The 57,671-nt window shown below is 34.7% G+C and carries 55 protein-coding genes and 1 other RNA gene (2 of these 56 cut by a window edge); 20 read left to right on the top strand and 36 right to left on the bottom strand.

The window, feature by feature from the left end:
- Positions 1–1,064 carry the 3' portion of a hypothetical protein gene (locus DFQ05_RS02940; protein WP_132703412.1) on the top strand. Its footprint begins 28 nt before the window's first position, so only the last 1,064 of its 1,092 coding nucleotides appear in the window; the start codon falls outside the window, past its left edge; its stop codon occupies positions 1,062–1,064.
- Positions 1,065–1,112: 48 nt separating this feature from the next.
- Positions 1,113–1,844, top strand: coding sequence for a head GIN domain-containing protein (locus DFQ05_RS02935; RefSeq protein ID WP_132703410.1), 732 nt, complete (start codon positions 1,113–1,115; stop codon positions 1,842–1,844).
- A 45-nt stretch (positions 1,845–1,889) separates the two neighbouring features.
- On the opposite strand, the gene DFQ05_RS02930 is transcribed toward DFQ05_RS02935, so the two are convergent.
- The 9 genes from DFQ05_RS02930 to glgA all read right to left on the bottom strand — a co-directional run bounded on the left by DFQ05_RS02930 (position 1,890) and on the right by glgA (position 15,733).
- Positions 1,890–2,624, bottom strand: a complete 735-nt coding sequence (locus DFQ05_RS02930; RefSeq protein WP_132703408.1) for a hypothetical protein — start codon at positions 2,622–2,624, stop codon at positions 1,890–1,892.
- A gap of 47 nt (positions 2,625–2,671) precedes the next feature.
- A complete protein-coding gene (locus DFQ05_RS02925) occupies positions 2,672–4,051 on the bottom strand; it encodes an MFS transporter (protein WP_132703406.1) in 1,380 nt (459 codons plus the stop codon).
- A gap of 68 nt (positions 4,052–4,119) precedes the next feature.
- The gene (locus tag DFQ05_RS02920; protein ID WP_132703404.1) at positions 4,120–4,947 is read right to left on the bottom strand and encodes a M48 family metallopeptidase; all 828 of its coding nucleotides are present in this window, start codon (positions 4,945–4,947) and stop codon (positions 4,120–4,122) included.
- Between the two features lie 85 nt (positions 4,948–5,032).
- Positions 5,033–7,435, bottom strand: coding sequence for a glycoside hydrolase family 31 protein (locus DFQ05_RS02915; protein ID WP_132703402.1), 2,403 nt, complete (start codon positions 7,433–7,435; stop codon positions 5,033–5,035).
- Between the two features lie 193 nt (positions 7,436–7,628).
- Entirely contained in the window at positions 7,629–9,536 is a 1,908-nt protein-coding gene (glgB, locus tag DFQ05_RS02910; protein WP_132703400.1) for a 1,4-alpha-glucan branching protein GlgB, read from the bottom strand.
- A 3-nt stretch (positions 9,537–9,539) separates the two neighbouring features.
- Complete coding sequence (locus tag DFQ05_RS02905; RefSeq protein WP_132703398.1) at positions 9,540–11,174, bottom strand: trehalose synthase; 1,635 nt, start codon at positions 11,172–11,174, stop codon at positions 9,540–9,542.
- A gap of 3 nt (positions 11,175–11,177) precedes the next feature.
- The gene (locus DFQ05_RS02900; protein ID WP_132703396.1) at positions 11,178–13,115 is read right to left on the bottom strand and encodes an alpha-1,4-glucan--maltose-1-phosphate maltosyltransferase; all 1,938 of its coding nucleotides are present in this window, start codon (positions 13,113–13,115) and stop codon (positions 11,178–11,180) included.
- 144 nt (positions 13,116–13,259) lie between these two features.
- Positions 13,260–14,525 carry a glucose-1-phosphate adenylyltransferase gene (locus tag DFQ05_RS02895; RefSeq protein ID WP_132703394.1) on the bottom strand — a complete coding sequence of 422 codons (1,266 nt, stop codon included), beginning with the start codon at positions 14,523–14,525 and terminating at the stop codon, positions 13,260–13,262.
- A 5-nt stretch (positions 14,526–14,530) separates the two neighbouring features.
- Entirely contained in the window at positions 14,531–15,733 is a 1,203-nt protein-coding gene (glgA, locus tag DFQ05_RS02890; RefSeq protein ID WP_132703392.1) for a glycogen synthase, read from the bottom strand.
- A 164-nt stretch (positions 15,734–15,897) separates the two neighbouring features.
- Between glgA and msrB the strand changes: the two genes are divergently transcribed.
- Together msrB and lpdA are read left to right on the top strand one after the other, a co-directional pair.
- A complete protein-coding gene (gene msrB, locus DFQ05_RS02885; protein WP_132703390.1) occupies positions 15,898–16,377 on the top strand; it encodes a peptide-methionine (R)-S-oxide reductase MsrB in 480 nt (159 codons plus the stop codon).
- Positions 16,378–16,482: 105 nt separating this feature from the next.
- Positions 16,483–17,859, top strand: a complete 1,377-nt coding sequence (gene lpdA, locus DFQ05_RS02880; protein ID WP_132703388.1) for a dihydrolipoyl dehydrogenase — start codon at positions 16,483–16,485, stop codon at positions 17,857–17,859.
- 190 nt (positions 17,860–18,049) lie between these two features.
- Here lpdA and DFQ05_RS02875 read toward each other — a convergent pair whose 3' ends face one another.
- The 3 genes from DFQ05_RS02875 to DFQ05_RS02865 all read right to left on the bottom strand — a co-directional run bounded on the left by DFQ05_RS02875 (position 18,050) and on the right by DFQ05_RS02865 (position 19,904).
- On the bottom strand, positions 18,050–18,526 hold the full coding sequence (locus tag DFQ05_RS02875; protein ID WP_132703386.1) for a porin family protein: 477 nt from the start codon (positions 18,524–18,526) through the stop codon (positions 18,050–18,052).
- A 12-nt stretch (positions 18,527–18,538) separates the two neighbouring features.
- A complete protein-coding gene (gene aroQ / locus DFQ05_RS02870) occupies positions 18,539–18,955 on the bottom strand; it encodes a type II 3-dehydroquinate dehydratase (RefSeq protein WP_132703384.1) in 417 nt (138 codons plus the stop codon).
- Positions 18,956–19,025: 70 nt separating this feature from the next.
- Positions 19,026–19,904 (bottom strand): hypothetical protein, encoded by an 879-nt coding sequence (locus DFQ05_RS02865; RefSeq protein ID WP_132703382.1) that lies wholly within the window; start codon positions 19,902–19,904, stop codon positions 19,026–19,028.
- A 116-nt stretch (positions 19,905–20,020) separates the two neighbouring features.
- Here DFQ05_RS02865 and DFQ05_RS02860 point away from each other — a divergent pair, with 116 nt between their 5' ends.
- Positions 20,021–20,365, top strand: coding sequence for a TM2 domain-containing protein (locus DFQ05_RS02860; RefSeq protein ID WP_132703380.1), 345 nt, complete (start codon positions 20,021–20,023; stop codon positions 20,363–20,365).
- A 63-nt stretch (positions 20,366–20,428) separates the two neighbouring features.
- Here DFQ05_RS02860 and DFQ05_RS02855 read toward each other — a convergent pair whose 3' ends face one another.
- The gene (locus tag DFQ05_RS02855; RefSeq protein ID WP_132703378.1) at positions 20,429–20,968 is read right to left on the bottom strand and encodes a hypothetical protein; all 540 of its coding nucleotides are present in this window, start codon (positions 20,966–20,968) and stop codon (positions 20,429–20,431) included.
- Positions 20,969–21,184: 216 nt separating this feature from the next.
- On the opposite strand from DFQ05_RS02855, the gene xerA reads away from it, so the two are divergent.
- Positions 21,185–22,096: a site-specific tyrosine recombinase/integron integrase gene (xerA, locus tag DFQ05_RS02850; RefSeq protein WP_132703376.1), complete on the top strand. Its 912-nt coding sequence runs from the start codon at positions 21,185–21,187 to the stop codon at positions 22,094–22,096.
- A 68-nt stretch (positions 22,097–22,164) separates the two neighbouring features.
- Complete coding sequence (locus DFQ05_RS02845) at positions 22,165–23,331, top strand: sensor histidine kinase (protein WP_132703374.1); 1,167 nt, start codon at positions 22,165–22,167, stop codon at positions 23,329–23,331.
- Positions 23,332–23,355: 24 nt separating this feature from the next.
- Here the strand turns inward: DFQ05_RS02845 and rny are convergent, their stop codons facing one another.
- From rny to DFQ05_RS02825, 4 genes are all read right to left on the bottom strand, one after another.
- On the bottom strand, positions 23,356–24,933 hold the full coding sequence (rny, locus tag DFQ05_RS02840) for a ribonuclease Y (RefSeq protein WP_132703372.1): 1,578 nt from the start codon (positions 24,931–24,933) through the stop codon (positions 23,356–23,358).
- 61 nt (positions 24,934–24,994) lie between these two features.
- Positions 24,995–25,118: non-coding RNA, 6S RNA (ssrS, locus tag DFQ05_RS02835), on the bottom strand.
- Between the two features lie 62 nt (positions 25,119–25,180).
- Positions 25,181–25,468, bottom strand: a complete 288-nt coding sequence (locus DFQ05_RS02830; protein ID WP_132703370.1) for a cell division protein ZapA — start codon at positions 25,466–25,468, stop codon at positions 25,181–25,183.
- A 14-nt stretch (positions 25,469–25,482) separates the two neighbouring features.
- Complete coding sequence (locus tag DFQ05_RS02825) at positions 25,483–25,773, bottom strand: hypothetical protein (RefSeq protein WP_132703368.1); 291 nt, start codon at positions 25,771–25,773, stop codon at positions 25,483–25,485.
- A 178-nt stretch (positions 25,774–25,951) separates the two neighbouring features.
- Between DFQ05_RS02825 and DFQ05_RS02820 the strand changes: the two genes are divergently transcribed.
- Both DFQ05_RS02820 and DFQ05_RS02815 read left to right on the top strand, forming a co-directional pair.
- Positions 25,952–27,640, top strand: a complete 1,689-nt coding sequence (locus DFQ05_RS02820) for a M23 family metallopeptidase (RefSeq protein ID WP_132703366.1) — start codon at positions 25,952–25,954, stop codon at positions 27,638–27,640.
- 12 nt (positions 27,641–27,652) lie between these two features.
- The gene (locus DFQ05_RS02815) at positions 27,653–30,121 is read left to right on the top strand and encodes a TonB-dependent receptor (protein WP_132703364.1); all 2,469 of its coding nucleotides are present in this window, start codon (positions 27,653–27,655) and stop codon (positions 30,119–30,121) included.
- Here the strand turns inward: DFQ05_RS02815 and DFQ05_RS02810 are convergent.
- A complete protein-coding gene (locus DFQ05_RS02810; RefSeq protein ID WP_132703362.1) occupies positions 30,118–31,263 on the bottom strand; it encodes a cysteine desulfurase family protein in 1,146 nt (381 codons plus the stop codon). The genes DFQ05_RS02815 and DFQ05_RS02810 overlap by 4 nt on opposite strands.
- Positions 31,264–31,349: 86 nt before the next feature.
- Here DFQ05_RS02810 and DFQ05_RS02805 point away from each other — a divergent pair, with 86 nt between their 5' ends.
- Entirely contained in the window at positions 31,350–32,297 is a 948-nt protein-coding gene (locus tag DFQ05_RS02805) for a hypothetical protein (RefSeq protein ID WP_132703360.1), read from the top strand.
- Here DFQ05_RS02805 and DFQ05_RS02800 read toward each other — a convergent pair.
- Both DFQ05_RS02800 and DFQ05_RS02795 read right to left on the bottom strand, forming a co-directional pair.
- Entirely contained in the window at positions 32,294–32,848 is a 555-nt protein-coding gene (locus tag DFQ05_RS02800; protein WP_132703358.1) for a Smr/MutS family protein, read from the bottom strand. The two genes, DFQ05_RS02805 and DFQ05_RS02800, sit on opposite strands and share 4 nt — an antisense overlap.
- A complete protein-coding gene (locus DFQ05_RS02795; RefSeq protein ID WP_132703356.1) occupies positions 32,848–33,105 on the bottom strand; it encodes a hypothetical protein in 258 nt (85 codons plus the stop codon). Before DFQ05_RS02795 ends, DFQ05_RS02800 begins: the two co-directional genes overlap by 1 nt.
- 58 nt (positions 33,106–33,163) lie before the next feature.
- Here DFQ05_RS02795 and DFQ05_RS02790 point away from each other — a divergent pair, with 58 nt between their 5' ends.
- Entirely contained in the window at positions 33,164–33,466 is a 303-nt protein-coding gene (locus tag DFQ05_RS02790) for a DUF2752 domain-containing protein (protein WP_241974197.1), read from the top strand.
- An 11-nt stretch (positions 33,467–33,477) separates the two neighbouring features.
- On the top strand, positions 33,478–33,816 hold the full coding sequence (locus tag DFQ05_RS02785; RefSeq protein WP_132703354.1) for a CCC motif membrane protein: 339 nt from the start codon (positions 33,478–33,480) through the stop codon (positions 33,814–33,816).
- Positions 33,817–33,893: 77 nt separating this feature from the next.
- On the opposite strand, the gene rocD is transcribed toward DFQ05_RS02785, so the two are convergent.
- Entirely contained in the window at positions 33,894–35,174 is a 1,281-nt protein-coding gene (rocD, locus tag DFQ05_RS02780) for an ornithine--oxo-acid transaminase (protein WP_132703352.1), read from the bottom strand.
- Between the two features lie 204 nt (positions 35,175–35,378).
- Between rocD and rlmD the strand changes: the two genes are divergently transcribed.
- The 3 genes from rlmD to DFQ05_RS02765 are packed head-to-tail and all read left to right on the top strand — an operon-like array spanning position 35,379 to position 38,159.
- Positions 35,379–36,833 carry a 23S rRNA (uracil(1939)-C(5))-methyltransferase RlmD gene (rlmD, locus tag DFQ05_RS02775; protein ID WP_132703350.1) on the top strand — a complete coding sequence of 485 codons (1,455 nt, stop codon included), beginning with the start codon at positions 35,379–35,381 and terminating at the stop codon, positions 36,831–36,833.
- Positions 36,833–37,420, top strand: a complete 588-nt coding sequence (locus DFQ05_RS02770; RefSeq protein ID WP_132703348.1) for a DUF6452 family protein — start codon at positions 36,833–36,835, stop codon at positions 37,418–37,420. The genes rlmD and DFQ05_RS02770 overlap by 1 nt, the downstream gene beginning before the upstream one ends.
- Positions 37,401–38,159, top strand: coding sequence for a DUF6048 family protein (locus tag DFQ05_RS02765; RefSeq protein ID WP_132703346.1), 759 nt, complete (start codon positions 37,401–37,403; stop codon positions 38,157–38,159). Before DFQ05_RS02770 ends, DFQ05_RS02765 begins: the two co-directional genes overlap by 20 nt.
- On the opposite strand, the gene holA is transcribed toward DFQ05_RS02765, so the two are convergent.
- On the bottom strand, positions 38,156–39,160 hold the full coding sequence (gene holA, locus DFQ05_RS02760) for a DNA polymerase III subunit delta (protein ID WP_132703344.1): 1,005 nt from the start codon (positions 39,158–39,160) through the stop codon (positions 38,156–38,158). The two genes, DFQ05_RS02765 and holA, sit on opposite strands and share 4 nt — an antisense overlap.
- An 89-nt stretch (positions 39,161–39,249) precedes the next feature.
- Here holA and DFQ05_RS02755 point away from each other — a divergent pair, with 89 nt between their 5' ends.
- From DFQ05_RS02755 to DFQ05_RS02745, 3 genes are all read left to right on the top strand, one after another.
- Positions 39,250–39,696 (top strand): type I restriction enzyme HsdR N-terminal domain-containing protein, encoded by a 447-nt coding sequence (locus tag DFQ05_RS02755; RefSeq protein WP_132703342.1) that lies wholly within the window; start codon positions 39,250–39,252, stop codon positions 39,694–39,696.
- The gene (locus DFQ05_RS02750) at positions 39,693–40,694 is read left to right on the top strand and encodes a glycosyltransferase family 2 protein (RefSeq protein ID WP_132703340.1); all 1,002 of its coding nucleotides are present in this window, start codon (positions 39,693–39,695) and stop codon (positions 40,692–40,694) included. The genes DFQ05_RS02755 and DFQ05_RS02750 overlap by 4 nt, the downstream gene beginning before the upstream one ends.
- 90 nt (positions 40,695–40,784) lie before the next feature.
- Entirely contained in the window at positions 40,785–41,642 is an 858-nt protein-coding gene (locus DFQ05_RS02745; protein ID WP_132703338.1) for an OmpA/MotB family protein, read from the top strand.
- A gap of 69 nt (positions 41,643–41,711) precedes the next feature.
- On the opposite strand, the gene DFQ05_RS02740 is transcribed toward DFQ05_RS02745, so the two are convergent.
- The 5 genes from DFQ05_RS02740 to DFQ05_RS02720 form a co-directional block, all read right to left on the bottom strand.
- Positions 41,712–44,024 (bottom strand): vWA domain-containing protein, encoded by a 2,313-nt coding sequence (locus DFQ05_RS02740; RefSeq protein ID WP_132703336.1) that lies wholly within the window; start codon positions 44,022–44,024, stop codon positions 41,712–41,714.
- A 22-nt stretch (positions 44,025–44,046) separates the two neighbouring features.
- A complete protein-coding gene (locus tag DFQ05_RS02735; protein WP_132703334.1) occupies positions 44,047–44,658 on the bottom strand; it encodes a vWA domain-containing protein in 612 nt (203 codons plus the stop codon).
- Positions 44,659–44,749: 91 nt separating this feature from the next.
- On the bottom strand, positions 44,750–45,832 hold the full coding sequence (locus DFQ05_RS02730) for an AMP-binding protein (protein WP_132703332.1): 1,083 nt from the start codon (positions 45,830–45,832) through the stop codon (positions 44,750–44,752).
- Positions 45,832–46,767 carry a CPBP family intramembrane glutamic endopeptidase gene (locus DFQ05_RS02725; protein WP_132703330.1) on the bottom strand — a complete coding sequence of 312 codons (936 nt, stop codon included), beginning with the start codon at positions 46,765–46,767 and terminating at the stop codon, positions 45,832–45,834. Before DFQ05_RS02725 ends, DFQ05_RS02730 begins: the two co-directional genes overlap by 1 nt.
- Positions 46,768–46,770: 3 nt before the next feature.
- Positions 46,771–47,805 (bottom strand): o-succinylbenzoate synthase, encoded by a 1,035-nt coding sequence (locus DFQ05_RS02720; RefSeq protein ID WP_132704134.1) that lies wholly within the window; start codon positions 47,803–47,805, stop codon positions 46,771–46,773.
- A 98-nt stretch (positions 47,806–47,903) separates the two neighbouring features.
- On the opposite strand from DFQ05_RS02720, the gene DFQ05_RS02715 reads away from it, so the two are divergent.
- Positions 47,904–48,695: an SDR family oxidoreductase gene (locus DFQ05_RS02715; RefSeq protein ID WP_132703328.1), complete on the top strand. Its 792-nt coding sequence runs from the start codon at positions 47,904–47,906 to the stop codon at positions 48,693–48,695.
- Positions 48,696–48,756: 61 nt separating this feature from the next.
- Here the strand turns inward: DFQ05_RS02715 and DFQ05_RS02710 are convergent, their stop codons facing one another.
- The 5 genes from DFQ05_RS02710 to DFQ05_RS02690 form a co-directional block, all read right to left on the bottom strand.
- Positions 48,757–49,269, bottom strand: coding sequence for a mechanosensitive ion channel family protein (locus tag DFQ05_RS02710; protein ID WP_132703326.1), 513 nt, complete (start codon positions 49,267–49,269; stop codon positions 48,757–48,759).
- An 11-nt stretch (positions 49,270–49,280) separates the two neighbouring features.
- On the bottom strand, positions 49,281–50,054 hold the full coding sequence (locus DFQ05_RS02705) for a carbonic anhydrase family protein (RefSeq protein ID WP_132703324.1): 774 nt from the start codon (positions 50,052–50,054) through the stop codon (positions 49,281–49,283).
- 28 nt (positions 50,055–50,082) lie between these two features.
- Positions 50,083–50,772, bottom strand: a complete 690-nt coding sequence (locus DFQ05_RS02700; RefSeq protein WP_132703322.1) for a DUF2490 domain-containing protein — start codon at positions 50,770–50,772, stop codon at positions 50,083–50,085.
- A 115-nt stretch (positions 50,773–50,887) separates the two neighbouring features.
- A complete protein-coding gene (gene menA, locus DFQ05_RS02695; RefSeq protein ID WP_132703320.1) occupies positions 50,888–51,793 on the bottom strand; it encodes a 1,4-dihydroxy-2-naphthoate octaprenyltransferase in 906 nt (301 codons plus the stop codon).
- Positions 51,794–51,807: 14 nt separating this feature from the next.
- The gene (locus DFQ05_RS02690; protein WP_132703318.1) at positions 51,808–52,647 is read right to left on the bottom strand and encodes a 1,4-dihydroxy-2-naphthoyl-CoA synthase; all 840 of its coding nucleotides are present in this window, start codon (positions 52,645–52,647) and stop codon (positions 51,808–51,810) included.
- Between the two features lie 328 nt (positions 52,648–52,975).
- Between DFQ05_RS02690 and DFQ05_RS02685 the strand changes: the two genes are divergently transcribed.
- The gene (locus tag DFQ05_RS02685) at positions 52,976–53,386 is read left to right on the top strand and encodes a hypothetical protein (RefSeq protein WP_132703316.1); all 411 of its coding nucleotides are present in this window, start codon (positions 52,976–52,978) and stop codon (positions 53,384–53,386) included.
- Here the strand turns inward: DFQ05_RS02685 and DFQ05_RS02680 are convergent.
- The 4 genes from DFQ05_RS02680 to DFQ05_RS02665 form a co-directional block, all read right to left on the bottom strand.
- On the bottom strand, positions 53,379–54,209 hold the full coding sequence (locus tag DFQ05_RS02680; RefSeq protein WP_132703314.1) for a CvfB family protein: 831 nt from the start codon (positions 54,207–54,209) through the stop codon (positions 53,379–53,381). The two genes, DFQ05_RS02685 and DFQ05_RS02680, sit on opposite strands and share 8 nt — an antisense overlap.
- A 150-nt stretch (positions 54,210–54,359) precedes the next feature.
- On the bottom strand, positions 54,360–54,698 hold the full coding sequence (locus tag DFQ05_RS02675; protein WP_132703312.1) for a DUF2853 family protein: 339 nt from the start codon (positions 54,696–54,698) through the stop codon (positions 54,360–54,362).
- Between the two features lie 95 nt (positions 54,699–54,793).
- Complete coding sequence (gene menD / locus DFQ05_RS02670; RefSeq protein WP_132703310.1) at positions 54,794–56,554, bottom strand: 2-succinyl-5-enolpyruvyl-6-hydroxy-3-cyclohexene-1-carboxylic-acid synthase; 1,761 nt, start codon at positions 56,552–56,554, stop codon at positions 54,794–54,796.
- Between the two features lie 57 nt (positions 56,555–56,611).
- Positions 56,612–57,671 carry the 3' portion of a chorismate-binding protein gene (locus DFQ05_RS02665; protein ID WP_132703308.1) on the bottom strand. Its footprint extends 56 nt past the window's final position, so 1,060 of the gene's 1,116 nt are visible here — the last part of the coding sequence; the start codon falls outside the window, past its right edge; its stop codon occupies positions 56,612–56,614.

Genomic DNA, 57,671 nt, shown 5'->3' with positions numbered 1-57,671 from the left:
GCATTATATTATTTTTATTACCAACATTAATATTTGCCAATAATACCACTACTAAAGAGGCTATTACAACTAGAGAGCGCGTAATTCAAAAATCGTATGTTGTAGACAACAATGCTACGCTTAAAGTGAGTAATAAATTTGGGAATGTCGATATTATTACTTGGGATAAAAATACTATAGAATTTGATATTTTAATTAGAGTAAGTGGCAACGACGCAGACAAGGTAGAAGACCGTTTAGAGCGTATAGATGTCGATTTTTCTTCAAGCAACACCACGGTTTCTGCAATCACAAAAATTGAAAAAAATTCATCAAACTGGTGGAATTGGGGCAAAAAAATGAATCTTAAACTAGAGATTAATTATGTCATTAAACTTCCAATCACTAACGGTATAGATATTAGTAACGATTTTGGAAGTGTTACCGTAGACACATTAAAGGGAAGAGCAAAAATAAACTGTGACCATGGTAGAATCACAACCAGGGAGCTTATGGCAGACGATAACGAGCTTAATTTTAACCATACCAAAGACAGCTATTTTGAATACATAAAAAGTGGCCGCATAAATGCAGATTTTAGTAGCTATACCATTGCAAAAACAAATAACATTATTATTAATAGCGACCACACATCTGGACATATTGAAGTTGCTGAAAATGTAACTTATAATTGCGATTTTAACTCACTAAAAGTAGATAATGTAAATAACATTAAGGGCAATGCAGACCACCTTACCCTGCGCATAGGAAATGTGTATAAAAACGCTTCTGTAAAATCTGATTTTGGAACTATAAAAATTGAAAAAATAGCCTCAAATGCCCAAAATGTAGAAATAGATGGAGAGCATGCCAGTATGACGCTGGGTTATGCCTCTGATTACAATTTTAATTTTGATATTAATTTGGAGCACGCTTCTTTAAAAAATACTGAAGATTTTATCTTCATTAAAAAAAGAATAAACAGCTCAGACAAATATTACTTAGGGTATTATGGTTCTAGCAGTACACAAAACGTTTTAAAAATAAATTCAGAATTTGGAAGCGTAACGTTTAAAAAGCAATAATACAATCAATCAAAAATCGAATAGTACTAATTATTAAATCAACACATTATGAAACAATTAAAATTAATCTTCAGTTTTATCTTATTAGGTGCATTAACAACTTCTAATGCCCAATGGTGGGGCGGAAAAGGTGTAAAAGGTAACGGAGATGTTACCACAATTACAAGGACAACTAGTGACTACGACGGTATTAAATGTGCAGGTTTTATGGATTTTAAGCTTGTAGAAGGCGAGGAAGGTAAAATAACCATAAAAGGCGAATCTAATTTATTAGAATATATTGTCACAGAAGTAAAAAACGGAAATTTGATTATCAAAGTTCAAAAAGGAAAAAATCTTAAACCTAGTAATAATACACCTTTATTGATTACAGTTCCTTATAGAGATATTACTACTGTTTCGCTATCGGGTTCTGGAGATGTTTGGAACGAAGGCACTATTAATGCAGATGAGTTTTCAGCATCGGTAGCTGGCTCTGGCGATTTAATACTAAATATTAACTCAGAAAACACAAAAGCTAGTGTTTCTGGTTCTGGTGATTTAACTTTAAAAGGTAGGTCTAAAAATCTCAAAGCAAATGTTGCTGGTTCTGGCGATTTTCATGGGTTTAAGTTAGAATCTGTAAATGTTGATGCTTCTGTTGCAGGATCTGGTGACATTTCTATTAATTGTTCTGGTGAGCTTAAGGCGAGAGTAGCTGGATCTGGTGATATTGAATATCGTGGAAATCCAACTAGTACAGATACTAAAGTAGTTGGTTCTGGTAGTATTGAGAATTAGAAATTATGCTTATAAAACAAAAAAGCCGCTTTTAGCGGCTTTTTTTTATTGTTTAGTATATACAAATGTTAAGTCCTGTATTGTATTAACTGTAGCATCTTCAGTATTAATTACAGTAAACCCTTCTGGAATAGTGGTTGACAAAGTATTGCCTTCCAAAGTCCAATCGAAAGTTCCAAAAACATCTGTAGTTGTAATGATATTTCCATCTTGAGTCCAAGTAAATTGAGTCGTTTCATTTTCAAGAATACAATCTACTGTGAAATCAAATTCTTCTGAATTGTCTGGGTCAAGAAATATTTCAATGTCTGCATAAGACGTGCTAATTGATGCACCAGTACCATCATCGTTAAATACTAGAGTTTCGTTATTGTAACAATCCATTTCCTCTAAGAAATTAGTGCTCCCGGTACCGTCATTATTTAAATCAACAGGTTCCTCACCAATCCAAGCTGTTAACAACCATGTCCCTAAAATATCATTTTCGTTCTGTTCCTGAGTGCAATCTCCTAATTCGTCTATTAAAGCTTGTAATTCGCCATTATCATCACCACAAGCTGCAATTTGAGCTTCTATAACCGTTTTATAAGTATTACATATATCTGTGTAGTTATCTTCTGTTGCTCCTAAAAAAGCCAATGCAGCTTCAATCGTGTTCTCTGTTGCCAATACGCAAGCGGCTTGGTCTTCAGTCACAAACTCACCTTCCAAAGGCTCATCATCACACTGAAACGCAGAACATAGAACAAATACACAAAATAGAGCTAAAACTTTTTTCATAATCTAAAACATTGAATATTGAATGGTTAGTACAAACATAACATAAATTAGTTTGTTTTATTTTCTGGCACTCTAAAAAGCATTATGATACCTACCAAAAAAAACATAAATAAAAATAAAATAGCATATCTCATAGAACTTATCTGGTCGACGATTGCAAAAATGAGCATTCCTATTACAATTCCTATTTTTTCAGCGACGTCGTAAAAACTAAAATAGGACGTAGTATCTTCTGTTTCGGGTAAAAACTTGGAGTACGTTGAGCGACCTAAAGACTGTACACCTCCCATTACTAAACCTACTATACCTGCTGCTATATAAAATTGCATTGGCGTTTCCATAAAATAAGCATAAATACATACCAACATCCAAATCGTATTTACACCAATTAGCGTTTTAATATTACCATATTTAGCAGATGCTCTAGAGGTAAATATTGCACCTAGTATGGCTACCAGTTGAATAACAAGAATGCTAACTATAAGCCCTACGGTTTTCTCATTATCCGAACCCCACAAAATTTCTTTTTCACCAAAATATACGGCCATTAACATAATGGTTTGTACCGCCATACTAAATACAAAAAAGGCATTTAGATATCTTTTTAATCTTAAATTTCTTTTTAGATCTTGCCAAACCGCTTTTAACTCTCTAAATCCATTTAATAGTACTTCCTTAGTGACTTTATGGCCGCTCGAAACACCTTTAGGGAGAACATAAAATGTATATTGACTAAAACCTATCCACCAAAGACCCACAGTTATAAAAGATATTTTCATTGCTTTTACAGCGGCTATATTTTTCGCAGTTTCTGTAGCTTCGGAAATAGCTAATTCGTTACCTGATTTGGCTATATCCTCTGAAATACTAACATCAAAACCAAAATATTCTGGAAACATAACCATTCCCAAATTCAATAATAACAGTAACACACTACCTATATACCCAAGAGAAAAACCTTTGGCGCTTGCTGCATCTTGTTGTTCTTCGAAAGCGATATCTGGTAAATACGAATTATAAAATACAAGACTACCCCAATAACCTAAAAGCCCCATGAAGTAAAATAATAGACTCGTATGGATTAGGTCTAAATTAAACCAGTACAATCCCATACATCCAAGTCCTCCCATATAACAAAAGAACTTCATAAAACTCTTTTTGTTACCAACATAATCTGCAACTCCAGAAAGAATTGGAGAAGACACTGCAACCACCAAAAATGTAAATGCTGTTATTACAGAAATAAGAACCGTCTGCTTCATTTCAAAACCAAAAGCACTTACTAATTCGTTCTTATCTGTAAATAATGTTGAATAAAATATTGGGAAAATTGAAGATGCAATTGTAAGCGTGTATACTGAATTAGCCCAATCATAAAAAGCCCAAGCGTTAATTAGTTTTTTACTGCCTTTTTGAAATGTAGTCATAGGTTATAAAATAAAAAGTCGCCCATTTGAGCGACTTCTAAAGTAAACAATAAATTATAATCTTAATATTAATTAATTGGTCTAAATTCTGTAACACCAAATTTTGCTGCTTCTGCTTTAGCATCAGGAGCCCATTTTTTTAAATTATTAATTCTTGTATCGTTGCTTGGATGCGTGCTTAAAAACTCAGGTGGTGCTTGTCCTCCACTCTTTGCCTTCATTCGTTTCCATAATTCTGAAGCTTCATCTGGGTTATAACCAGCTAGAGCCATTAATCGTAAGCCAATTTCATCAGCTTGGGTTTCATGAGAACGACTAAATGGTAACATTCCACCAACAGTTGATACGACACCAAAAGATTGGTTAAATATTTGCTGCTTTTGTGGATCGTTCATAAATGCCACATTGCCAGCCAAAGCTAAACCTTGTTGCAGATACGCAGCACTCATACGTTGCTGACCATGATTGGCCAAAGCGTGTGCTACCTCGTGCCCCATGATTGCTGCAACACCAGTTTCGTTAGCTGCTATAGGTAAAATACCTGTATAAAATGCTATTTTCCCACCTGGCATACACCAAGCGTTAACTTGCTCAGATTCAATGAGCTTGTATTCCCACTTGTAATCTTTTAAATAACCTTGATGTCCGTTAGCATTAAGCCAACGCTCAGCGGCAACTGCTATTCGTTGTCCAACTCGTCTAATCATCTCGGCCTCCGATGTACCAGTAACAACTTTATTTTCACTTAAAACTTGGTTATACTGAGAAAAAGAAGCTGGAAACAGCTGATCGTTTGATACAAACGCCATTGTTTTTTTTCCGGTAAATGGATTCGTTGCGCAAGAAATAAAGACTAAAAGTAGCCCTATTATGGCTATAGATTTTTTAAAATTCATAGTTGATGGAATTGTATTAAATACTAAAATACAAAAAAGGTTTGTTCTTTAGAATTAATTAAATTAAGAATTAGTGTTTGAAATTCTAGGCTTTGAAATGTAGTTCTGAAAAATTCTTATCTACAACTATGCTATGCGTGCCATTAACCTTAATATGCTCCAGAGAAATCGTCTGATTATCTAATTCGATTTCGTTAATATCAAAAGGTAAACCGTGTATATTTATTTTAAATGAAGCATACTCGGTGATGTATTTGCCTTCTTTAAACTGATTAATTATCAGCTCATCCTTGCGACCTGTTAATGCAAAATTTCTAAGACTATAACGTCCTTTGGTATAATCATATCCATCATTAGCATCACTGAACAATTCACTATTTTCCTTTCCTTCTTTGTAGTAGACGTCTAGCGTTATTTCTGTAATTTTCTTTTCTCCGACATACTGCTGTATAGGATATTTAGGAATTATAGCGCCTTCTTTCACAAAAATAGGCATACTATCAATATCGGCATCGACCCACATTTCTTTTCCGCCTTTTACAACCTCATCCGTCCAGTAATTATACCAGCTACCTCTTGGTAAATACATTCGGCGACCTTTTGCATTTGGTTCTAAAATAGGGCAAGCTAAAATGTGTTCACCAAAAATAAACTCATCTGTTCTATAATGTGTTTGTACATCTTCTTGGTCGTATAAGACTAACGATTTAAGCATAGGTGTACCATGATCGACATAGTTCCAAAATGCTGTATATAAATACGGAAGGAGTTGATATCTAATTTCTATAAACTTACGAACGATATCTGTTACATCTTCATCAAATGCCCAAGGTTCCTGATCACCATGGTCACCTGAGGAATGTACTCTAAAAAATGGATGAAAAATTCCTAGTTGAATCCAACGTGTGAATAATTCGCCTTGTGGTTGTTCGGCAAATCCGCCAATATCACTACCTGCAAAGCCAAAACCAGACATTGCCATGCGTTGTGCCTGAATATTAGCTATCCAAAGATGCTCCCATGTTGCCACATTATCTCCAGTCCATGTTGATGTATAGCGTTGAGTACCAGAATAAGCTGCTCTTGTTATTACAAAAGGGCGCTTTGGATATCGGAATTTTTTAAGACCATGATAAGTCGCTCTAGCCATTTGCATCCCATATATATTGTGCGCTTTTCTATGACTACATGGATTTCCATCGTAATCATGACGAACGTCGTCTGGAAAGGTTTTGTTTGGCACTTCCATAACGGCTGGTTCATTCATATCGTTCCATACACCTTTAATACCAACCTCTTCAATAAGTTCTTTAAAAAGTCCTGACCACCAATCTCTTACTTCTGGTCTTGTAAAATCTGGGAAATAACATTCGCCTGGCCATACTTTTCCTTTCATATAAGCACCATCTGCTCGTTTACAGAAGTAATCTTTTTCTAATCCTTCTTTAAAAACAGAGTAATGCTTATCTATTTTGATTCCTGGATCAATTATAGCAACAGTTTTAAAGCCATCATCTTCTAGCTCCTTGACCATACGTTTTGGGTCAGGAAAATGCTCTTTATTCCATGTAAAGCAACGAAAACCATCCATATAATCGATATCTAAATAAATAGCATCACATGGTATTTGAAGCTTTCTAAACGTAGATGTAATCTCTTTAACTTTACTTTCTGGATAATAACTCCACTTGCATTGATGAAAGCCCAACGCCCACATTGGCGGTAATTGGTGAGGTTTTCCTGTTAAATCCGTATAACTTTCTACGACATCTGTCATTTTTGGGCCATAGAAAAAATAGTAATTCATTTCGCCTCCTTGCGCCCAAAAACTCGTTACGTTTCGGCGTTCGTTTGCAAAGTCAAAGAAACTCTGAAATGTATTATCAAAGAAGACACCATAAGCTTTACCATGGTGTAAGCCTGTATAAAACGGAATGGATTTATAAATTGGGTCGGTGTCTTTACCATAAGCATAAGAATCCGTTACCCAGTTGGTATAACGCTTTCCCTTTAGGTTTAAATGATTAGGTTTATCTCCTAGTCCGTAATAGCTTTCGCCTTCATTGGAGACCTTACTCATTTTTACAATGTTGCCACCGTATTCGTAACTTTCTTCCCAATGAAAACCAATTTCATCTTGGTTAATTAGAGTATTATCCTTTACATCAAAAATACTTACACGAAGACTCTCTTTAGAAATTTCGCACCTAAGTTTCGAGGTAATAATACTGTACTTTTCTTTACCATCTTCAATCTTTAATTCGTTATAGCCAGTACTTGCATATTTTGTAATGGCATAAGAAAAGTCATTATCAAAGTTGCCTACTGTTGTGTATCGGAAACGTAAAACACTGTCTCTTACAACAGTTAGTTGAAGGATGACATCGTTATTGGTATAAAAATAAAGTCTATCGACATCCTTTTTAAAGTCTATTATTTTTGAAGGAAACTGGTTTCCTTTATTCTCTAATTCGGTATTTACAATCATAGCACGATTTTAATGTAAAATGTGCGTAAAAAAACGGAAAAAAACCAACTTATAAAAGACTTGAAATCACTAATTATACGATGTTTATTAACTACATCGATTGCGAGCCTCTTCCAAAACTAAACTCTCTGTTTTGTACTCTCTAAAGGCAAGGTTTTTGTTGTTCTAAATAAAGTTTACTTAAAACTTGTGACTAAGCGTATTTAAAAACAACCATTCCTAAAGGTGGAATATCTACGTCGATGGAATGGTCTCTAAACTGCCAAGCTTCATCCTTTGTAGTTTGCATTTTGTTCTTGTAGGCTCCACTTCCAAAATACTTTTTTAAGTCACTATTAAAAACTTCTTTGAGTTTTCCTTTTCGTGATACACCCATTTTGTAATTTTCTCTTGGAACTGGTGTCATATTGCAGGCAACGACCAAATCGTCTTTGGTGTCATTTCCTTTTCGGATGTAAACCAATACAGAATTTTCAGAATCATTGTAGTCTATCCATTCAAAACCGTCCGCAGAAAATTGTTTCTCGAATAATGCTGGTTCTTTTTTGTAGAGTGTATTTAAGTCTTTTATTAAAGCTTGTACGCCTTTGTGCGGTTCGTATTGCAATAAATGCCAATCTAAGCTTTGCTGAAAATTCCACTCTTCACTCTGTCCAAATTCTGCACCTTGAAATAATAGATTTGTTCCTGGATGTGTAAACATATAACTATACAACAAACGCAAATTTGCAAAACGCTGCCACTCATCTCCTGGCATACGTCCTAAAATAGAATGCTTACCGTAAACCACCTCATCGTGACTTAGTGGTAGCATAAAATTTTCTGTAAACGCATAGGTCATACTAAAGGTTAAGTCGTTCTGATGGTGCTTTCTGTAGATTGGTTCCTTAGCAAAATACTGAAGCGTATCGTGCATCCATCCCATCATCCATTTCATACCAAATCCTAAACCGCCAATGTAGGTTGGTTTTGATACCATTGGAAAAGACGTTGATTCTTCGGCAATGGTTTGTACATCTGGAAAGCTTTCATAAACCGCTTCATTCATTTCGCGCATAAAAGAGATGGCTTCTAAATTTTCACGCCCACCAAACATGTTTGGTTCCCACTCACCATCTTCTCTACTGTAATCTAAAAATAACATCGATGCCACGGCATCAACTCGCAATCCATCTGCATGATATTGGTCTAGCCAAAAAATAGCGTTGCTTATTAAAAACGATTTTACCTCGTTTCGACCATAATTAAAGATTAAGCTCTTCCAGTCTGGATGGTAGCCTTTTCGCTTGTCTGGATGTTCGTACAAACAGGAACCATCAAAAAAACCGAGGCCATGCGCATCTTCGGGAAAATGCGATGGTACCCAATCGAGAATAATTCCTATATCGTTTTGATGTAATTTATCAACAAGTAATTTAAATTCTTCGGGATATCCAAAACGCGATGTTGGAGCAAAATAACCTGTAAGCTGATAACCCCAAGATGGGTCGTAAGGATACTCCATTATAGGCATTAACTCTACATGTGTAAAATTCATCTCCTTTACATAATTAACCAAATCGTCCGCTAATTCTACATAAGACAAAAAACGGTTTTCCTCAATTTGTTTTTTCCAAGAACCGAGATGTACTTCATAAACCGAAAAAGGAGCATCTAGCGCGTTATGCTTTGCTCTTTTCTTCATCCAATTATTGTCTTTCCATTTGTAGTTGTCATCCCAAACGATTGATGCTGTTTTTGGAGGATGTTCACAGCGTCTGGCATATGGGTCGGCCTTTTCGGTTTTAATATCGTTATGATGGCTTTGTATCTTGTACTTATAAATGCTGCCTTTTCCAGCACCTGGAATGAAGCCTTCCCAAATACCACTTTGATCCCAACGTACATTAAGCTGGTGCTCTCCTTCTAACCAAAAGTTAAAATCGCCTATGACAGATACAGATTTAGCACTCGGCGCCCAAACAGCAAAATAGGTGCCCTCGACACCATTTAAAGTCATGATGTGAGAACCAAATTTCTCGTATAATCGGTAATGCTTCCCTGATTTGAATAGGTTGATATCAAATTCTGTAAATAGACTGTGCGGTATTACTTCTGCCATAAATTAGTTGTTGATAATGTTTGAAATTCCCTTGAGCGGAATAACAGCCCATCGTGGACGTGAGTTAAGCTCGTAACCCAACTCGTAAACTGCTTTTTCTAGTAATGAATATTTCAACAAGAAAATGCGCTCTTGGTTATAACCAATATTGATATTTGCCTCTTGTATCTCATAAACATAAGTTCCTAAAAATACACCAACCAGGTATTGGTATAGAATTTCTCCAGCTTCAAACAGTTCTACCTGAGAATGCTTATATAATTTAATATTGTTGAATATTGTGGCGTAAATGGCATAATGAAAGGAGCGAAACATGCCTGCTACATCTTTAAGAGGTGGTTGCTTAACTTTTCTGTCTCTAATTGTACTTTCTGGCTCGCCTTCAAAATCTAGTATATAAAAATCATCACCTTTTACAAGCAATTGCCCTAAGTGATAATCGCCATGAACACGTAAGCGTTCGCTTTTTAATTTGGTCCAATCAAAGCTAACAAAACGTTTTCTTATCTCGTTTTTCTTATCCAAAAACTCATTGGCCAATTCCAACGCCAAACCATCGAGCTTATGGAGGTTATTTTCTACGGTATTTAACCGATTTTGAAATTGGTACAACAGTCTATTTTTTAACCAAACTGTATAATCGTTATTAAAGCGTGTTGGTGTAAATGCCGTATCCTCGAATTCCGACCCCAAAGCAATGTGCATCTCGGCAGTGCGTTTTGCTAATTTCTGAATCTTTGTAAAAATGTTTAGCCCTGCCCAATCGATAATCTGTGGTGGAACATCTCTAATATCTAGACGCAAAAAATCTTCGGTTCTTGGTAAATCCGAAACATTGATGCTTTTGTACTCTAAATTAGAAAACACTTTGTGCAACTCCGAAAGCATGTATTCCCAAGCATCTCCATCATTCTCTACCATTTCCTGCATTAACCCAATGGTAATATTAATGTTTTCGTTGTCTTTAATTTGAATACTACCTAAATATGCTGGTGTATTTTTGAATTCTTTTTTCTCTGAAAGAAAACGACTCATCTCGTAATCTGGATTTCGGTCTGCATATATACGTCTGAAGAATTTGAGAACAAACTTTTCGTTATAGACTATTGAGGTATTACTTTGCTCAAATCCCATAAACCGAGACGATTCGTAAGTAACATCCTTAAACAATAAACTTTTATTGTACTGAACTCGAGTGGTATCGTTAGGAACAGCCGTTAAAATACGTTCAAAGACTACTTTTCTAAACGCTTCTAGATTAATAGCGTCGATAATAAACCCTTCTTGATTTTGTATACTAATTGGTAAAATTCTATCATCTTGGGCAAAATTTTCGTCCGACACAAACGCTATTGGCAAAAAATAATGTTGATAAAACGCTTCAACAAAATTCACTTCCAAGATTAGACCATAGTAAACCTCTTCATTTTGCTGAATTCTAAAATATTCTGCTAATTCAATATACTTTAGCTTACTAGCCTTTCCGCCGTACCAACGCTGTTTAATAATGTAATCTTCAAGAACATCTGAAAGAAACACCTTTACGAAGTCCTTATTTTCCATAAGTTCTTCCCATCGTGTATCAAAATTGTAGAGCGCTGTTTTCTGTATTTTAGATGACGACGATTTCTTGGCCATTTTCTATTTATTTATCTTAAATATATGAAATGGTAAGGTTGGGTGCAACTCTACAAAATTCCACTCGCTATGCCAATTGTAACTGCTTCCTGTAACTAAATCTTTCACGGTAACTTGTTGACCGTTATAAATACCTAATTCTTGTAGCGGTAATTGTACAGTTCCCTGTTGTGCGTAGTATTGGTCTAAACTAATGATTATTAAAAGCTCATCCGTTTTGTCTTGATTCCACTTGTAAAAAGCTAAAAGATTATCATTTTCGACATGACAAAATTTAATGTTGTTGGTCTGTTGTAAAGCTTCGTGCTGATGACGAATTTGATTAATTTTTGAAATAATCATCGTTAGTTTATTCTGCTTAAACCAATCGTAATGTTTAAGCTGAAATTTCTCGGACATGTAATATTCCTCTTTACCAGGAATGGCATCATCTATCATCTGCTCGAATACAGGTCCGTAAATACCAATATTAGAGCTTAATGTCGCTGCTAGTGCGTAGCGCTGCATGTACTTAGACTCGTTAGCACCTTGCAAATGAAATGGATTAATATCAGGCGTATTTGGCCAGAAGTTTGGGCGCATATATTCGCGTTGATTGGTTTGCGTAAGCTCAGTCATATAATCCACAAGTTCTTGCTTTGTATTTCGCCACGTAAAATAGGTGTACGACTGTGTGTAACCTTGCTTAGCTAGTTGCTGCATGACTTTTGGCTTGGTAAAGGCTTCTGCTAAGAAGAGCACATCGAGATGTTTCTTTTTAACTTCTGAAATAATCCAATTCCAGAAATAATAAGGTTTGGTATGTGGATTATCTACTCTAAAGACATTAACACCACAATCTATCCAGTAAAAGAGCGTATCTAAACATTCTTTCCAAAGATTTTTATAGTCCTTACTTTCCCAATAAATAGGTAAAATATCTTGGTATTTTTTAGGTGGATTTTCGGCATACTGCACGGTACCATCTGGCCGCCATTTAAACCAATCTGGATGCGATTTCACCCATGGATGGTCTGGCGCGGCTTGTAGTGCATAATCCATAGCAATCTCAATGCCTAAGTCTTTGGCTTTTTTAACCAAAACCTTAAAATCTTCTACAGTTCCCAATTTTGGGTGGATGTCTTTATGACCGCCTTCGTGAGAACCAATACCCCAAGCTGAACCTACATCGCCATCAAACGCTTCGGTCGTATTGTTTTTCCCTTTTCTATTAACATAGCCTATTGGATGTACTGGTGGAAAATACAAGGTGTCAAAGCCCATTTCAGCTATACGAGGCAGCAATCTTTCGCAGTCTTTAAAAGTACCGTGCTGTCCCTCTATTTCTGAGGCTGAACGTGGAAAAAACTCGTACCATGTGCTAAATAGTGCTTTTTTTCTATCTACATAGACTTGATAGTCTTCCGTTGAATTTGCTAAAAATTTTTCGGGATATTTATAGAAAATATCGTGTAGCTTTTCGCTTTTTGCTTCTGCAACAGCGTTGTCGTATTGTTGTTCATCGCCAAAAACATCAATACACATTTGGAGATATTTTTTTTCTGATGCAGTAGCCTTTTTAAGTAGAGGCTTTAAGTACTCTATACCTTCAAGTAATTCTGATTTAACATGCTGATTATCTTCAATCTTTCGCTCAATACCATGTTGCCAGTTCAGTGCATAATCTACCCAAGCTTCAACTTTATAAGCATAAAATCCTTGCTTCTCTACAGTAAACGCGGCTTTCCATTCATCATTATGCACTAATTGCATTCGTGTCTCTTTCCACGTTCTATCTTTTTCATGCTTGTATAAGACAGAAGCGCCAATAACATCGTGACCGTCTACAAGGACATGTGCATCGATGTTAACAACTTCATTTACAATTCGTTTTATAAAAAATTTACCATCATTAATTTGTGGCGATACATAATCGATGACAACTCGCTTTTGATTTTGCATTTTTAAAAAATATTGACTTTAAAATTCCGAATTTAATAAAATTAGAGTGGATTTTAAGTAATGAAACGCTATAATTGACCATCTGAATAAATTACAACGTTTGCGTAATTTATTTAAGAACTGAAAAAGTAAAAAGGACTAAAATTATATAACAAAACCTTTAGGAATAACAGCACCTTTTTTAATGACCACAATGCCGTCTTTAATGAGGTACATCTCAGTCTCTTTGTCTTCAAGATGTTTACCGCCATTGATACGGACATCATCGCCTATCCTGCAATTTTTATCAATAATTGTGTTTTTAATAAAGCATCGCTCTCCTATTCCTAAAAGGATTGGGATGTTATTAGACTGTATTTCTTCTAACGATTCGTAAAAATCGCAACCCATCATATAGGTATTAATTACTGTAGATTCCTTGCCTATACGAGAGCGAATTCCTATAACGGAACGCTCAATCATTGCGGCGTGAATTAGACAGCCTTCTGCAATGACCGACGAATTTAACGTTGTACCTGAAATTTTTGATGTTGGTAAAATACGTGCTCTTGTATATATACGCTGATTGACGTCGTATAAATTAAAATCTGGAATGGCATCTGTTAAACCCAAATTAGCCTCGAAAAAAGAATCTATATTTCCGATATCTGTCCAATAGCCTTCAAACGGATAGCTCAAAGTTTTGTGTTTGTTAATCGATTGCGGAATTATTTCTTTGCCAAAGTCTATAGTATCTGGGTTATCCATTAACTCAATAAGCAAATCTCTGTTAAATATGTAAATACCCATGGATGCCAAATATTCTCTACCATCAGATTTCATATCATCACTAACTTCAGATTTCCAATCTTTTAATTGATCTTCCGAAGGCTTTTCGATAAATGAAGTTATGACATTATTTTCGTCGGATTTTAAAATCCCAAAAGATGTCGCATCTTTCGCATTCACAGGGTAAGTTGCTATCGAGATTTTTGCTCCAGCTTCTTCATGTCTTGCAATCATATTATTGAAATCCATCTGATACAATTGGTCGCCAGAAAGAATAAGCGCATATTCAAAATCATGCTGAAGAAAATGATGCATACTTTGTCTAACAGCGTCTGCTGTGCCTTGAAACCATTTGTCGCTAGCAATGGTTTGTTCGGCCGCTAAAACATCGACAAAGGCAGAGCTAAAAAAACTAAAATGATACGTGTTTTTTATATGCCTATTAAGAGATGCAGAATTAAACTGGGTGAGCACGTACATGCGTTTTATATCTGAATTGATACAATTTGAAATAGGTATATCTACCAACCTGTACTTACCTGCTATTGGTACAGCTGGTTTAGATCTAGAAGCAGTTAATGGGTATAATCGAGAACCTTGTCCTCCACCTAGTATAATACTTAGTACTTTATCGTTAATCATTACTCTTAAATTAAAGCTTTATAAATAGTTAGTGTTTGTTTGGCTATGGCTTCCCAATCGAAATAATCTTCTACGCGTTGTCTTCCTTTTTTAGCCATAGACTCACGACGTTTTTCATCCTTAACCAACGTATTAATACCGTTTGCCAAATCTCTTGAAAATTTATCAGGATTAACAGGCTCAAAAGGCGCTTTATTTTGTTGCTCTACAGGAATTAAAAGTCCTGTTTCGTTATGTACAACAACCTCTTTAATACCTCCAACAGCACTTGCCACTACTGCTGTCTCACAGGCCATTGCCTCTATATTAATAATTCCAAAAGGCTCGTATATCGAAGGACAGCAAAACACGTCTGCATGAGAATATAATTGAATAACCTCTTGCTTTTCTAGCATTTTATCTATCCAAATAATATTGCCTCTGCTCTCAGATGCTTTTTTAACGGCTTCCTGCATTTCTTTGGCAATTTCTGCAGTATCGGGAGCGCCTGCGCACAATACAATTTGGGTTTCTGTGTCTATATATTTGATAGCGTTAACAAGATGTATAATTCCTTTTTGGCGCGTAATACGTCCTACAAATAACACATAAGGTTTATCAGGATTTATACCATATTCTTGAAGTGTAGATGTGTCATTTACCACAACATACTCCTTTAAATCTATGCCGTTGTAAACAACGTCTATCTTATCTTCTTTGACATTAAAATGCTTTAAAACATCTTCTTTAGTTTCATCTGATACAGCGATAATAGCATCTGCCATTTCTATGGCTGTTTTTTCTATCCAAGAAGATGTATCATAACCTCTACCTAATTGTTCGCGTTTCCAAGGGCGTAATGGTTCTAAGGAATGTGTAGTAATTACCAAAGGAATACCGTAACATAATTTGGCCATAATGCCTGCAAAATGCGAATACCACGTGTGGCAATGCACAACATCTGCATTTATTACTTCTGCATTCATGGCAATGCAGGTACTTAACGTTTTAAAAATAGGCTTCAGTTTGTCGTCTGCACCCTCAAAACTTAATGTCTCGAACGGAAATCCCTGAACTTGCAGGTTAGGTTCAGTAGTGTTTTGGTCTCCAAAAGCGCGAACTTCTACATCTATGTATTTCGATAGATTTTTTGCTAAATATTCTACATGAACTCCAGCGCCTCCATAAACATACGGCGGAAATTCTCTAGTTAGAAATAAGGCTTTCATAAAAAATGTGTAAGTATTATAATATTAGAGAGACAAACTTTTGAGTCCGGTATTTGTAAATAAAACTTAAATATAATCTAAAATTTAAAGAATTGAATTAAGATTAGGTTAAAGTAACCATGCAATACTGTTTTACTAATTATCTTTACTAAAATTTATATGTAATGAAAAAAATAGCCTTAATCTTTATAATTGCCCTATTATTTAATTGTAACGGTAACGCACAGAAAAAAGAAACTAAACAAAAAGAATTTCCTGTTTCTAAAACTGACGCCGAATGGAAAGCAGAATTGTCGGATATGGAATATTATGTTTTACGAGAAGCTGGTACCGAACGTCCGTTTACAAGTCCGTTAAACAAAAAATACGAAAAAGGGGTTTATCACTGTGCTGCTTGCAACACACCCTTGTTTAAAAGTGAAACTAAATTTGATTCTGGAACAGGTTGGCCAAGTTTTTATAAAGAAATAGAAGGCAATGTTGAATTTTCTACGGACTATAAAATAGGTTATGCACGTACCGAAGAACATTGTGCTACTTGCGGTGGTCATTTAGGACATGTTTTTAATGATGGCCCAAAACCAACAGGAAAAAGGCATTGTATTAATGGGGTAGCATTAAAATTTGTACCAGCAGAAAAATAATGTACTTTGTCAAAACCAAAATGAAAAGCTTCTCTGCGAGAGGCTTTTTTTATAGCTTAATTTATTACTTTTGTTCTTTCAAAAATTTAATAAAATAACTTACCCATGAGTAAATACGATATTATAGTTTTAGGTAGTGGTCCAGGTGGCTATGTTACAGCAATTAGGGCATCTCAACTTGGTTTTAAAACAGCAGTTATAGAGAAAGAAAGTCTTGGTGGTGTATGCCTTAATTGGGGCTGTATCCCAACAAAAGCTTTACTAAAATCTGCTCAAGTTTTTGAATATCTAAAGCATGCTGAAGACTACGGACTTAAAGTAAAAGACGCAGAACACGATTTTGATGCTGTTGTAAAACGAAGCCGTGGTGTTGCCGAAGGTATGAGTAACGGCGTTAAGTTTTTGATGAAGAAAAACAAAATCGATGTCATTGAAGGATTTGGAAAACTAAAACCAGGTAAAAAAGTAGATGTCGACGGTACCGAATATTCAGCAGACCATATTATTATAGCAACTGGTGCGCGTTCTAGAGAGTTACCTAGCTTACCTCAAGACGGTGAAAAAGTGATTGGCTACAGAAAAGCAATGACTTTAGAAAAGCAACCTAAAAAGATGATTGTTGTTGGTTCTGGTGCTATTGGTGTAGAGTTTGCTTACTTCTACAACTCTATGGGCACAGAAGTGACAATCGTTGAGTACATGCCTAAAATTGTTCCTGTTGAGGACGATGAAGTATCAAAACAACTAGAGCGTAGCTTTAAAAAATCTGGAATTAAGATTATGACTTCTGCCGAAGTGACTTCTGTAGATACTTCTGGTGATGGCGTAAAAGCAACGGTGAAAACGAAGAAAGGCGAAGAAATCTTAGAAGCCGATATCGTTTTATCTGCTGTTGGTATTAAATCTAACATCGAAAATATTGGTTTAGAAGATGTGGGTATTGCCGTAGATAGAGACAAAATCTTAGTAAACGATTATTACCAAACTAACATTCCTGGTTATTATGCTATTGGCGATGTAACACCAGGACAGGCATTAGCTCACGTTGCATCTGCTGAAGGTATTCTGTGTGTTGAAAAAATTGCAGGACACCATGTCGAAGCCTTAGATTACGGAAATATTCCTGGTTGTACCTATTGCTCACCAGAAATTGCAAGTGTAGGTTTAACTGAAGCACAAGCCAAAGAACAAGGCTATGACATTAAAGTTGGAAAATTTCCATTTTCTGCCTCTGGTAAAGCCAGCGCAGGTGGAAATAAGGATGGTTTTGTAAAAGTAATTTTTGATGCTAAATATGGCGAGTGGTTAGGTTGCCACATGATTGGTGCTGGTGTAACCGATATGATTGCTGAAGCTGTTTTAGGTCGTAAATTAGAAACAACAGGACACGAAGTATTAAAAGCAGTGCATCCACACCCAACAATGAGTGAAGCGGTTATGGAAGCTGTGGCAGATGCTTATGATGAAGTTATTCATTTGTAAGATGCCCATCTAAATCTTCCCAAAGGGAAGACTATCTAAAATAGAATCCGTAAACAATATTCGTTATGAGTTTACGGATTTTTTTATGTTATAAAGATTATAATTACCATCAATGATTTGTAACTATACTCTTATTGAATATTTGGATTGGAATAGAGAATGCTGAATACTGATAACTACATACTGAATACTATAACCTATACCCTAACCCTACAAACAAAATATTAGGTGATATTTCCTCAAAACCAATGGTGTATTTTAGGCTTAAATCTAGCTTGTCAGTAAGGTCATAAGCTAAACTTACATCGGCTCTTACTCTAAACTTATTATTAAAAAAATTGAAAAAATAATTTAGACTTGGTCCTGCAAGGATATGAAAGTTATAATCGACATCATATTTTAGATAAATAGGTAAATTCAAAAACTCAAAATCGCCAATTCCCTTGTAAAGTAACTCTGGTTGAATATGAAAACCCTTGTCAATAAATACATCTAAAAATACACCTGCAAAATAACCAACTTCTACATCGGGATTCTCACCAAAAATACCATTATCTTCATTAAAAAACGTAAGACTGGTTCCACCGCGTACACCAAAATCGGTTTGTGAATTTACCGAATATGAAACACCAAGTACTAAAACTAAAATTGCCAAATAATGCTTCATAATAAAAACTTTTTATAGATAATACTGGATTGCTAAATCATAACTTTTTAAACCAAACCCTATGATAATTCCAGCTGCATGAGGTGCTATGTAAGAATGATGCCTAAATTCTTCTCTAGAATAGGTATTAGAGATATGAACCTCTATTACAGGTGTTTCAATTCCTGCAACTGCGTCTCCGATGCCTACAGATGTATGTGTGTAAGCTCCTGCATTAAGTATAATACCATCATAATTGAACCCGATAGCATGTAATTTATTTATTAATTCGCCCTCGACATTACTCTGGTAATAATCTAATTCTACAGATGGAAACTGATTTTGGAGATTTAAAAAATAATCTTCAAACGTCTGACTGCCATAAATTTCTGGCTCACGTTTTCCTAAGAGATTTAGATTTGGACCATTTATTATTATGAGTTTCTTCATAAAGTAAAGGTATTAAAAATTAAGCATAAAAAAACCGAAGTTGTAGCTTCGGTTTGTAGCGTTAAGGCCTTTATTGTTTTCGGACAACATCAATCTCTGTGGTTTCACCTTTTTCGAGATTTGTCATTGTTTTTATAGTGTTTTTACCGTCATAAATCTCAATTATTGCCGTATTAGAACCAATAGAGCCAACAGCCTCCGACAGCACCTTTATCTTAGTAATTTCTTTATTAATGGGAATTTCTAAAATCTTTTTAGCTTTAGAAATTCTGTACTTAGTCAACAACGATTTATCGTCTACATAAATAGTAACGATATCATCATCTATTTGACCTCCATCGTATATAAATAATTTTAATGATTTTGAGGATGTGGGAATCGTGGTAATCTGATTCTTTTTTAGGACATTAAGATTTAGTGTATCTATTATTTTTATGTTCTGGACTTTAGTCTTTATACTATCGGCAATTCGGTTTGAATTTTTAACCTTTTTAGAAAATTTAGAAATTCGTTTCTGTATTTTCTCAACTGAATTCATTGCCAATTCTCCATTTAAACACTTTGCACCATCACTAAACGTCCCTTTAAAATCGCCCATCATCTTATCGGAGCCTAGCTTAAATCTCTTTGATATAAAATTAATATTACAAAAATCGAAATCGTCTAAGGAAACTGGAGATTTAGTATAGATAAGCTCAACTTCTTTAAACGATATTTCTTTCTTATCGTCATTATAGTATCCTTCAATACGTGATTTTGTCTCGTGTTCACCTCCAAAATCTGTAAAGCTATATCCCGATACCAGCCCATTATCCTCATTAAACTCTACCTTATATTTGATTAGCAATGTGTCTTGCAACTTAATAAAACCAGCGAATTTGTTAGGGTTTTGACTCTGTCCTACAGCGGAAAACAATAGGATAAATAAAAAATATTTAAAGTATTTCATCAATAAAGATTATAATAATTTTTTGTGCAATTAACGCAAATTTCATGTTATTTAGTAAGAAAAATCTTGTAGTATTTAATTTTTTTTTACTTTTAGTCAAACTTAAACCAATTTATATGAAAATTAAATTTTTACTTACTGCATTTGCTATTATGCTAAGCTTCAGTGCTGCTTACGCTTCATTTCCTGTGAAAAGAGCAGCTGTTGCTACAGAAAACAATGTTATTGAAGAATCAACATCCGAGGATGTAATGAAAGCTGTGCCTGCAGCTAGAGCTGGCAAAGACAAATGGGTTGCTGCCGCTTTATGGTTTGTATTAGGTGGCTTTGCTGCTCACAGATGGTACATCGGAAGTCCTTGGTACTGGAATGTACTTTACATCATTACATTTGGTTTCTTTATTGTTGGACACATTATAGACATTGTCCAAATATTGACTGATTCCTATCCTGGACTCTAGTCATAAAAAGTCATAAAAAAAACCGAAGCTTTCGCTTCGGTTTTTTATTTGTGTTATTTTCTATTAGAAGTGTAAAGCAAATCCAATTCTGAATTCAAATAAACCTTCGTCAGTGAAATCTTCGTTTAAAGATAAGTTATATCTTAATCCTGGCTCAATAGAAATATTATCAGCAACAAACCAAGCATAACCTCCTTGTAAACCTAACCATAATGGATTCTCAGAACCAAAAACGTCATCGCTTGACGCTCCCGTTAAATCTACTTGAACAGGAAATTGACTATCAATATAGTACTTAGCACCTAACTTGTAAGTAAAGTTAGAAGAACCATCAAAATCTGTGTAACCAAGACCAACTTTTAATGCTAAGTCATCAGCAAGAAAATATCCAGCCTCAGCACCAATAGCCCATACAGTAGTCCCGTCGACAGAATACAAACCGAAACCAGTATTAGCCCCTTGAGCAGCTACACCATCTCCTCCGAAACCGGTGTTAGCTTCTATAACCCATGACCCTTTAGATAAAGCAGAGCCACCTTCTTCTTGTGCGTTAGAAAAACTAAACGCGAATACTGCTAAAGCAGCAAATAATAATTTTTTCATAATGTTAAAAGTTTTAAAATTGATGATGCAAACTAAACACTTTTTTTTCTAATATTAAATGACTTTTGTCGGTTTATTAACAATTTTATAAACAAAAAAATATAATTAATTGATAATCATTGATTTAATTTTTTAGATATTAACAAATGTTTTAATATTTACCTAAAATATTACACAAATTAGCTACTTTTACCGATAAATATTAACATGTCATCGATGAGTTGGACCTCTTTTATAACCGATTTTGAACACTTTCTTAGGCTTGAAAGAGGACTCTCAGTTAACACAATTAGCAACTATAAATACGATATAAAACGTCTTGTTACTTTTCTAGAAAAAAGCAATACCAAATTAGTTTCGCCAATAGATATCACAGAAGCTACAATACAAGAATTCGTTTATAAAATATCTAAAGAATTAAAAAGTAGAACTCAAGCTCGAATCATATCTGGACTACGTATATTTTTTGATTATTTAATCTTTGAAAACTACAGAGATACAAATCCTGTTGACCAAATAGAATCTCCTCGATTAGGCCTAAAACTGCCAGATACCCTATCTGTTAAAGATATAGATACCATTATTTCTGTAATAGACCTAAATTATCAATTCAGAGGTGTAAATCTTGGGCATCGAAATAAAGCCATCGTCGAATGTCTTTACAGCTGTGGGCTTAGAGTTAGCGAATTGACTGGTTTAAAAATTTCCGATTTATTCTTTGACGAAGGTTTTATAAAAGTTAGTGGTAAAGGCAATAAAGAGCGATTTGTACCCATAGGTAAAAACACACAATATCTAATAAATATCTGGTTAGACATACGCAAACATATTGACATAGCGCAAGAGTCTAAAGATATTTTATTTCTTAACTACAAGGGGAATAAGCTTACGCGTGCAATGATTTTTACAATTATTAAAAAGCTTGTAAACAAAAGCGGACTACAAAAGACGATTTCTCCGCATACATTTAGACATTCGTTTGCTACACATTTGTTAGAAAACGGTGCAGATCTCCGCGCAATACAACTAATGTTAGGTCACGAAAGTATTACTACTACCGAAATTTATACACATATTGACAAATCCCAGCTAAATAAGGTTATAAACACCTTTCATCCAAGAAAATAACAGCTATAAACTTCTAAAAAACAAAAATTTAGTTATATTTAGGGTTACTTGTCTCCATATTTCTATTAATGAATTTCAGTTTTTTTAGTCGTAAAATAAACGGTCAGCCTCTAGACAAAATACTCTTTGATAATTTAAAATGGAGTTTTGCTTTAGAAGTTTCTAATATAGGAATATGGGACCATGACGCTACAACAAATACAACAAGTTTTTCTAAGGAATCTGCTAATATTTTAGGTTATAAAAAAGAAGAATTAGAACAAGACCCACAATCTTGGAATAACCTAGTACACGAAGATGATAAAGAAAAATATTTCGCAGACTTTAAAGACCATCTGTTTGGAAGAAAAGATATTTACGAAAACATAAGTCGTGTCAGGCACAAAAACGGGTCTTACCGCTGGATACTAGACAAAGGAAAAGTTATCGAAAAGACCGCCGATGACAAAGTGAAACGGGTTATTGGTGTCCATGTAGATATCACGGACATGAAAAAGAAAGAAGACACAATTTCTGAGTCTCTCGATTTGATAACAAGGCAGAATAGCAAACTAAAAAATTTTGCCCATATAGCAACTCACAATCTAAAAGAACATTCTGGTAATTTTGAAAATCTACTAGAATTTTATAAAGATGCATCCACTGATGTTGAAAAAGAAATGCTCATAAAAAATATGGAAACCGTTTCTAACTCATTTAAAAAAACCATTGATAATCTTAGAGAAATTGTTTCTATAAATTCTATTAACGACAATAAAATTGAATCAATAAATCTGAGGACATTTGTAGAAAATTCAATAAAAAATTTGGAGGTTAGAATAAATTACAAGAATGTAAAAATTATCAATGATATTGCTTCAAAAATCTGCATCGAGTTTAATTTGGCGTATCTCGAAAGTATTATTCAGAATCTATTAAGTAATGCATTAAAATATTCTAAGCCTAACAATTATGCGGTTGTTCAGCTTAGAGCTAATGACCAACAAGACAAAGTTTTGCTCTCGGTAGAAGACAATGGTGTTGGTATTGATTTAAACGCCTTTGGAAACGATATTTTTGGACTTTACAGAACTTTTCATAAAAACAAGGATGCGGAAGGTGTTGGCTTGTATATTACCAAAAATCAGTTAGAATCTCTTGGAGGAAAGATTTCTGTAGAATCAGAAGTAAACAAAGGCACTAAGTTTATTTTAGAATTTCCAAAAAAAAGCATCCAAAATAAATTGGATGCTTAAATTTCTCTTAATGTAAAGCTAATATTATTTAGCGATATTAACCGCTCGTGTCTCTCTAATAACGGTAACTTTAACCTGACCAGGATAAGTCATATCGGTTTGGATTTTTTGTGAAATCTCAAATGATAAGCTCGCTGCTCTATCATCGCTTACCTTCTCGCTTTCTACAATAACACGTAACTCTCTACCTGCTTGTATGGCGTAGGCTTTCTTAACACCGTTAAAACCAAAAGCAACAGCTTCTAAATCTTTAAGACGTTGTATGTACGAATCTAAGACTTGTCGTCTTGCTCCTGGACGCGCTCCTGAAATAGCATCACATACCTGAATAATTGGCGACAGTAATGTGGTCATTTCAATTTCATCGTGGTGAGCACCGATAGCATTGCAAACTTCTGGTTTTTCGCCGTACTTTTCTGCCCATTTCATACCTAAAATTGCATGAGGTGTTTCTACATCTGCTTCTGCATCTGGTACTTTACCAATATCATGTAGTAATCCTGCTCGTTTTGCTAATTTTGGATTTAACCCTAATTCTGCTGCCATGACACCACAAAGTTTTGCTACCTCACGAGAGTGCTGTAACAAGTTTTGTCCGTAAGATGAGCGGTATTTCATACGACCCACCATCTTAATTAACTCTGGATGTAAACCATGGATACCTAAGTCAATAACCGTGCGCTTACCTACCTCTATAATTTCTTGCTCAATTTGCTTTTGTGTCTTTTTAACAACCTCTTCTATTCGTGCTGGATGAATACGTCCATCCGTAACTAATTTATGCAATGATAATCTTGCAATTTCACGACGAACAGAATCAAAGCATGATAAAATAATAGCTTCTGGGGTATCGTCGACAATGATTTCTACACCTGTAGCTGCTTCTATAGCTCTGATATTTCGACCTTCTCGACCAATAATTCGGCCTTTAACGTCGTCTGATTCGATATTAAAAACAGATACACAATTGTCTACAGCTTCTTCTGTACCAATACGCTGAATGGTATTAATAATAATCTTCTTAGCTTCTTGCTGAGCTGTAAGTTTTGCCTCTTCTACTCTATCTTGCACATAAGCCATCGCATCTGTCTTTGCCTCTTCTTTAAGAGACTCTACCAACTGCTCCTTAGCCTCGTCAGCGGACAGACCAGAAATAACTTCTAACTGCTTTATTTGGCTTTTATGAGCTTTTTCTAACTCTTCTTTCTTCTTTTCTAAAAATTCTAACCTAAAATCGTAGTCTTTTAGTTTGTCTTCTAAAGATTGATTAGATTTCTTTGCTTTAGACAATTCATTAGATATCTGAGATTCTTTATCTCTAATGCGCTTTTCGGCCTCAGCCATTTTTTTATCTCTAGAAAGAATAACTTTCTCGTGCTCTGCTTTAAGCTCGATAAATTTCTCTTTTGCCTGAAGTATTTTATCCTTCTTTAAAGCTTCAGCATCTGATTTAGCTTGCTTTAAAATTGATTTTGACTCTAATTCTGCTTCAGATATTAATTTTGAAGCTTTGCCCTTCTCCATAGATTTAGCGATGATAAAACCTATTATCAATCCTAAAACCACGGCTACAGCAATATATATAATTGTGTTAGTATCCATATGTTTAGTTTAGTTGATGTCTATTTAAAAAAAAAGCCTACATCAGTTCTCTGTTTTGTATAAACTCCTTAAAAACAAGTTTAGGGCTAACAAGCTGCTCAAAAATCTGCCCAGATTCAAATAAATGAAACAGCAGCACGGTTTTACAACTTCAACTCACCCTTTTTAAAGAATTAACGTTGAGTTTATCAAAAAAATATAACTAATGTAGGCAGTAACCTTTTATTTATTTTAAAGAACGTACGAGTTAAATATGCGTTTGCAAAAGTTCGTTTAGAGCTTCTAACTTTTCTTGAACTTCCTCATTTACATACTCTTTATCTATTGTTTTTTGTTCTACTTGAGCTGCAAATTGCAAGGCGCACATGGCCAATACATCTTGCTTGTCTCTTACAGAATAATTTTGCTCAAATTGTCCAATCATAGCCTCAATCTTCTTCGCTGCTTTGCGTAATCCTTCTTCTTGGCTAGGATTAATCGTTAGCGGATAGACTCTGTTAGCTATAGATATTTTTATTTTAAGCTGATTTGACATCCACTAATCTTTACTTACTCCGACAATTGTGCTATACAATGGTCTATATCTCGAATAAGTGCGTTTATTTTGAGCTTTGTTTCTCGTTTATTTTCGTCACTACCAAGCATTGCGTTTGCCGTTTTAAGAGTTTCATATCGCTCTGACCAATCACTAATTTCCTCTTGGTAACTTAGGATTTGTGTCTGACTTTGTTCTAGCTGTTTTAGCAGCCTTTCGTTAGTTTGCTTTAGCTCTTCTTGCTTTTGCAAAACCTTTGATATTCGGCGCTCTAGCGTATTAACAATGTCTTCAATTTTACTCATTTAAGCATTTCAATACTTATCTAACAAAGTTAACATTCGATTTTTAAAAACCCAATTCTTTTACAATTATTTTTAATAGAGGTAATAGCGTTAGCTTTAAATCGTTAAGAAAAATATTACCGATTTTGCGTTTGTAAATCATTTTCAAAATTATATTTTAGCTTCAATTGTTATTTAGATGAGAAAATTTCTTCTTCTTTTTTTATTGTCTTCAACTTTATATGCCCAATCTGAATATCCGCAGGACTATTTTAGAAACCCTTTGGACATTACCCTAGTTTTATCTGGTACATTTGCCGAATTGCGCTCTAATCATTTTCACTCTGGCCTTGATATTAAAACCCAAGGTAGAACTGGATTAAAGGTTTACACCGCTGCAATGGGTTATGTAAGCCGAATTAAAATTTCGCATTATGGATACGGAAAGGCATTATACATTACACATCCTAATGGTTATACAACAGTCTATGCGCATTTAAATAAGTTTTCGCCTAAAATTGAAGCCTTTATTAAAAAGCAGCAGTACAAAAAAGAGAGTTTTGAAATAGAACTATTCCCGAATAAATCTGATTTATTGGTAGATACTGATGAAGTAATTGGATTTTCTGGAAATACTGGCGGCTCTGGTGGTCCGCATTTGCATTTTGAAATTAGGGATAATGCCGAACGCCCAATTAATCCGTTACTATTTGGTATAGATATAAAAGACACAAACAAACCGTTTATCTCATCGGTTTATGCCTATCCTAAAACGAAAAATTCGTTTATTAATGGTAAAAACAAAAGAATTCCTTTGCGATTAATAAAAAAGAAAAATGGCGATTACGACGTCGAAAAAATAACAGCCTATGGAGATATTGGTTTCGGCGTAGTTAGCTACGATAAGCAAGACCTAGCGCCAAATAATAACGGTGTAAGCAATATTTCTGCTTTTTTTAATGGTAATCAGGTTTTTGAAATGGATTTTAAACGTTTCAGTTTTAGTGAAACGAAACATCTTAATCGTTTTATAGATTTTGAACTTTGGAAAACGAAAAAAACAAGAAGCCAAAAACTTTTTATTGAAGAAAACAATCCATTGAGCATGTTTAAAAACGCATCCGATAATGGGTTTGTAAGAATTGAAGATAGTACATCGTCTATCTACAGAGTAGAAATTAAAGATTTTAAAAAAAATACCACAACACTAAATATTCCCATAGCAGGAAAATATAAAGCGCCTTTAGAACCAGAGGAAGTTTTAGCACCTGCGAAATTCTTAGTTAAAAATGCGGAAACTACAGTACTTAAAGAACATAATGCTAGTGTTACGTTTTATCCAAACACAGTGTACGAAGATGTGTTAATCAACTTTGCGGTTAGTTCTGACACTTTAATCTTGCATAAAGATTTAATTCCGCTTCAGAAAAACTTTGTTATTAATTACGACATCAGTAATTATAAAGACGCAGACAAAGACAAACTTTTTATAGCTAGACTTTATGGTTACTACAAAACACCTACCTACGTAAGCACAAAACGAAAAGGAGATACCTTAACAGCTAGCAGCAAAACACTAGGTCTATACGCACTAACTACAGATAACGTTCCTCCAAAAATTACACCCGTAAACTTTTCGAATAAAAAGTGGTTAAGTAAGTATCGTTATCTAAAAGTAAAAATAGAAGATGACTTATCCGGCATCTCTAAATATAGAGCTACGGTAAATGGAAAATGGATTTTGATGGAGTATGATTACAAAACCAACACCCTAACACACGATTTTAATGATAATATCGTTACCGATACAGAAAACAATTTAAAAATCATTGTAACAGATAATGTTGGAAATAGTTCTACATTTGAAGCAACCTTTTACAGAAAATAAAACTATACATTGTTGAAACACTCAAAACCGCTATTATTTTTCGTTTTTTTCTTATTTACGCTAGCTGCTATTTCACAGACTGCCGTTGTTAGAGGTGTTATCTTAGACGAAAATAAACAACCTATAGAAAACGTAAATATAAAATCCAATACTGGCGAAGGAACAATCACAAACAAAAACGGTTTTTACGAAATTAGAATTCCTTCGGATAAAGACATTATTATTGTATTTACCCATGTAGCACACAAGCGTGTTGAACAAACATTTAATTTAAAGAATGGCAGCGAAATAGAGTATAATCCTGTTTTAAAAATAAATGTTGAGCAAATTGCAGAAGTGGTTATTAATAAAAATACAAGCCAAAGCAGAACTGGAGTTACAACGATTTCTCCAAAAGTTATAAGAACCATAAAGGGTGCTCAACCAGGCGTAGAAAATATCTTAAAAACACTTCCTGGTGTTAATGTTTCTAACGAGTTAAGTACGCAATATTCTGTTCGAGGTGGTAATTTTGATGAAAATTTAGTCTATGTAAACGAAATTGAGGTCTATCGTCCATTTTTAATTCGTTCTGGTAACCAAGAAGGGCTAAGTTTTGTAAACACGGATTTAGTATCTAATGTCGATTTTTCGGCAGGTGGATTTCAAGCTCGTTACGGCGATAAGCTGTCTTCGGTATTGGATATTACCTATAAAAAACCTTCAAAATTTGGAGTTAGTGCGGATTTAAGTCTTTTAGGCGGAAGTCTAGCTGTAGAGACAGCGTCAAAGAATGGTAAATTTTCAACCATTTCAGGGGTAAGATATCGCGACAATAGTTTAGTATTAAATAGTCTAGAAACAAATGGAAATGTAGAGCCTGTGTTCGCAGATGTACAAACGTATTTAACGTATAGATTTACAGATAAATTTCACCTTAATTTTCTTGGAAACATCTCGTTAAATCAATACAATTTCAGACCAGAAAATAGACAGACTAATTTTGGTACCGTAGATGAGCCTGTGGCGTTACTGGTGTTTTACGAAGGCCAAGAACAAACAGAATACCAGACCTATTTTGGCGCCTTTAAAGCCAACTATTTCCTAAACGACAAAACGACTCTAAAACTTATTGGCTCAGCTTACCATGCTACTGAGCAAGAGTATTTCGATATTTTGGCGCAGTATCGTCTAGGTGAGGTCAATACCAATATTGGAGATGAAGATTTAGGCGAGGTTGAATTTAGTGAAGGTATAGGCTCACAATTCACTCGCGCAAGAAATGATTTGGATGCACTAATTTTTAATTTAGAACATCGCGGTGATTACAACATCGATGACGATAGTAATTTAGAATGGTCAGTTAAATATACGCGTGAAGATATCCGTGACCGTTTGGTAGAGTCAGAGGTTATAGATTCTGCAGGTTTTTCTATTAGACCACCATCGGTGACTCAGACAAATTTTCAACCAGAAGTTCCTTTTGATGGTCCTTTAACAGCATTTCAGAATATTAGAGCATTTAACGAGGTGCAGATTAATAGGCTTCAAGCATTTTTACAATACAAAAAGAATGCAAAGATTGGCGAGCACGACGCTTACTATAATATTGGTGTTAGAGCACATAGTTGGGCAGTTAATGGAGAAGGTATTGAAAGTAACTCTCAAACCGTGTTTAGTCCTCGAGCACAATTCGCAATAAAACCAAACTGGGATAAGGATATGCTCTTTAGAGTTGCTGGTGGTCTCTATTATCAACCGCCTTTCTATAGAGAACTAAGAGATTCTTCAGGCGTCGTACAACCCAAAGTAAAGGCACAAAAGTCTTTTCATGTAGTAGTTGGTAACGAATACAGTTTTAAACTGTGGGATAGGCCATTTAAATTAGTGACAGAGGCCTACTATAAAGGTCTATCGGATGTTAATCCTTACACTTTAGAAAATGTAAGAATACGCTACAGAGCAAATAATGATGCAAAGGCATATGCTTATGGGTTAGATATGCGCTTAAATGGCGAATTTGTTCCTGGAACAGAATCTTGGTTTAGTTTTGGCTACCTAAAAACCGAAGAAAATATTAACGACCGTGGCTATATTTCGCGTCCTACAGACCAGCGTTTAAAATTTGGAATCTTATTTCAGGATTATGTACCTAATATGCCTGACCTAAAAATGTATCTCAACCTCGTTTACAATACAGGTTTACCTGGCGGTTCTCCAAGTTATGCAGACCCGTATGATTTTCAGTTTAGATTACGCGATTATAGGCGTGCCGATTTAGGAATCTTGTACGAAATTGTTAATCCAGAAAAAAGCTATAACGCAAAATGGAAGGCATCATTTACCAATTTATCGTTAGGCTTCGAAATCTATAACATGTTTAACAATCAAAACGCGATTACCAATACTTGGGTACGTGATGTTAATAGCCAACGTCAGTTTGCTATTCCTAATTTTTTAACGCCACGTGTTTTTAATGTAAGATTGTCAGCAAGACTTTAAGACTCTGCAAACTCACATAGCGTATCCACTACATAGTCAATCTCTTCTTTAGTATTATACTTACTAAACGAAAAACGTACAGATGGACGTTGCAATAAATCTTCTGGTAAAACTTGAGTTAATACATGGGATGCCATAGAACTTCCGCTTTGGCAAGCACTACCTTTGGAGCATGCAATACCTTTTAAATCTAATTGAAATTGAAGCATCAACGCTTTATCGGCAGGTAACGGTAAACACACATTAATCAACGTGTATGTACTTTTTTGAAAATCTGATGAATAGCCGTTAAAATGACATCCTGGTAATTTAGTATTAAGGCTATCTATAAAATACTGTTTTAACCCTTTAACATAATTACGCTCTTCTTCAAGATGTTTGTAGGCTATATTAAGCGCTTCGTCCATACCTACAATATTATGTAAAGACTCTGTGCCAGCACGGAAGCCTCGCTCCTGCTCGCCTCCAAAAATTAAAGGTTTAAGCCCAGATTCCTTTCTAATAAAACAAAATCCTACACCTTTTGGCCCATGAAATTTATGGGCACTTGCCGCTAGGAAATCGACTTGTATTTCCTGTAAATCTAAATGGTAATGACCTACGGATTGTACCGTGTCTGTATGAAATAATGCATTATTAGCTTTACACAAATCAGCAACACACTTAATATCTAGAATGTTGCCAATTTCATTATTAATGTGCATTAAACTAACTAGCTTTTTACCATCGGTTTGTAACAAGCTTTCAAGATGCGTGTAATCGACTGTTCCGTTTTCGTCAAGCTGAACAAAAGAAATAGTGATATTATATTCTTTTTGAAGTTGCTCAGCAGTATGTAAAACCGCATGATGCTCAATCTTGGATGTAATTATTTCAACTGCACCTAAATCCCTAACTGCACTTCTTAGCGCTAAATTATCTGCTTCTGTACCACCCGAAGTAAAAATTATTTCACTAGCAGTTACGTTTAAACGTGCTGCAATATTCTTACGACACTGCTCCATGATTGATTTTGCAGAACGGCCAAAGCTATGCGTGGATGACGCATTACCGTAATTCTCTTGCAACACTTCGGTCATTTTAGCAATAACTTCTGGTCGCAATTGCGTCGTAGCAGCACTATCGAGGTAGATGTTTTTCATGCCACAAAAATAAGGCATAAAATTATTTTATAGAAGCTCCGTTATAATATGATAAATGAATTATTTTTGTTGAAAACTCAGGAAATATGCGTAAATATTTTATAGCTCTAATAACTTTAATTTTTGTCACGGCTTGTGACGATGGAGATGTTATTACTATAGATTTAGAATTTGATCAGCAGCTTGATTTATGCGCCAATAATACTGATGTTTTTACAATCTTCGATTTAAGAGATGACCCGTCTGAATCGTTAGCATTAATAATTCCCAGAGGTACGGACGAGGTTGTACCTTTTTTTAATCCAACACCTGCAAATACTCCAGAAATTATAAACATAAATAATTCCTCCAATCTATTTTTATACAGAACCTACAATAGAGATTTAGCAAATACAGCAAGTAATCGGGAGTTATGTTCTGCCGTGATACCTTCGGATTTAATAATACAAGAAAGTTACGAAGCTTCTGGAGGCACAGCAGAAGTGACTGTTACTGTAGAAGATGATGACAATGATGGTATTCCTTCCGAGTTAGAAGGTCGTGGTGCGCCAGACGAGAATGGCAATTATCCAAATGCCGAAGATTTTGATTTAGACGGCATACCAAATTATCTAGATCAAGATGATGACGATGATAACGTCCCAACACGATTTGAAATAGACATGGATAGTTTTGATGAAAATAATCCAACTGCAATTTTCATAGATACAGATGGAGATGGCCAATTTGACCATTTAGATATTGATGATGATGAAGATGGCGTATTAACTATAAACGAAGACCAAGATCAAAATTTTAATCCTCGTGATGATTTGGCAAACGATGTTAATGAGGTGTTGACACCGCATTATCTAAATAGTATTGAAGACATGGATTATGGCTCTCCAGGTAAATTCCCAACAAACCAATATACACGGACAATTGTAGCGTCTATTATTATTAGAGATTTTGACTTAGAAATAATCAGCCAAGATTTCATCGATTTTGGAATACTAACAAATACAGTTACCGTGACTACAGAATTTGAAGATTAAGGTTCTACATTCTGAAAAATCTTAACCTCGGTAGCTCCCAATCCATATTCTCTATAATCCGCATCATAGAAGTCCACATTATTATAACGTCGTAAAACAGTGTGCAATTCTTGTTTTAAAACGCCTTCTCCTACACCATGAATAAATACCATTTTAGGCATACGCTGCCTAATGGCAAATTCTAACTGACCTCTTGCGGTATCTAGCTGAAGATTTAACATATCAAAATTTGTCATACCTTTTGTAGAATCTGTTAATTGATGAACATGCAAATCCACAACAAACGTAGGTCTGTGACGCTTTTTTGATTTAGCTTCAGAACTCTTCCGCTTTGGTTTGCCCTCTTTTTCTTTAGCTATTTCTTGAATTCTTTGATTTGAAAAAGACCCTAGATTAATTGATTCGTCTTTATTAAGTTTTATCAATTCATTCTTAGAAAATTGAAACTCAAAACCATCTTCACCTTCAACAAATACGGTATCACCATCAACTTTGGTAACAGTACCTATAATGGCATCGTCAATTGTTTCAACCTTATCACCTACCTTCATTAGTCTACTTTTTCATGATTTGTAATCTGTTCACTGAGCGAAGTCGAAGTGTCTTTTTCAGATTTTATAAAAGATTCCTCTTGCGTATTATCATATTTACTCGGTATGGTTCTTGCCACGCGATAGAGACCAAACATTAGTAATACAATTCCGCCGATAAGTACATACGGGTTTTGGTTTTCTTCAGCTTTTGCATAAATCGCAACGGCAGCACCTAAAATAATACAAATGGTATTTATTAATTTTGAAAGTGTCATAAAACAAAGATAAGGTTTAGTCGTAATTTAGATAGTTTATGAAAACATTTATATTTGAATGATGAAGTTGTTATTGCTACAATTAGAAGATTATATGTTACCATGCGTCAACAAGGCTGTTTTTGGCTTTGACTGTATGGGTTGTGGCATGCAGCGTGCAATTAGTTTAATGATTCGTGGTGAGTTTTTGGCTGCCTTTTATATGTATCCTGCCATCTATCCATTAATAGGATTATTTACTATTATAGGCATTAACATTTTTAAAAAAATAAAATATTACAATAAAATAATTACTATTTTGGCAATTATTACTACATCAACCATTGTAGTAAGCTTTACTATTAAAACCTTAATCAACTAAAAGAAAACAAAATGGAAAAAGAAAAATTAAATCCCGCCTTAGTTTATGTACTTGCAATTATTGGCTTATTATGCTGTTGTTTTGGTGGTCTAGGATTTATTTTAGCTGGTGCTGCTTTTTTTATTGCACATACACAATTAAATAAAGTTAAGGAAAATCCTGAAGCTTATGATTTGGATTCTGCTAAAGCTATGAACACAGCTAAAATTGTATCTTTAGTCATTTTGATTATAAATGTATTGTACCTACTTTGGTCTTTATATTCTATTCAACAGATGGGTGGTTGGGATGCTTATATGGAAACAGTTCAGAAAATGATGGAAGAAATGCAAAAAGCCCAAAACCAATAAATTCAATAATACAATCAAAAAAAAGCGATTTTCAACTATTTGAAAATCGCTTTTTTTATTTCATATTTTCTATCTTACTAAATCTCGAATTCTTTTAAAGTCTTAGTAATTATTGAAACACAATCGAGTAATTGCTCTCCAGTCATTACTAATGGTGGTGCAAAACGGATAATATTTCCATGTGTGGGTTTCGCCAGCAAACCATTATCTCTTAGTCTTAAACAAATGTTCCAAGCCGTATCACTATCTTCATCATCATTAATTACAATAGCATTGAGCAGTCCTCTTCCTCTAACCAAATTAACAATAGTACTGTCTTTAATATATTTGTTCATTTCGGCCCTAAAAAGTTTACCTAAATAGTCTGCATTTTCTGCCAATTTTTCATCTTTCACAACTTCCAACGCAGCTATAGCAACAGCAGCAGCAATAGGGTTTCCTCCAAACGTACTACCGTGATTTCCTGGTTGTATGACATTCATTATTTCGTTATTCGCCATTACTGCGGATACCGGATATAATCCACCACTTAAGGCTTTACCTAAAACTAAAACATCTGGTTTTACATCTGGCGTACCAGAACAATCTTTATTTGCGCAAGAGCAATCACCACAAGTTGCCAATAATCTTCCTGTACGGGCGATGCCTGTTTGTACTTCGTCGGCAATGAATAAGACATTATATTTCTCGCACAATGCTTTGGCTTCTCTTAAATAATTCTCACTTGGCACATACACACCAGCTTCGCCTTGTATTGGCTCAACCATAAAACCAGCGATATTTGGATTTGTACTTAATACATCTTCTAACTCTTTAAGATTGTCGTACTCGACCTTTATAAATCCATCTGTATAAGGTCCAAAGTTTTTACGAGCTACTGGGTCGTTAGAAAATGAAATAATAGTAGTCGTTCTACCGTGAAAATTATTTTTACAGACAACAATTTCGGCTTTATTTAAATCAATTCCTTTTACCTCATAGGCCCACTTTCTACATAACTTTAATGCAGTTTCTACAGCTTCCGCTCCAGAGTTCATAGGCAACATTTTATCAAACTTAAAATACTCCGTAGCATATTTTTCGTAACGCCCAAGCATGTCATTGTAAAATGCACGAGAAGTAAGCGTTAATCGCTGAGCTTGCTCAGTCATAGCATTAACAATCTTTGGATGACAGTGTCCTTGATTCAATGAGGAGTAGGCCGATAAAAAATCGTAATACTTTTTTCCTTCTACGTCCCACACATAAACGCCTTCGCCTTTAGATAATACTACGGGTAATGGATGATAATTTTGTGCTCCATACTTATTTTCTAGTGCCATCGCCTCTTGCGATGAAATGTGGTCTAAAACAGCCATTTTTAATTTGTTTTTAAATTAGTAAATAACCATTCCTTGTCTACCTTTATCCTTCCGAATCCCAGAAGTATCGGGACGAAAATTCAGCGTGGGAAAGAAATCATCCCTAGAAGCTGCAAATTAATGATAATATAGAAATTATAAAAGCAGAGTTTTAATTCAATTTCCTAAATAAAGATATCTTTGCACTCTAATTTTTTATAAATGCCAAGAAGAGAACGAAACAAGTTTGTAAAACGCGGACAAATCCTAGATTTGTTGATTGAAGATTATGCCTTTGGCGGTAAAGGTATTGGACGCATCCGCAACGAACATGGCGAATTTGTGGTTTTTGTGCCTAACACACTTCCTGGCCAATTGGTAAAAGCGCAGGTTAAAAAATCAAGTAAAACATATGCCGAGTGCAAGTTGCTCGAGGTTATAAAAGCGTCTGAAGATGAGGTGGACGTTCCTTACCAACAGATTCCTGGCGCACCATACATTAAGCTCCCTATAGAGAAACAACACGCCTATAAAAAGCAAAGTACGCTAGAGCTTTTTAAGCGTATAGGTAAAGTAAGCAATATAGAAGATAAGTTTGATGAGTTTGTTACTTCGCCAAATACCTTCCATTACCGTAATAAAATGGAATACGGTTTCTCTGCTATTGGTTATAACCACGAACTTAAAACTGATGTAAACGAGTTTACTTTAGGTTTTAAAAAACGTGGTACTTGGTGGTGTGGCGATAATCTTAATAACGACTCTGGTCTTTTTGACAAGCAGGTTGAAGATAATCTTAAACTCATTAGAGCGTATTGCCAAAATACTGGGTTAGCACCTTGGCATGCACCACGCAAAGAAGGATTTTTTAGATATTTAGTGGTCCGCAAGTCTTATAAGACAAATCGCTTATTATTCAATTTAGTGACCACGTCTTACGATTTACCAAAGTTTAATTTAGATGCTTTTGCTCAGTATTTAGTAGAACTTTTTGGAGACCGCGTTGCGGGATTATTACAAACTACGAATGACGAAATTGGAGACCGAACCATCGCTATAACAGGAAGCATTAATCTTGTTTATGGCGAAGATAAAATCGTTGAAGAGCTTCTGGGTTTAAATTTTGAGATTAGTATGAAAAGCTTTTTTCAAACCAATCCTAAGTCGGCCGAAAAGCTGTATTCTAAAGTAATAGATTATGCTCTGGACGATAAATCAGCCATTGATGACTCTGTGGTTATGGATTTATTCTGTGGAACAGGAACTATAGGGCAAATCTTAGCATCACGTAGTAATAATACAAAGATTGTTGGTGTAGATATTGTAGCTTCAGCCATCGAAGACGCCAAGGAAAATGCCAAACGTAACGGTATCGAAGGTTTAAAATTCTACGCCGCAGATGTTGGTAAATTCTTAAACGAACACCCAGAATATAATAATAAAATAAAGACTATAATTCTTGATCCTGCTCGTGCTGGCATTGCTCCAAAAACCCTTAAAAAAATAATAAACCTCAATGCAGACCGTTTGGTTTATGTATCTTGTAATCCTGCTACGCAAGCGAGAGATACGGAGCAATTAATGCAATCCGGTTATACTATAAAAAAGTTTAGTTTAGTAGACCAGTTTCCACATACAGCCCATATTGAGACTGTATTTTTATTTGAGAAAGCCTAATGAAAAAACAATCATATCTATTTCTTCTAATTACGTTAATCTTTTTTTCTTGCGAGCGCGATGACATCTGTGCAGAAGGCACTCCTACAACGCCGAGATTATTAATTGAATTCTTCGATGCTGTTGATACAGATGTACCAAAGACCGTAACACGACTTTCAGTTTATGCAGATGACCCTGATATAGTTGTACCAGACGACAATGATATTTCTGGGGCAATTTTAGTAGAACCATTCGGTCAAGAGCGCGTATTTAACCGAAACACCAATACTATTGGACTTCCATTTTTGATTGAATCAGAAAATCAACTTATTACTCAGCGCTATTTTTTTGAAAAGGACACAAATTTAAGATTAAATGACGATGATACAACGGACTCTAACATCGATATTATAGAAGTTACCTACGAAACTGAGTTTATATATATTTCAAGAGCATGTGGCTTTAAAAGTATATTTAAAAATGTGGTTGTGGAAATTATAGATGACGGTAACAATTGGATACAAGATATACAATATTTTGATGCCCTAGAACTACCAATAACTGTAGAAAACGAAGACGCTCCTCATGTACAGATATTTCATTAATAATTTAATTATTTTTTTGCTGTTTTCCTCAATAGCCATTGGGCAAACAGAAGACACTGAAACAGCTACGGACACTACAGCAATCCAGCAAAAATATGGTTTGCGTCTTGGTGCAGATATTTCAAAATTAGCCCGTAGTTTTTTTGATGACAATTATCAAGGTTTTGAAATTAATGGTGATTACCGTTTATCGCAGCGATTATACCTTGCTGGTGAGATTGGCAACGAAGAACGAACCTTATCTAACGACTTTTTAAATTCAACAGCAAAAGGAAGTTATTTTAAGGCTGGTGTAGATTATAATTTATACCGCAACTGGCTCGATATGGAGAACATGATATATTCTGGATTTAGAGTTGGCGTAAGTTCTTTTAGTCAGACACTTAACAGTTACACTATCTACGATGTTAATAATCAATATTTTGGAGAACAATTTACCGTAACTAACCCCGAAGAATTTAATGGATTATCTGCCATTTGGGGCGAAATTATTTTAGGTGTTAAGGCCGAAGTACTAAATAATCTTTTTATGGGCGTTAATCTTCAATTAAAGTTCTTGGTTTCGGAAACTAGTCCAGATAATTTTGAAAATCTCTATATCCCAGGTTTTAACCGTACTTACGACAGCGGTATCGTTGGCGCAGGCTTTGGATATAATATTTCGTACTTAATTCCTATTTATAAAAAGGCAAAGCCAATAAAAAAGGATGCATCTGATGAAGAAACTGAGGGTAACTAACCAAAAATCTTAACCAACAATTCCTTTAGCAAATCGCCCTGTGGTGTAGCATTAGCACCAACACCTTTTCCCTTAACATCGAACTCTCGCAGTAGTGCTACGATTTTACTTACATTTTTAATCGGAAAATTACGAGCGGCACTCGTATATTCATTTACAAAATATGGATTGATTTTTAATGCAGAAGCCACAGTTCGCGGCGACTTATCGTTTAATCCATGGTATTGTAACAATTGCGAGAAGAAATTAAATAGTAAGGACACTGTAACAACCATCGGGTTGTCTTTTGGATTGTCTCCAAAATACTTTACAATTCTAAACGCTTTTGTCATATTACGCTCGCCAATAGCTTTGCGCAATTCAAAATTATTGAAGTCTTTACTAATGCCTATGTTTTCTTCAATAGCTTCAGGTGTAATTTGAGAGCCTTGTGGTAATACGATTTTTAGTTTATTGAGTTCGTTTTCAATCTTAGATAAGTCCGTTCCTAAAAATTCCACCAGCATCTGAGCCGCTTTAGGCGTAATCTGATAACCTTGACCCGATAGAACACGACGAATCCAATCAGGTACTTGATTATCGTAAAGTTTTTTACTTTCAAAAACAACACCTGTTTTCTTTAGTGATTTGTATAAGCCTTTTCGCTTATCAATCTTCTTGTATTTATAGTTTAGCACTAAGACTGTTGTTGGCTGAGGATTATTGGCATAATCGACAAGTTTTTCTATAGAACGACTTAAATCTTGCGCTTCTTTAACGATAACTACTTGTCTTTCGGACATCATTGGATACCGTTTGGCATTGCTAACAATATCGTCTATTGCCACATCACGACCATAAAGCACCATTTGGTTAAAACCTTTTTCCGCTTCATCAAGAATATTGTTTTCTATGTATTCCGAAATCTTATCAATGTAATAAGGCTCCTCTCCCATTAAAAAATAGATAGGCTTAATATGACCTTGCTGAATGTCCGTGACTATTTGTTTTGCTTCTTCCAACTAATAAAAGTTTCAAATTTCAAAAACTTAATTCTAAAAAGAATGGATTTGAGATTTGCTATTTGGGGATTGAAAATTACCTTTGTGTAGTGCAAGACCTTAATTTTCCAAAGTTCGACTACCGTTTCAAAAGTACAGAAAATAAAGTTTCTATTTTTGATATTATTCGCAAAAAATTTGTGGTTTTACAACCCGAAGAATGGGTGCGTCAACACTGTGTACATTATTTAATTTCTGAAAAAAAATATCCAAAATCACTCATCAACGTCGAAAAAGAACTCACGGTCAATGGCTTAAAAAAACGTTACGACATCGTGGTGTTTAATCCAGATAGTTCTATTTTTTTGATTGTAGAATGTAAAGCTCCAAAAATTAAAATCAATCAAGCTACTTTTGACCAAATAGCACGATATAATATGACGCTAAATGCGACTTATCTGATGGTAACCAACGGAATAAATCATTATTATTGTCAGATGGACTTCGAAGCGCAACACTATGATTTTCTAAAAGATATCCCAGATTACAATCAATGAATTACAGTAGTAAAGATATCGCCGTAGTTATACTCAACTGGAATGGAAAAGCCCTTTTAGAGCAGTTTCTGCCTTCAGTAATACAACATTCTGCTGAAGCCAAAATCTATGTTGCCGATAATGCCTCGACTGATGACTCGGTAAGTTTTATAACTGAAAAATTTCCAGAAGTAGAAATCATTCAGAATATAGAAAATGGTGGCTATGCCAAAGGTTATAATGATGCTTTAAAGCATATTGAAGCGCCTATTCTTTGCCTTTTAAATAGCGATATTGAAGTCACTAAAGACTGGTTACTTCCTGTTATTGAAGAATACAACGCTGATAATGTAGCCATTATTCAGCCAAAAATCTTAGACTATAAAAAGAAATCGTATTTTGAATATGCTGGTGCAGCAGGCGGATTTATAGATAAGTACGGCTATCCATATTGTCGTGGCCGTATTTTTGACACTATTGAAGAAGATATTGGTCAATACAACGAAAACATACATATATTTTGGGCATCAGGTGCTTGTTTTTTTATTAAAAATCAGGTTTTTAAAGATTTGAATGGCTTTGATGAATCTTACTTTGCACACATGGAAGAAATTGACTTATGTTGGCGTGCCTATAACAATGGTTATCTAAGTAAATATGTCGGAAGCTCTACGGTTTATCATGTTGGTGGTGCTACCTTACAGAATACAAGTCCACGAAAGACTTACTTAAACTTTAGAAACAGCCTTTTTACTTTGGTTAAAAACACAGATAGAAATGTACTTAGTCGTGTTTTAACTAGAATGGTTTTAGATGGTATCGCTGGGATTCGATTTTTACTAAAAGGTCAGCCTTTATTCTTCTTTTCAATTCTAAAAGCCCATGGAAGTTTTTATCTATCACTACCAAGATTACTAAAGCAGCGCAACACTTTAAAAAAGAAATCTGGCTATTATAGTAGCACTTCTATTGTGTGGGATTACTTCATTAAAAAGAAACGAAAATTTAACTGTTTATAAATCTGTTAAAGTTTTTGTTAATCAGTTACGCTAACGCCTTTCTTTTCTATAGTTTTGTACTGATTTAAAACATTAAATTATTATTTCATTATGAGAAAATCAATTCTTTTAAGTTTAGGTGCTTTGCTTATACTGACGGCATGCGTATCTAAAAAAGATTATTTAGCATTACAAGAAAAACAAAAAGAAACACAAGATTTATTAAATACGGCTACAGTAAAGCTTAATGCTTGTTTGTCTGACCAAGCTGCGGCGAATGCGCGTTTAGAAGGTCTAAGAGAACAGTTAGCAGATATGCGTCGTAGCAACGAGGCGTTAATTAAAAGCTCACAAGATTTAACAGAGCTGACTAGTAAAGGTGCAGAAAACCTTGAGAAATCGCTAGAGTCTTTAAAAGAACGTGATTTAAAAATTACACGTCTTCAAGATGCTTTAAATAGAAAAGATAGTGTAACACTAGCTATTGTAACTAGCTTAAAGAAAGAAGTTGGTATCAACGACCCAGACATCGAGGTTAACGTTGAGAAAGGTGTTGTGTTTATTTCTATTGCTGATAAGTTATTATTTAAGAGTGGCAGCTATAATGTAACAACTCGTGCTAAAGAAGTATTAGGAAAAGTAGCTAAAGTAATTAACAGTAAGCCTAATTTTGAAGCTATGGTAGAATCACACACAGATAATGTACCATACAACAAACCACCACTGTTAGACAACTGGGATTTAAGTGTAAAACGTGCAACATCTGTAGTAAGAGTCTTAGAAAGTCTTGAAGTAAATCCTCAGCAATTAATCGCAGCTGGACGTAGTTCTTACGTACCTCTAGTTGAAAATGATACTGCTGAAAATAGAGCGAAAAACAGACGTACACGTATTATTGTATTACCAAAAATTGATGAGTTCTACGATATGATAGAAGAAGAAATGAAAAATCTTTCTGCTGGTAACTAAGCATTAATTTTAAGTTATTAAAAACCCCGATGATGTTCATCGGGGTTTTGTTTTATATAAGATATTGAATTAGTAAGTTGTATTAGAAGATTTTACCAATCTAATAAACTCTGCTCTATAGCCATCTTTATCTTCACCTCTTCCACTCTCGGCAAGTTCTAAGACTTTTTCTACTGAAGCATTATTAAAATATTGTGATTGTCTTAGTTGCATTCCAAACAGAGCCACAGCAGAAGCAAAGTTCATATCCTCGGATGCTTGAACGATATTAGTATTTTGTACATGAACCATTTCTATACTCTGATTTTCATCTGGTTTTTTGTATCTAAATTTTACGGTAAACAATTCATCGTTATAGTTATCGCTAACCTTGTTTTCTGTATACTTTAAATCTGCGACATTATTTAAATATTTTGTTTCTATTCCAGTAGGCACTACTTCATATAAAGCTGTCACAGTATGTCCGCTACCTAATTCACCTGCATCTTTAGTGTCATCCACAAAATCTTCGTCATTAAGCAATCTATTTTCGTAACCAATAAGTCTATAAGCCTGTACTTTGTTAGGATTAAATTCAACTTGAATTTTCACATCCTTAGCAATCGTATAAAGCGTGCCTCCAAATTCTTTCCCGAAAACTTTATTAGCTTCTTGCATGGTATCGATATAGGCATGATTACCATTTCCTTTATCAGCTAAAGTCTCTAATTTTGAGTCTTTATAATTCCCGTATCCAAAACCTAAAACCGATAAAAACACACCTGATTTACGTTTTTCTTCAATGAGTTTCTCCATAGCCTTATCACTAGATTCTCCCACATTAAAATCGCCATCAGTTGCTAAAATCACTCTGTTATTTCCATTCTCTTTAAAGTTCTTCTCAGCCAATTTATAAGCAAGGTTTATCCCAGCGCCACCAGCTGTAGAACCTCCAGAATTTAAATTATCTAAAGCCGCAATAATCTTCGCTTTTTTGTCTCCTGAAGTTGGCTCTAGTACCACGCCTGCTGCACCAGCATATACAACTATGGAAACCTTATCTTCTTTTCGCAGTTGATTAACCAATAATTTAAATGCCGATTTTAGAAGTGGCAATTTATTGGGACTACCCATTGAACCCGAGACGTCGATTAAAAACGTTAAGTTAGATAGCGGTAATTCTTCGTTTTTGTACGTTTTTCCTTGAAGCCCAATTCTAACGAGCTGTGTATCTGTATGCCAAGGCGTTTTAACAACTTCAGTGTTTATAGAAAATGGATGTTCGTCAGTTGGCTGAGGATAATCATAATTAAAGTAATTAACCATTTCTTCAATCTTCACGGCATCTGGCTGAATAGATTCACCACTGTTAATCATCCGTCTTACATTACTATAAGAGGCCTTATCAACATCGATAGAAAACGTAGACAAAGGTGAAAGTGTAGTTCTTTCAAAACTATTCTCCTCTATAACCGCATACGTCTCATTAGACTGTATTCTAAAGTTACCTTGTTTAGTTGTTATAACTATACAGCCTTCCTTAGCGACTTTTCCAAACTTTCTTTTAGCTTCGGCTTTAGAGTATTCGATTTTAGTATCAATCTGAGTTTTGGGTAAGTTCTCAGCGATGTAATTGTCCTCCTTTTTTACAGGTACACCATCAATAATGTAAAGCTTATTGGCATTTTTAACTTTTGTTCCATTAGTACTTATTACTATGGCTCCATTACTAGCACGGCTGCCATAAATGGATGTAGCACTTGCATCTTTTAAAACTGAAACCGATTTGATGTTATCTGGATTAAGATGCTTCACTTTATTTGCATTAACTGGAACTCCATCTATGATATAAAGAGGCTCTCTATTTCCAGACAAAGAAGCGCTACCTCTAATAATAATTTGTGATGTCTGTCCAGGTTGCCCCGAACCCGTGTTTACATTTACACCCGTAACTTGACCTTGTAGTGCACGAGAGATAGAATTTCCATTTATTTGACTAGCAATCTTATTATGATATGCTTTCTGAGCTCTGCGTTTTAACTGTGCTTTTGATGGTGGAGAATAGTTTCGTCCTGTAGAATAACCAGTAATTACTACTTCATCTAGTGCTGCCGAATCTTCCTCCATAGCCACATTAATAATTGGGTTTTTACCAATTGTGCGAGTTGATGTCTTCATACTTACAAATGAGAAAACTAATTGGTCTCCGACAATTGCATTGATAGTATATTTACCATCAAAATCTGTTTGAGTTCCGTTTGCTGTGCCTTTAACAATAACATTAACGCCTGGTAATGGCAATCCGTCACTAGCGGCCGTAACAATACCTGATACGGTGATTTGTTGCGCTTGAAGCTGAAGTGCTACAATTAGAATTGTGAATAGTTGTAATAAATTTTTCATAATAAATGTGTTTAGAGAATGTTTAATCTTTAATAACTTGAATGATTTCTGGTAAAAGCGCCAATGCAGATAGTACTATTGCAGTGCCATTACCTTTTTGTTTAGTTGTCGCTGTAGCTACAGTTGCCAAACTAGGTTTTACTGAATTATTACCTAGAACTTTACGCTCTGGAAGGCGAATCATGATGACTTTATTGTCATAATCTTCTTCAAAATTTACGTCGGCGTACTTATAGGCAAACTCAATACCATCTTTGGCAAATGCTTCGATGCTTTCTTTTGGATGCTCAACAGCGTATAACATCTTTTTTAGATGTGTAGCTGGTGTTTTGGCAAGTGCGATGCCGCTGTAATGGTTATAAGTAGCAATGCTAATAAAATCATCTTCTGTAAGACGTTTTGAAAGTAGTTTAAAGGTTTGTTTTAAGATAAATTTGTCTTCGTTCGAAAAACTACCTGAATGTGTTTTTAATAAAAAGGTGATGTTCTGCGGATTACCATCGTCCTCGAAATGGTCTACAATAAATGTAAAAAGGTTTTCTAGGGTTACAGATTCGGTTTCTACATGTTTTTCTTGGCTATTGAGTTGTATTGTTATAAACAATACGATAACCAGTTGGATTAGCGTTTTCATTGGTTCTGCATTTAAAAGTTTCTATAAAACTAAATGCGATACCGATGATATAAAATGTAGAATGAGTAAACCTTATACTTAGATGAGTAAACTACCCTAAAACAGAATTAATAGTTTTTTTACGCTGTATTTTACCATTAGCGGTTTCTAAAAACCTATTAACGGTGTATATTTCTTTTGGGACTTCGTACTTTGTTAAGCCTTTTAGATGATTAATACGAGTTTTAAAACTATCGACAGAATCGCGAGGATTTTCTATAATTAGCACTAATTTTTCGCCGAGAGAATCATCGGGTTCAGAAGCTACAATAAATCGCTCATCGATTACGGCATGTAACTTATCCTCAATCTGTTCCGGAAAAAGCTTAACACCGCCAGAATTAATAACGTTATCGTAGCGTCCAAGCCATTTAAACTGTGTAGATGACAGCAGTTCTACAATATCATTAGTTATTAATTTTTCCTCAGTTAAATTAGGAGCATCAATAACTAAACAGTCTCTTTGGTCTTGTGTAAAAACAACTTCTGGTAACGCTGTAAAGGTATCACTACCTTTTTGTCGTTTAGACTCTAATGGCTTAAGCGCCACATGAGTAACAGTTTCCGTCATTCCATACGTTTCGTAAAAAACTGACGTGCTCTGTTTGATTCGTTCTAGCAAAGGTTGTGTTATTTTAGAACCACCAACAATTATTGTTTTTATGTTTTGGGTATAATTGATTACGTGTTTTAATTGTAGCGGAATCATCGCACTAAAATCGTATTGGGTTTCGTAATCGAAAATAGGATGTGTACTTGGCTCTACACAGTCTATCTCAAGTCCTAAAATCATAGCTCTTACAAGCATCATTTTTCCTGCGATGTAATGACTAGGCAGACAATTTAATGCTTTATTACCTGGCTCCAGTTTAAAAAAATTGCCCGTAGCTATGGCAGAATGCACCATAGCTTGCTTCTGCAGTTTTATAGATTTTGGTTTACCCGTAGAACCAGAGGTATTAACATGGATATAATCGTTATCATTTAGCCAATCTAATAAAAAATCACCTGTAGCTTGTTCGTAATTTTTACCTTCTTTTACCAAACTATAGGCAACTTCCTTTAGCTCTTCGTGACTAAAATAATGCCCATTAAACTTAAATCGGTTATGTATTTTATTAAACTGTGGTGTCATTAATCTAATATTTTGTAATCCTCTTTTGGTGGCGGTACTACTTTTCCAAAAAGACGTTCTTTCCAGTTATTCCATCCATAAGTTTTCGCAAGGATAAAAAGTAAAATAGGATAAACGATAATAACTGGAGCCAGAATTTCTGTTATGGAACTTATACCTTGTTCTGCCGTATTTTTAAACATGGCATCTGTCTGTAAAGCTGACCAGTCCGAGGTAATTAATAAAGCTGCTAAAAGATTATTTCCTAAATGAAAACCCAATGCCAATTCTAAACCTTCGTCCATTAAGGTCATTATTCCTAATAACAATCCTGTGCCTACGTAAAAAATCATCATTTTAAAATAACCAATCTCCGCAACTTCAGGATTTGCGCTATGCATTATGCCAAATAAGACAGATGTTAATAGTAACGGAAACCATTTATTTTTAACAATTACACCAATATGCTGCATTAGGTAACCTCTAAATAGATACTCTTCTAATCCAATCTGAAAAGGAAATAACAGCACGCAAATAACAAACAAAATGGCAAATTTACCCGGATTAAACTGATAAACAATATCAGAGGAATCGTAATAATACCCAATAGCAAATGTGGTAATGGTAAAACCAACGATTAAGAAAAAAGAGAAAAAAATACGCTTAAAATCTACCTTAGGTCGTGATGTGGTTAAGGATAATATACTCCTTTGGTGCACATACTTTACAAACACAAACAAAAGCAACAAAAGTGGTACAAACAACCCTAAATTAATAATTAGCATAAGGTTAGAATCCCAGCTTTTCATTAAATCGTAAGACGCCTCTAAATCTTCTGGAGAAGAAAACAGATAAGCGACAAAGTTTAAGACAAAAACACCCGAAACAATCATGGTAGTAATAATTACCATCCAGGTATCTAACTTTCCTTTATAAGCTTGTTGTATATAATTCATGTATTAAATATTAAATTCCCAATCCATTGTTTTATCGTAACGCAAAGTACCATTTTTTACAATCAATGGCGACGAAAAATTATTTGTAAATAAACCTCCTGTTCCTAAGCCCTGCGGCATATTGTTATTAAGTGTGTATGTCCATTGCGCAATAGCGTTTAGACCAACGTTGCTTTCTAGAGCACTTGTAACCCACCATTTTACATTATGTTGTTCTGCTATGTCTATCCAACGTTCCGAACTTGCAAAACCGCCTACTAAACTTGGCTTTAAAATAATGTATTGAGGTTTTATGGCAGAAAGCATATCTTCTCTTTTATTATCGAAATAAACACCTATAAGCTCTTCATCAAGCGCTATATCAATTGGAGATGTTTCGCAAAGTCTTGCCATTTCGTCAAATTGCCTTGGTTGTATTGGCTGCTCGATAGAATGCAACTCATATTCTGAAAGACGTTTGAGCTTTTCCAAAGCTTCTTTTGGAAGAAAAGCACCATTGGCATCCACTCGCAATTCAATATCCGAAACTGAAAATTCTTTTCGGATAGACTTTAGTATATCTAGTTCGGTCTGAAAATCGATGGCTCCGATTTTAAGTTTTATACATTTAAAACCAGCTGCAATTTTTTCTTTAACCTGTTTTCGCATAAAGGCTTCATCTCCCATCCAAACCAAACCATTTATAGGAATAGAATCGCCTCCTAAGGCAAATTTTGAAGGAAAAATATTAAAAGTATCCTCCGAAATTAATGATTGGTAAGCAGTTTCTAAACCAATTTGAATACTCGGCCAGTCTATTAAAAATGTAACCAATTTATCAACACCGCGATTAATGTTATTGCACACCCATTTAAGCTTTTCTTCGTAGTCGGGTCTATCATCGACAGAAAGCCCTCTTAAAATCCCACATTCACCAATACCAATCTTACCGTCTTTTTCAAGTCGAATAAACCAAGTTTCCTTAGTAGTCATAACACCTCTAGAAGTACCACTAGGTTGTTTAAATTTGAGAGTATATTTTTGGTAAGAAGCAGTTATCATAACCGTCCAAAGATACTGAAATTATTAGTGAAAATTTTGAGTATGTAATTAAGAATTAGGGTAGAATTCCTAATTTTAAGACTCAATTATATAGAATGAATTTTGAAAATAAAATCGTTTGGATTACTGGTGCCTCTAGCGGAATAGGAAAAGCATTGGCTCTAGAGTTTTCTAAATTAAATGTCAAGCTTATCCTTTCATCAAGACGAGAAGCAGAATTAAATAAAGTAAAGGCCACATGTAGGAATCAGCATAACATCGCTGTTCTGCCATTTGATTTATCGGATTATAATCTAATGATATCTGCGGTTGACAAAGCTATATCATTTTTTGGTGCTATTGATATTCTTATAAACAATGGAGGTATAAGTCAACGGTCGTTAATTATAGACACCGATATTTCTGTAGACAAAAAACTCATAGAGGTTGATTATTTAGGAACTGTTGCCTTGTCTAAGGCACTTCTTCCCTACTTTATTAAGCAAAAATCAGGACAATACGTTACAGTAACGAGTTTAATGGGAAAATTTGGTTCGCCATATCGCTCTGGTTATTGCGGTGCCAAGCATGCACTGCACGGTTTCTTTGATGTTCTGCGAATGGAACACGAAAATGATGGTATCAATGTAACGCTTATTTGTCCTGGTTTTGTAAATACAAACGTATCACGAAATGCACTTACAGGTGATGGTTCTGAGTTAAATGAACACGACGAAGCCACAGAAAATGGAATGCCAGTAGAAAAATTTGCCAAACAAATGATTAAAGCAATTTCTAATAAAAAGTTTGAAGCCTATATTGGCGGCAAAGAACGATTTGGTATATATCTAAAGCGTTTTTTTCCTAAGCTTCTTCACAAGGTTGTAAAAAAAAGTAAGGTAAGGTGATACATAAAAAATGGTGCTTTTCTTGACACCATTTTGTATAAAATCCGCTGATATATTAATACTAATTCTCATTAAAGTTTTGAGTTATATTTTTTATGCTCTTCTGAATAAATATGTTATTAGGTAAGGTTATTTCGCTTAAATCCGTAGTTCTTAATGTTACAAAAAACAAGCCAATATTAACTACTACGCCCTCTAGAACATAGTCTTTACCCTCTAAAATAATTATTGAATCATTCAATTTAACTGGATGATTAAAGAAAATTATTATACTAGAGGTAATGTTAGATAATAATGACCATTGCGCAAAAAAAGCGACACCAACGACTGCCAGTATTGACCCTAAAAAAACTAATAAATCAGATTGTTTAACGCCCCATATCACTAAAATAAATATCCCACAGATAGTTGCTAGTAGAAGATTTAAAACTTTACGAATAACTATTCCTCGTGATTTATGAATTAGTTTTCTTAAAAGTGTTTTAGAAACGATATTAAAAACAACTCGTCGTAATAAGATGTAAAGTGTTATCACAACGAGTGTTTCTATGATTTTTACATAGTACAATTCCATAAAAAGAAATATTACATAAACGTTACCTTTCCAGTAGCCATATCATATACTGCCGGTACAATTTTTATCTTTCCTTCTTTTTCCAATTTTGCCATTTGTGGTGATTGTTTACGAATATCTTCTACAGTAACCATAGCATTCTTGGTAATAACACTATTGGTAAATTCTGTATTTTTTGACGAAATCTCTCCATTTTTCTCTGTAGCTATAATTGAAGGTTGAATTTCATCTAATAAATTCTGAAGCGCATACATTTCCATCGCTGCTGCATCTGTATTATCGATAGCATGCTTTACAGCGCCACAAGATGTATGTCCCATAACTATTACTAATTTAGAACCAGCAACTGCTGTAGCAAATTCCATAGAACCGACGATATCAGGGTTTTCGATATTTCCTGCTACTCGTGCTACAAAGATATCTCCAATTCCTAAATCAAAAACATCCTCCACTGGCACACGGCTATCAACACAAGATAATACAATTGCTTTTGGATATTGACCTAGCATAGCATCTACTCGTTGGGCAGAATGGTCTCTTCTAGTAAGGTTATTACGCATAAAGTTTTCATTTCCTTTTTTAAGGCGCCCGATAATTTCATCAGGTGTCATATCTGCCTGTTCTTCAGCAGTTAATACACTTTGTACGGGAATTTGTTCAACAATCGTATCAGTCTTACTTTCAGCTGTATTGTTTGTAGTATTTGTTTCTGCCGAAGCTTCTCTACAAGATGTGTAGCCTATAGCAAGTACTACGATAACTATTGAATTTAAAAGTTTTCTCATTGTATTTTTGGTTTTAAATTAATTTCTATTAAAAATTATGATGCATGCTAAATTGTAATTGGCCCTTTCCCCAGTTTGTTGTTTTTTGGTTCATCCAGCCTAATTGAAATCTTATTTTAGAATTTAAGACATAGCCCATACCTAAGTATGTCCGGTTTCTATCAAACAACTCTACTGTTCTACCATCGCCAATATCTTCTTGACCGTTTATAAACAATTCATTATATAGAGCTGCATAAATCGCATTGGCAGTTAACTCTTTTTTGTTTATAGGAATATTTAAGAATAGGTTATAGCGATAACGCGTTCTAAAATCTTGACCTTCATTAAATCGCTGTTCGTATCTAAAGCGATGTGTTATATAAAATCTATTTCCCAATTTTTGAGGGATTAGAGCTTCTTGGTAAATACGATTTTCGTTTACCGTATCGTCATTATCTCCATAAACACCAGTCGTAATGTTGGCGTAACCTAGAGTAAACATTATACCAGAATCTTTAGGCGTATAGGTAAAGCCAGAGCGTAAGAGTAATTGCTCCATATCACCCAACCCTTGCCAATCTCGGTATTGCAAATCACCCTGAATACCAAATTGACTATTCTTGAATTGATGATTGTAAAAGTACATATACCAAGCACCAGTTTGCGACTGGTCTACTTGGGCATTGCTAGTAAAAAATACGACTAAAAGCGATATTAATAAAAGTACTTGTTTCATTTATTGTTATTTTGATTGCAAAAATAATAGTAATACTATTATTAAAAGAGCAAAAAAATTTATTTAACTAATATTTAACCAAGGAGAACTAACAATACGTGGACGTATAAGCCTATTAATGAAGCAAATAACCAACTCCTAAGAGAACAGAAAACATAAACGTTGTTAAGGCTAAAACCTTTAACTGACTGTCATAATCACTAGATGTGGTCGCCTTTTTTATTTTAAGTACGTGAAGTATAAGCGGTATAAAACTTAATAACACTAAAAAATTATAGGGCTCTACATAATATAAAATAGTAAACAGTAGTGCGGCAATCATTGCCCCAATTATTAAAAAATAATGATAATTTTTAGAGCCAATTTTACCAAGCTTTACAGCCAATGTAATTTTTCCAACCTTGGCATCTTCCTCTCTATCGCGCATGTTGTTAAGATTAAGAACCGCTACACTTAATAAACCTAATGCTGTAGCCGGCAAAAAAACAATGTGGTCTATTCCCTTTATGTTTAAAAGATATGTACCTAAAACACTTACAAAGCCAAAAAATATAAAGACAAATACATCGCCTAATGCCCTGTATCCGTAAGGAGAATCTCCCATTGTATAAGTCACAGCAGCGAAAATAGATAGCGCGCCAAGTACAATAATTAAAAGCGCATATAAAAAATATTGGTGCCCAAAAGCGACGTAAGCTAACGACATGGTAAAACCTATGACTATTAAAATATTCTTCTTTATAGCATCGAACATTTGTTCAGGAGAAATCTCGCCACTTTGAATTGCGCGTTTAGGTCCAACCCTATCCTCATTATCTGTACCTTTAACACCATCTCCATAATCATTTGCAAGATTCGATAAAATCTGTAAGCTAACTGTAGTAGCAATAGCTAGTAGAAAGACAAAAATGTTAAATCTACCGTTGTAAGCGGCTAAACATGTGCCAATAATTATTCCCGAAACAGATAAAGGCAATGTGCGTAAACGCATTGCAGACAACCAAGGTTTAATCTTACTCATAATTTAGCTATTGACTATGGAATCCATTTTTTAGGAAAATTAGGCTTGCGCTTTTCTAGAAACGCATCTCTACCTTCTTTTGCTTCATCTGTCATGTAGGCCAAACGTGTAGCTTCTCCTGCAAAAACTTGTTGACCAACCATGCCGTCGTCTGTTAAATTCATGGCGAATTTCAGCATTTTTATTGATGTTGGCGATTTTGCTAAGATTTCTTGTGCCCACTCAAAAGCCGTGTCTTCCAATTCTTCATGCGGCACAACAGCATTGACCATTCCCATGTCAAAAGCCTCTTTAGCAGAATAATTACGTCCTAAAAAGAAAATTTCTCTTGCTTTTTTCTGACCTACCATTTTTGCTAGGTACGCGGAGCCATAACCGCCATCGAAACTTGTTACATCTGCATCCGTTTGTTTAAAAATGGCATGCTCTTTACTAGCTAAGGTTAAATCACAAACAACATGGAGACTATGTCCTCCGCCAACGGCCCAACCAGGAACAACGGCAATTACAGCCTTTGGCATAAATCTAATTAAACGTTGAACTTCTAATATGTTTAATCTATGATAACCATCCTCACCAACATAACCTTGATAGCCTCTAGCCTTTTGGTCTCCTCCAGAACAAAAGCTCCAAATTCCGTCTTTAGACGATGGGCCTTCCGCACTTAAAAGCACCACACCAATAGTTACATCTTCGTTAGCATCGTAAAATGCATCATAAAGTTCTGATGTGGTTTTTGGCCGAAACGCATTTCTAACGTCTGGTCTATTAAATGCTATTCGAGCAACGCCATTACATTTTTTATAAGTTATATCCTCGTAAACCTTTGCGGTTTTCCATTCAATCTTTTCCATTTTGAAAACTTGAAAATTTCAAAAACAAAAATACGTATAAATTCAGTTCTTTAAATAATCCCTTTAATAAGGATTTGCTGAAAAAATCGACTTAATATTACTAGTAATGATTGATTATTAACAAACGAAAACGTTGTAGTTTTTGAAGTAAAATTATTTAAAAGAAGATTTCACTGAGAATTATTCAGTAAAACCAAATAAAAATCGCTATTCTTCTAATATTTTATAATTTTTTAATATCAAGAATTAGTTAAAAAAGTTAAAGTGAAAAATTTGTGCTTAAATACTATGCTTGCATAGTAATTTTGCAGTCCAATTTTTTTTATAAATGTCTATAACTGAATACAATAACACACCTACTCTATTAGATTACCAAGAGGTAAAAATTGGTGAACTTTATTTTTTTGAAAAATATGTAGTGAGTGAATTTAATGAAGGTGTTCATATCGACATGAAAAACTTCAGAGAATCTGCCATACTTATAAACTCACATTTTAATAATAGACCATTTGGTGTAATTAGTAACAGGATAAACAATTACTCCATCGATTTAAGTAATTCTGAACAGTTTAATAATTGCTTTCCCAACTTAAAAGCGTACGCAGTTGTATGTGATTCTCTTTTTGGTCGCGGTGTTTTCGAAGTTGAAAATCGATTTTTTAAGTACAACAGGCAAATCTTCAAAAAACTTGAAGATGCGATGCAATGGGTTGAAAAAAGTTTAGAAACGGCTATTTAAGATAAATACCGTCGTCTTTAATTTCAATCTTACGTTCTTTATATAATGAGCCCACTGCTTTTTTAAAGCTTTTTTTACTCATTTGGAGTACATCTTTAATATCAGCAGGCGAAGATTTATCATTTAGTGGCAGAAATCCCCCATTATCCCCCAATTCTGTCAAAATAAATTGAGCATTGGGCTCTATATTTCTATAGCCTATCTGACTTAAGGAAATATCTAACTTGTTTCCAGGTCTAATCTTTTTAACGGTGCCCTTTAACCTGTCTCCAACGCTTATGTCTTTAAAAATTTCATCTTTAAAGACTAAGCCGAGGTGGCGCTTATTAACAATAACATTCATCCCTATTTCTGATGGATGCGATACAATTAAATCTACTTCGTCGTAACGCTCTACTGTTAATTCTTTGTTGTCTAAAAATCGATTGGTTTTACTAGATGCTACTAAACGCTCTGTTTCTTCGTCTAAATAGCAATGTACTAGATACCAGCCACCTGATTTCATTTTAAAGGCTTGTTCTTTAAATGGGCAAAATAGTTCCTTTACCAATCCCCAATCCAAAAAAGCACCAAACTTAGTTACTTGGTTACAACGCAGTAATGCAAAATCACCCTTTTTTATATAGGGCTTATCTGTAGTAGCTACAGGTCGTTCTTCGTTATCTAAGTATGCAAAAACTTCAATTTGGTCACCAATTTCAAAAGTCTCTGGAACGTACCTGTTTGGTAGTAAAATTTCGTTCTCTTCACCATCACCAAGAAACAAACCAGGTTCTGTATCTCTAAGAATTGTAAGTGTATTGTATTCGCCTAAATGTATCATGCCGCAAAGGTAAATAAAGTTAGAAGTTTAAAGTTCTAAGTCCCAAGTTTAATTATGCATAAAAGTTATGAGATGCAAAATAAACTCAGCATAAAAAAACGCTAGTATTCCCAATGAAACTAGCGCTTTTGTTATTAAAAATATTTTATTCTAGTAAACAGACTCTTTTTTAAAGTGTTTTACAAGCATATAATAGATAACAGCTCTGTACTTATTTCTGTTAGAACGACCATAAGTTTCTATAACGCTATCGATAGCTTTGTCTAAGTCTGCGCTATCTTTTAACCCTAATTTTTTAATTAAGAAATTGTTTTTTACAGTTGCCAGCTCTTTTTCGTCCGAGCCTGAAACTGTTGCAGCATCAGCGTTATAAATTGATGGTCCTAAACCTACAGTAACTTTTGTTAACAAATCCATATCTGGATTCATTCCGCATTTGTCTTTTAAATCGGCGGCATACTTTGCAATCAGTTCGTCTCTTTTACTCATTTTATAAATTTTTAGGTTAATACATTAATACCTCTTAAAGATAATGAAATTTAACATTCAAAATCAATAGTTTAGGCAAAACATTAGGAATTTTACTACTTTATAAATTTAAAATAGTCTAAGAGAATCGTGTCATTTATTTCTGAAGGCGTAAAAACCTCGAGTAATTTTGGCTTATCGGAAGTCTTATAAAATTCAACTAAAGCATCTTCTAATTCAATTTGATTTGAAGCCGAAACATATTCAAACCCAAACATTTTTGATAAATCTGATGCATTTAAATTATGCTTCGTTTCAAAATACGTATCAAAATTCTCCGTGTTCTTATGACCCGGCAGTATTCTAAAAATACCACCACCAGAATTATTTAAAACAATGATTCTAAAGTCGCTAGGAATGTAATTATTCCAAAGTGCATTACTATCGTAGAAAAAACTTAAATCACCCGTTATAAATGTCACTGGTCTTTCTGAAGCTACTGCTGCACCAACAGCAGTACTCGTGCTGCCATCTATACCACTTGTACCTCGATTACAAAAGACTGTAATATCCTCTCTTAGCTGAAACAATTGTGTATAACGTATCGCAGAACTATTGCCTACTTGTAACTGACTATAACGCGGAATTGATTTTAAAATTGAATTAAAAACTGTAAAGTCCGAATAAGGAATAGTCTTTAAATACTCGTCGTGTAATAGTCTACGTCGTTCTCTAATTTTTAGAAAGTTTGGCTTGTAACTGCTCTTAACAGTTATTTGGTTTTCTCCCAGAAGTGCTTTTAAAAACGTATTTGGTTGAAGCTGAATGTGCTTATCCAAGACAAAAAACGTATCGTTTGCATGATACAAATCGACATGCCAATGGGTTTTTGGCTGAAACGTTCTTAAATAACGTTTTATCCGTTTTGAAACAATTAAACCACCAAAGGTTAACAGAAGTTCTGGCTGAAATAATTTTTGGTCATCGTCATCGAAGGCGGTAATAAGCTTATCTATTCCAGGAAAGATATCTTGATGATGAAGGTTAGACGTTGTTTCCGTTAGAATAATAACACTATCCTCGTTTGCTAGTTCTTCTATCCAACGCTGTTCTACAGAATTTGGTGGCAATACACCCACTAAGACCAACTTACGATTGGCCGTTTTCCACAAGGAACGGCAATCTTCAATCAGGTTTTCATCAATAACCTCATCAATATTTGGAAGTCCAAACGGCACAGGACTAATTGTTAATTCATTTACTCTTTCGTATAAAGGTTCATCAAAAGGTGCATTGATGTGTACTGGACCCGAATTTAAAACGGCTGCATTTAATGCGTTATGTATTTCCGTCTCGTTTTGCGCCTGAAGACCATTCTGAAGCCCCAACAGCTTCTCGACCTTATTCTCGAGATTTTTAAAAAGCGGAACTTCTTCTTTTTGGGGTTGTTGTGCTTCTTCTCTCAAATCAAGTTTTAGATTAGCACTATAAAATACATGCTCCCCATAAACATTTTTCTGCTTAATGGTTTGTCCATCACCAATATCCACCAAATGCTTTGGACGGTCAGCTGAAATAACTACCAAAGGAATTCTACTATAATAGGCCTCTGAAACTGCAGGATAATAGTTTAAAAGTGCGCTCCCAGATGTACAAACTACAGCGGTAAGTTCTTTGGTTTGTTGAGCTATTCCCATAGCAAAAAAAGCGGCGCAGCGTTCATCTACTATGCTGTAACACGTAAAAAAATCGTCATGAGTGAACCCGATTGTAAGCGGTGCATTTCTGCTACCAGGCGATATGATAATATGCTTGATATTATGCGTTTTGCATAAGGTAACAACCGTTTGAGCTAATGGAATTTTAGAGTAGTTCATCTAAGTACAAAAATACGAAGTGCAACGAGGATTATAAAACATAAGTCTGCAATTAACTTATGTTAAGATATTGCCCATTGTTTTTGCTTTATTCTGCGTTTCTTTCCACTCATTATTTGCATCGGAACCTTCGGTTATACCACCACCAACATAAATCTTTGCTTTGCCACCTGTAATCTGTATGCAACGCAAATTCACATAAAAATTAGATTGTTTTTTTACAACACTATACGCATTGTTTTCTACATTTCTTCTGTTTGTATTTCGTGTTTTAGAAAACTGAAGGTTCAATTCACCCAGAAAACCTGTATAAAATTCGCGATTATAGTTTTCGTTATCTAGAATAAATTGCATCGCCTTTTTCTTAGGAAAACCACAAACTGCAGGCGTAGGATGCAATGCCTGTATAATTGATTTAAGCTTTGTTTTCGTAGCTATTCGGCTTATTAGACGTGTTTTAAGATGCCACAGATTTCCAGCTCTAATAGTTTCTACCTCGGAGATATTTGTGTTATCCGTATATGGTGCAATTTGTTCGGCTAAGTAATCCGTAACAATTTGCTGCTCTTTTAATTCTTTCTCTGTCCAAGAAGCTGTTCCATCTACATTAAAGGGCTGAGTACCTGCTAAAGAGATAGTAGTTAGTTGTTGACCTTCTACTTTAAACAACAATTCTGGTGTTGCGCCTAACCATAAACCTACTCTTGGATGGTACCAGCAATAGACCATTGCATTCTTGTAGGTATTAAATAATCGTTTAAAGAGTGTTATTGGATGCTCTGAGACCAACCGTTCTTCACACCGAGAAAGTACAACTTTATCAAGTTGACCAGATTTAATAGCCTCAAGACCCTTTTCTACTAATTGAATGTGTGTTTGCTTTCCAGACGTATTAGATTCGAAGTCTTCATTCTTAACGCTTTCAAGTTGAAGATTCTCTATCTCTAAGACATGATGTTCACATTCGTTCTGTGGTAAAACTATCGCAGGATTATTTAAATCGAAAGGTGAAAACACAAAGCCGCTTTCTTCAAACGTATTGGTTTTATGTAAGGCATCGTCTTTTTGTAACCAACATTTTATAATGGAGTTTATAGGCCGACTGTAAACTACAAAA

This window comes from Winogradskyella wandonensis, assembly GCF_004346845.1.
In the GTDB taxonomy this organism is placed as follows: domain Bacteria; phylum Bacteroidota; class Bacteroidia; order Flavobacteriales; family Flavobacteriaceae; genus Winogradskyella; species Winogradskyella wandonensis.
Note: the sequence above shows the minus strand (reverse complement) of the source record. Positions and strands in the feature narration are given on the sequence as shown.

Coding starts and splice junctions, on each gene's coding strand:
- rny (WP_132703372.1), bottom strand. CDS start 24,933: ATGGATACTAACACAATTATATATATTGCTGTAGCCGTGGTTTTAGGA.
- DFQ05_RS02750 (WP_132703340.1), top strand. CDS start 39,693: ATGAATTACAGTAGTAAAGATATCGCCGTAGTTATACTCAACTGGAAT.
- menA (WP_132703320.1), bottom strand. CDS start 51,793: ATGAGTAAGATTAAACCTTGGTTGTCTGCAATGCGTTTACGCACATTG.
- glgB (WP_132703400.1), bottom strand. CDS start 9,536: ATGGCAGAAGTAATACCGCACAGTCTATTTACAGAATTTGATATCAAC.
- DFQ05_RS02710 (WP_132703326.1), bottom strand. CDS start 49,269: ATGGAATTGTACTATGTAAAAATCATAGAAACACTCGTTGTGATAACA.
- DFQ05_RS02770 (WP_132703348.1), top strand. CDS start 36,833: ATGAAAAAACAATCATATCTATTTCTTCTAATTACGTTAATCTTTTTT.
- DFQ05_RS02830 (WP_132703370.1), bottom strand. CDS start 25,468: ATGTCAAATCAGCTTAAAATAAAAATATCTATAGCTAACAGAGTCTAT.
- DFQ05_RS02930 (WP_132703408.1), bottom strand. CDS start 2,624: ATGAAAAAAGTTTTAGCTCTATTTTGTGTATTTGTTCTATGTTCTGCG.
- DFQ05_RS02845 (WP_132703374.1), top strand. CDS start 22,165: ATGAATTTCAGTTTTTTTAGTCGTAAAATAAACGGTCAGCCTCTAGAC.
- DFQ05_RS02800 (WP_132703358.1), bottom strand. CDS start 32,848: ATGAAGGTAGGTGATAAGGTTGAAACAATTGACGATGCCATTATAGGT.
- DFQ05_RS02690 (WP_132703318.1), bottom strand. CDS start 52,647: ATGGAAAAGATTGAATGGAAAACCGCAAAGGTTTACGAGGATATAACT.
- menD (WP_132703310.1), bottom strand. CDS start 56,554: ATGAACTACTCTAAAATTCCATTAGCTCAAACGGTTGTTACCTTATGC.
- DFQ05_RS02915 (WP_132703402.1), bottom strand. CDS start 7,435: ATGATTGTAAATACCGAATTAGAGAATAAAGGAAACCAGTTTCCTTCA.
- msrB (WP_132703390.1), top strand. CDS start 15,898: ATGAAAAAAATAGCCTTAATCTTTATAATTGCCCTATTATTTAATTGT.
- DFQ05_RS02715 (WP_132703328.1), top strand. CDS start 47,904: ATGAATTTTGAAAATAAAATCGTTTGGATTACTGGTGCCTCTAGCGGA.
- DFQ05_RS02895 (WP_132703394.1), bottom strand. CDS start 14,525: ATGATTAACGATAAAGTACTAAGTATTATACTAGGTGGAGGACAAGGT.
- DFQ05_RS02730 (WP_132703332.1), bottom strand. CDS start 45,832: ATGACACCACAGTTTAATAAAATACATAACCGATTTAAGTTTAATGGG.
- DFQ05_RS02705 (WP_132703324.1), bottom strand. CDS start 50,054: ATGAGAAAACTTTTAAATTCAATAGTTATCGTAGTACTTGCTATAGGC.
- glgA (WP_132703392.1), bottom strand. CDS start 15,733: ATGAAAGCCTTATTTCTAACTAGAGAATTTCCGCCGTATGTTTATGGA.
- DFQ05_RS02685 (WP_132703316.1), top strand. CDS start 52,976: ATGTCTATAACTGAATACAATAACACACCTACTCTATTAGATTACCAA.
- DFQ05_RS02740 (WP_132703336.1), bottom strand. CDS start 44,024: ATGAAAAATTTATTACAACTATTCACAATTCTAATTGTAGCACTTCAG.
- DFQ05_RS02875 (WP_132703386.1), bottom strand. CDS start 18,526: ATGAAGCATTATTTGGCAATTTTAGTTTTAGTACTTGGTGTTTCATAT.
- DFQ05_RS02765 (WP_132703346.1), top strand. CDS start 37,401: ATGTACAGATATTTCATTAATAATTTAATTATTTTTTTGCTGTTTTCC.
- DFQ05_RS02785 (WP_132703354.1), top strand. CDS start 33,478: ATGGAAAAAGAAAAATTAAATCCCGCCTTAGTTTATGTACTTGCAATT.
- DFQ05_RS02825 (WP_132703368.1), bottom strand. CDS start 25,773: ATGAGTAAAATTGAAGACATTGTTAATACGCTAGAGCGCCGAATATCA.
- DFQ05_RS02860 (WP_132703380.1), top strand. CDS start 20,021: ATGAAAATTAAATTTTTACTTACTGCATTTGCTATTATGCTAAGCTTC.
- DFQ05_RS02900 (WP_132703396.1), bottom strand. CDS start 13,115: ATGCAAAATCAAAAGCGAGTTGTCATCGATTATGTATCGCCACAAATT.
- xerA (WP_132703376.1), top strand. CDS start 21,185: ATGAGTTGGACCTCTTTTATAACCGATTTTGAACACTTTCTTAGGCTT.
- aroQ (WP_132703384.1), bottom strand. CDS start 18,955: ATGAAGAAACTCATAATAATAAATGGTCCAAATCTAAATCTCTTAGGA.
- rocD (WP_132703352.1), bottom strand. CDS start 35,174: ATGGCTGTTTTAGACCACATTTCATCGCAAGAGGCGATGGCACTAGAA.
- DFQ05_RS02925 (WP_132703406.1), bottom strand. CDS start 4,051: ATGACTACATTTCAAAAAGGCAGTAAAAAACTAATTAACGCTTGGGCT.
- DFQ05_RS02680 (WP_132703314.1), bottom strand. CDS start 54,209: ATGATACATTTAGGCGAATACAATACACTTACAATTCTTAGAGATACA.
- DFQ05_RS02700 (WP_132703322.1), bottom strand. CDS start 50,772: ATGAAACAAGTACTTTTATTAATATCGCTTTTAGTCGTATTTTTTACT.
- DFQ05_RS02820 (WP_132703366.1), top strand. CDS start 25,952: ATGAGAAAATTTCTTCTTCTTTTTTTATTGTCTTCAACTTTATATGCC.
- DFQ05_RS02790 (WP_241974197.1), top strand. CDS start 33,164: ATGATGAAGTTGTTATTGCTACAATTAGAAGATTATATGTTACCATGC.
- DFQ05_RS02795 (WP_132703356.1), bottom strand. CDS start 33,105: ATGACACTTTCAAAATTAATAAATACCATTTGTATTATTTTAGGTGCT.
- DFQ05_RS02725 (WP_132703330.1), bottom strand. CDS start 46,767: ATGAATTATATACAACAAGCTTATAAAGGAAAGTTAGATACCTGGATG.
- DFQ05_RS02745 (WP_132703338.1), top strand. CDS start 40,785: ATGAGAAAATCAATTCTTTTAAGTTTAGGTGCTTTGCTTATACTGACG.
- DFQ05_RS02905 (WP_132703398.1), bottom strand. CDS start 11,174: ATGGCCAAGAAATCGTCGTCATCTAAAATACAGAAAACAGCGCTCTAC.
- DFQ05_RS02920 (WP_132703404.1), bottom strand. CDS start 4,947: ATGAATTTTAAAAAATCTATAGCCATAATAGGGCTACTTTTAGTCTTT.
- DFQ05_RS02855 (WP_132703378.1), bottom strand. CDS start 20,968: ATGAAAAAATTATTATTTGCTGCTTTAGCAGTATTCGCGTTTAGTTTT.
- lpdA (WP_132703388.1), top strand. CDS start 16,483: ATGAGTAAATACGATATTATAGTTTTAGGTAGTGGTCCAGGTGGCTAT.
- DFQ05_RS02865 (WP_132703382.1), bottom strand. CDS start 19,904: ATGAAATACTTTAAATATTTTTTATTTATCCTATTGTTTTCCGCTGTA.
- DFQ05_RS02675 (WP_132703312.1), bottom strand. CDS start 54,698: ATGAGTAAAAGAGACGAACTGATTGCAAAGTATGCCGCCGATTTAAAA.
- DFQ05_RS02805 (WP_132703360.1), top strand. CDS start 31,350: ATGCGTAAATATTTTATAGCTCTAATAACTTTAATTTTTGTCACGGCT.
- rlmD (WP_132703350.1), top strand. CDS start 35,379: ATGCCAAGAAGAGAACGAAACAAGTTTGTAAAACGCGGACAAATCCTA.
- DFQ05_RS02735 (WP_132703334.1), bottom strand. CDS start 44,658: ATGAAAACGCTAATCCAACTGGTTATCGTATTGTTTATAACAATACAA.
- DFQ05_RS02935 (WP_132703410.1), top strand. CDS start 1,113: ATGAAACAATTAAAATTAATCTTCAGTTTTATCTTATTAGGTGCATTA.
- DFQ05_RS02810 (WP_132703362.1), bottom strand. CDS start 31,263: ATGAAAAACATCTACCTCGATAGTGCTGCTACGACGCAATTGCGACCA.